The sequence below is a fragment of the Parapedobacter sp. 2B3 genome, from assembly GCF_041925275.1.
Lineage (GTDB): Bacteria > Bacteroidota > Bacteroidia > Sphingobacteriales > Sphingobacteriaceae > Parapedobacter > Parapedobacter pyrenivorans_A.
Window position 1 is genome coordinate 115,344 of the sequence record NZ_JBHEUZ010000004.1, and the last position, 56,993, is coordinate 172,336.

At 50.3% G+C, this 56,993-nt stretch carries 55 protein-coding genes and 1 tRNA gene (2 of these 56 cut by a window edge); 27 read left to right on the forward strand and 29 right to left on the reverse strand.

Annotation, left to right across the window (positions count from 1 at the left end):
• Positions 1-450: the 5' portion of a DUF1080 domain-containing protein gene (locus tag ACEVG1_RS06360; protein WP_374742746.1), read on the reverse strand. Its footprint begins 387 nt before the window's first position; the window shows 450 of its 837 coding nt (coding positions 1-450); it begins with the start codon at positions 448-450; the stop codon falls past the left edge of the window.
• Between the two features lie 213 nt (positions 451-663).
• On the opposite strand from ACEVG1_RS06360, the gene ACEVG1_RS06365 reads away from it, so the two are divergent.
• The 4 genes from ACEVG1_RS06365 to ACEVG1_RS06380 are packed head-to-tail and all read left to right on the forward strand — an operon-like array spanning position 664 to position 6,440.
• Positions 664-1,407, forward strand: coding sequence for an ImuA family protein (locus tag ACEVG1_RS06365; protein WP_374742747.1), 744 nt, complete (start codon positions 664-666; stop codon positions 1,405-1,407).
• Position 1,408: 1 nt separating this feature from the next.
• The gene (locus tag ACEVG1_RS06370) at positions 1,409-2,911 is read left to right on the forward strand and encodes a DNA polymerase Y family protein (protein WP_374742748.1); all 1,503 of its coding nucleotides are present in this window, start codon (positions 1,409-1,411) and stop codon (positions 2,909-2,911) included.
• Between the two features lie 12 nt (positions 2,912-2,923).
• The gene (locus tag ACEVG1_RS06375; RefSeq protein ID WP_374742749.1) at positions 2,924-6,067 is read left to right on the forward strand and encodes an error-prone DNA polymerase; all 3,144 of its coding nucleotides are present in this window, start codon (positions 2,924-2,926) and stop codon (positions 6,065-6,067) included.
• A gap of 46 nt (positions 6,068-6,113) precedes the next feature.
• Positions 6,114-6,440: a hypothetical protein gene (locus ACEVG1_RS06380; RefSeq protein ID WP_374742750.1), complete on the forward strand. Its 327-nt coding sequence runs from the start codon at positions 6,114-6,116 to the stop codon at positions 6,438-6,440.
• 179 nt (positions 6,441-6,619) lie between these two features.
• On the opposite strand, the gene rodA is transcribed toward ACEVG1_RS06380, so the two are convergent.
• The 5 genes from rodA to ACEVG1_RS06405 all read right to left on the reverse strand — a co-directional run bounded on the left by rodA (position 6,620) and on the right by ACEVG1_RS06405 (position 12,322).
• A complete protein-coding gene (rodA, locus tag ACEVG1_RS06385; RefSeq protein ID WP_374742751.1) occupies positions 6,620-7,891 on the reverse strand; it encodes a rod shape-determining protein RodA in 1,272 nt (423 codons plus the stop codon).
• The gene (gene mrdA / locus ACEVG1_RS06390) at positions 7,884-9,839 is read right to left on the reverse strand and encodes a penicillin-binding protein 2 (RefSeq protein ID WP_374742752.1); all 1,956 of its coding nucleotides are present in this window, start codon (positions 9,837-9,839) and stop codon (positions 7,884-7,886) included. The genes rodA and mrdA overlap by 8 nt, the downstream gene beginning before the upstream one ends.
• Positions 9,840-9,869: 30 nt before the next feature.
• Complete coding sequence (locus tag ACEVG1_RS06395; protein ID WP_374742753.1) at positions 9,870-10,385, reverse strand: rod shape-determining protein MreD; 516 nt, start codon at positions 10,383-10,385, stop codon at positions 9,870-9,872.
• On the reverse strand, positions 10,378-11,211 hold the full coding sequence (mreC, locus tag ACEVG1_RS06400; protein WP_374742754.1) for a rod shape-determining protein MreC: 834 nt from the start codon (positions 11,209-11,211) through the stop codon (positions 10,378-10,380). Before mreC ends, ACEVG1_RS06395 begins: the two co-directional genes overlap by 8 nt.
• 88 nt (positions 11,212-11,299) lie before the next feature.
• Entirely contained in the window at positions 11,300-12,322 is a 1,023-nt protein-coding gene (locus ACEVG1_RS06405; protein WP_374742755.1) for a rod shape-determining protein, read from the reverse strand.
• A gap of 120 nt (positions 12,323-12,442) precedes the next feature.
• On the opposite strand from ACEVG1_RS06405, the gene ACEVG1_RS06410 reads away from it, so the two are divergent.
• Together ACEVG1_RS06410 and ACEVG1_RS06415 are read left to right on the forward strand one after the other, a co-directional pair.
• Complete coding sequence (locus tag ACEVG1_RS06410) at positions 12,443-14,431, forward strand: transglutaminase domain-containing protein (protein ID WP_374742757.1); 1,989 nt, start codon at positions 12,443-12,445, stop codon at positions 14,429-14,431.
• Complete coding sequence (locus tag ACEVG1_RS06415) at positions 14,428-16,332, forward strand: DUF3857 domain-containing protein (protein WP_374742758.1); 1,905 nt, start codon at positions 14,428-14,430, stop codon at positions 16,330-16,332. Before ACEVG1_RS06410 ends, ACEVG1_RS06415 begins: the two co-directional genes overlap by 4 nt.
• Before the next feature lie 2 nt (positions 16,333-16,334).
• On the opposite strand, the gene ACEVG1_RS06420 is transcribed toward ACEVG1_RS06415, so the two are convergent.
• The 8 genes from ACEVG1_RS06420 to ACEVG1_RS06455 form a co-directional block, all read right to left on the reverse strand.
• Positions 16,335-17,993 (reverse strand): M1 family metallopeptidase, encoded by a 1,659-nt coding sequence (locus ACEVG1_RS06420; RefSeq protein WP_374742759.1) that lies wholly within the window; start codon positions 17,991-17,993, stop codon positions 16,335-16,337.
• Between the two features lie 31 nt (positions 17,994-18,024).
• Entirely contained in the window at positions 18,025-20,220 is a 2,196-nt protein-coding gene (locus tag ACEVG1_RS06425; protein WP_374742760.1) for a DPP IV N-terminal domain-containing protein, read from the reverse strand.
• Positions 20,221-20,295: 75 nt separating this feature from the next.
• Positions 20,296-21,693 carry an aminopeptidase P family protein gene (locus ACEVG1_RS06430; protein ID WP_374742761.1) on the reverse strand — a complete coding sequence of 466 codons (1,398 nt, stop codon included), beginning with the start codon at positions 21,691-21,693 and terminating at the stop codon, positions 20,296-20,298.
• Positions 21,694-21,881: 188 nt separating this feature from the next.
• A complete protein-coding gene (locus ACEVG1_RS06435; protein WP_374742762.1) occupies positions 21,882-22,394 on the reverse strand; it encodes a hypothetical protein in 513 nt (170 codons plus the stop codon).
• Positions 22,391-23,023: a fibronectin type III domain-containing protein gene (locus ACEVG1_RS06440; protein ID WP_374742951.1), complete on the reverse strand. Its 633-nt coding sequence runs from the start codon at positions 23,021-23,023 to the stop codon at positions 22,391-22,393. The genes ACEVG1_RS06435 and ACEVG1_RS06440 overlap by 4 nt, the downstream gene beginning before the upstream one ends.
• A 21-nt stretch (positions 23,024-23,044) precedes the next feature.
• Positions 23,045-23,617 (reverse strand): CHAP domain-containing protein, encoded by a 573-nt coding sequence (locus ACEVG1_RS06445; RefSeq protein ID WP_374742763.1) that lies wholly within the window; start codon positions 23,615-23,617, stop codon positions 23,045-23,047.
• Positions 23,536-23,910, reverse strand: a complete 375-nt coding sequence (locus ACEVG1_RS06450) for a hypothetical protein (RefSeq protein ID WP_374742764.1) — start codon at positions 23,908-23,910, stop codon at positions 23,536-23,538. The genes ACEVG1_RS06445 and ACEVG1_RS06450 overlap by 82 nt, the downstream gene beginning before the upstream one ends.
• 102 nt (positions 23,911-24,012) lie before the next feature.
• Positions 24,013-24,420, reverse strand: coding sequence for a hypothetical protein (locus ACEVG1_RS06455; protein ID WP_374742765.1), 408 nt, complete (start codon positions 24,418-24,420; stop codon positions 24,013-24,015).
• Between the two features lie 395 nt (positions 24,421-24,815).
• On the opposite strand from ACEVG1_RS06455, the gene ACEVG1_RS06460 reads away from it, so the two are divergent.
• Positions 24,816-25,301, forward strand: coding sequence for a DUF6169 family protein (locus tag ACEVG1_RS06460; RefSeq protein ID WP_374742766.1), 486 nt, complete (start codon positions 24,816-24,818; stop codon positions 25,299-25,301).
• Between the two features lie 91 nt (positions 25,302-25,392).
• On the opposite strand, the gene ACEVG1_RS06465 is transcribed toward ACEVG1_RS06460, so the two are convergent.
• Positions 25,393-26,310 (reverse strand): LytTR family transcriptional regulator DNA-binding domain-containing protein, encoded by a 918-nt coding sequence (locus ACEVG1_RS06465; protein ID WP_374742767.1) that lies wholly within the window; start codon positions 26,308-26,310, stop codon positions 25,393-25,395.
• Between the two features lie 80 nt (positions 26,311-26,390).
• Positions 26,391-26,576: a hypothetical protein gene (locus ACEVG1_RS06470; RefSeq protein ID WP_374742768.1), complete on the reverse strand. Its 186-nt coding sequence runs from the start codon at positions 26,574-26,576 to the stop codon at positions 26,391-26,393.
• A gap of 163 nt (positions 26,577-26,739) precedes the next feature.
• Between ACEVG1_RS06470 and ACEVG1_RS06475 the strand changes: the two genes are divergently transcribed.
• The 4 genes from ACEVG1_RS06475 (at position 26,740) to ACEVG1_RS06490 (ending at position 34,323) form a co-directional block, all read left to right on the forward strand.
• Positions 26,740-27,861 carry a FecR family protein gene (locus ACEVG1_RS06475; protein ID WP_374742769.1) on the forward strand — a complete coding sequence of 374 codons (1,122 nt, stop codon included), beginning with the start codon at positions 26,740-26,742 and terminating at the stop codon, positions 27,859-27,861.
• Positions 27,862-28,048: 187 nt separating this feature from the next.
• The gene (locus ACEVG1_RS06480) at positions 28,049-31,612 is read left to right on the forward strand and encodes a SusC/RagA family TonB-linked outer membrane protein (protein WP_374742770.1); all 3,564 of its coding nucleotides are present in this window, start codon (positions 28,049-28,051) and stop codon (positions 31,610-31,612) included.
• A gap of 19 nt (positions 31,613-31,631) precedes the next feature.
• Positions 31,632-32,987, forward strand: a complete 1,356-nt coding sequence (locus ACEVG1_RS06485) for a RagB/SusD family nutrient uptake outer membrane protein (RefSeq protein WP_374742771.1) — start codon at positions 31,632-31,634, stop codon at positions 32,985-32,987.
• A 37-nt stretch (positions 32,988-33,024) separates the two neighbouring features.
• Positions 33,025-34,323 carry a redoxin domain-containing protein gene (locus ACEVG1_RS06490; RefSeq protein WP_374742772.1) on the forward strand — a complete coding sequence of 433 codons (1,299 nt, stop codon included), beginning with the start codon at positions 33,025-33,027 and terminating at the stop codon, positions 34,321-34,323.
• 59 nt (positions 34,324-34,382) lie between these two features.
• Here ACEVG1_RS06490 and ACEVG1_RS06495 read toward each other — a convergent pair whose 3' ends face one another.
• Positions 34,383-34,580, reverse strand: coding sequence for a hypothetical protein (locus ACEVG1_RS06495; protein ID WP_374742773.1), 198 nt, complete (start codon positions 34,578-34,580; stop codon positions 34,383-34,385).
• A 559-nt stretch (positions 34,581-35,139) separates the two neighbouring features.
• Here ACEVG1_RS06495 and ACEVG1_RS06500 point away from each other — a divergent pair.
• Positions 35,140-35,370: a hypothetical protein gene (locus ACEVG1_RS06500; protein WP_374742774.1), complete on the forward strand. Its 231-nt coding sequence runs from the start codon at positions 35,140-35,142 to the stop codon at positions 35,368-35,370.
• A 68-nt stretch (positions 35,371-35,438) separates the two neighbouring features.
• Entirely contained in the window at positions 35,439-35,621 is a 183-nt protein-coding gene (locus tag ACEVG1_RS06505; RefSeq protein ID WP_374742775.1) for a type II toxin-antitoxin system PemK/MazF family toxin, read from the forward strand.
• Positions 35,622-35,860: 239 nt separating this feature from the next.
• Here the strand turns inward: ACEVG1_RS06505 and ACEVG1_RS06510 are convergent, their stop codons facing one another.
• The 4 genes from ACEVG1_RS06510 to ACEVG1_RS06525 all read right to left on the reverse strand — a co-directional run bounded on the left by ACEVG1_RS06510 (position 35,861) and on the right by ACEVG1_RS06525 (position 37,825).
• On the reverse strand, positions 35,861-36,283 hold the full coding sequence (locus ACEVG1_RS06510; RefSeq protein WP_374742777.1) for a type II toxin-antitoxin system VapC family toxin: 423 nt from the start codon (positions 36,281-36,283) through the stop codon (positions 35,861-35,863).
• The gene (locus ACEVG1_RS06515) at positions 36,283-36,531 is read right to left on the reverse strand and encodes a DUF6364 family protein (protein WP_374742778.1); all 249 of its coding nucleotides are present in this window, start codon (positions 36,529-36,531) and stop codon (positions 36,283-36,285) included. Before ACEVG1_RS06515 ends, ACEVG1_RS06510 begins: the two co-directional genes overlap by 1 nt.
• A gap of 228 nt (positions 36,532-36,759) precedes the next feature.
• Positions 36,760-37,407: an alpha/beta fold hydrolase gene (locus ACEVG1_RS06520; protein WP_374742779.1), complete on the reverse strand. Its 648-nt coding sequence runs from the start codon at positions 37,405-37,407 to the stop codon at positions 36,760-36,762.
• 28 nt (positions 37,408-37,435) lie between these two features.
• Positions 37,436-37,825, reverse strand: a complete 390-nt coding sequence (locus tag ACEVG1_RS06525; RefSeq protein ID WP_374742780.1) for a DUF2784 domain-containing protein — start codon at positions 37,823-37,825, stop codon at positions 37,436-37,438.
• Positions 37,826-37,948: 123 nt separating this feature from the next.
• Between ACEVG1_RS06525 and ACEVG1_RS06530 the strand changes: the two genes are divergently transcribed.
• Entirely contained in the window at positions 37,949-39,040 is a 1,092-nt protein-coding gene (locus ACEVG1_RS06530) for a hypothetical protein (RefSeq protein WP_374742781.1), read from the forward strand.
• 3 nt (positions 39,041-39,043) lie between these two features.
• Positions 39,044-39,226 (forward strand): hypothetical protein, encoded by a 183-nt coding sequence (locus ACEVG1_RS06535; RefSeq protein ID WP_374742782.1) that lies wholly within the window; start codon positions 39,044-39,046, stop codon positions 39,224-39,226.
• Positions 39,227-39,343: 117 nt separating this feature from the next.
• Here the strand turns inward: ACEVG1_RS06535 and ACEVG1_RS06540 are convergent, their stop codons facing one another.
• Entirely contained in the window at positions 39,344-41,023 is a 1,680-nt protein-coding gene (locus tag ACEVG1_RS06540; RefSeq protein ID WP_374742784.1) for a C25 family cysteine peptidase, read from the reverse strand.
• A gap of 310 nt (positions 41,024-41,333) precedes the next feature.
• Between ACEVG1_RS06540 and ACEVG1_RS06545 the strand changes: the two genes are divergently transcribed.
• Positions 41,334-41,789 (forward strand): SRPBCC domain-containing protein, encoded by a 456-nt coding sequence (locus tag ACEVG1_RS06545; protein WP_374742785.1) that lies wholly within the window; start codon positions 41,334-41,336, stop codon positions 41,787-41,789.
• An 8-nt stretch (positions 41,790-41,797) separates the two neighbouring features.
• Here the strand turns inward: ACEVG1_RS06545 and ACEVG1_RS06550 are convergent, their stop codons facing one another.
• Positions 41,798-43,084 carry an acetyl-CoA hydrolase/transferase family protein gene (locus ACEVG1_RS06550; RefSeq protein ID WP_374742786.1) on the reverse strand — a complete coding sequence of 429 codons (1,287 nt, stop codon included), beginning with the start codon at positions 43,082-43,084 and terminating at the stop codon, positions 41,798-41,800.
• A gap of 220 nt (positions 43,085-43,304) precedes the next feature.
• Here ACEVG1_RS06550 and ACEVG1_RS06555 point away from each other — a divergent pair, with 220 nt between their 5' ends.
• The 4 genes from ACEVG1_RS06555 to ACEVG1_RS06570 are packed head-to-tail and all read left to right on the forward strand — an operon-like array spanning position 43,305 to position 44,785.
• The gene (locus ACEVG1_RS06555; RefSeq protein ID WP_374742945.1) at positions 43,305-43,625 is read left to right on the forward strand and encodes a metalloregulator ArsR/SmtB family transcription factor; all 321 of its coding nucleotides are present in this window, start codon (positions 43,305-43,307) and stop codon (positions 43,623-43,625) included.
• 2 nt (positions 43,626-43,627) lie between these two features.
• A complete protein-coding gene (locus tag ACEVG1_RS06560) occupies positions 43,628-44,092 on the forward strand; it encodes an SRPBCC domain-containing protein (protein ID WP_374742787.1) in 465 nt (154 codons plus the stop codon).
• Positions 44,093-44,098: 6 nt separating this feature from the next.
• A complete protein-coding gene (locus ACEVG1_RS06565; RefSeq protein ID WP_374742788.1) occupies positions 44,099-44,488 on the forward strand; it encodes a DoxX family protein in 390 nt (129 codons plus the stop codon).
• 18 nt (positions 44,489-44,506) lie between these two features.
• Positions 44,507-44,785 (forward strand): YdeI/OmpD-associated family protein, encoded by a 279-nt coding sequence (locus tag ACEVG1_RS06570; protein WP_374742789.1) that lies wholly within the window; start codon positions 44,507-44,509, stop codon positions 44,783-44,785.
• 89 nt (positions 44,786-44,874) lie between these two features.
• Here ACEVG1_RS06570 and ACEVG1_RS06575 read toward each other — a convergent pair whose 3' ends face one another.
• The 5 genes from ACEVG1_RS06575 to ACEVG1_RS06595 form a co-directional block, all read right to left on the reverse strand.
• Positions 44,875-45,285, reverse strand: coding sequence for a helix-turn-helix domain-containing protein (locus ACEVG1_RS06575; RefSeq protein ID WP_374742790.1), 411 nt, complete (start codon positions 45,283-45,285; stop codon positions 44,875-44,877).
• A gap of 46 nt (positions 45,286-45,331) precedes the next feature.
• Entirely contained in the window at positions 45,332-45,928 is a 597-nt protein-coding gene (locus tag ACEVG1_RS06580) for an RNA polymerase sigma factor (RefSeq protein ID WP_374742791.1), read from the reverse strand.
• 67 nt (positions 45,929-45,995) lie between these two features.
• Positions 45,996-48,251, reverse strand: coding sequence for a glucosylglycerol-phosphate synthase (gene ggpS / locus ACEVG1_RS06585; RefSeq protein ID WP_374742793.1), 2,256 nt, complete (start codon positions 48,249-48,251; stop codon positions 45,996-45,998).
• 250 nt (positions 48,252-48,501) lie between these two features.
• Positions 48,502-49,014: a YqgE/AlgH family protein gene (locus tag ACEVG1_RS06590; RefSeq protein WP_374742794.1), complete on the reverse strand. Its 513-nt coding sequence runs from the start codon at positions 49,012-49,014 to the stop codon at positions 48,502-48,504.
• 114 nt (positions 49,015-49,128) lie between these two features.
• On the reverse strand, positions 49,129-49,764 hold the full coding sequence (locus ACEVG1_RS06595; RefSeq protein ID WP_374742795.1) for an HAD family hydrolase: 636 nt from the start codon (positions 49,762-49,764) through the stop codon (positions 49,129-49,131).
• Positions 49,765-49,831: 67 nt separating this feature from the next.
• On the opposite strand from ACEVG1_RS06595, the gene ACEVG1_RS06600 reads away from it, so the two are divergent.
• From ACEVG1_RS06600 to ACEVG1_RS06620, 5 genes are all read left to right on the forward strand, one after another.
• A tRNA-Ile gene (locus ACEVG1_RS06600) sits at positions 49,832-49,905 on the forward strand.
• 189 nt (positions 49,906-50,094) lie between these two features.
• Positions 50,095-51,396, forward strand: coding sequence for a phage integrase SAM-like domain-containing protein (locus ACEVG1_RS06605; protein WP_374742796.1), 1,302 nt, complete (start codon positions 50,095-50,097; stop codon positions 51,394-51,396).
• 284 nt (positions 51,397-51,680) lie between these two features.
• Positions 51,681-52,775, forward strand: a complete 1,095-nt coding sequence (locus ACEVG1_RS06610; RefSeq protein ID WP_374742797.1) for an isochorismatase family protein — start codon at positions 51,681-51,683, stop codon at positions 52,773-52,775.
• Positions 52,776-52,801: 26 nt separating this feature from the next.
• Positions 52,802-53,863 (forward strand): branched-chain amino acid aminotransferase, encoded by a 1,062-nt coding sequence (locus ACEVG1_RS06615; protein WP_374742798.1) that lies wholly within the window; start codon positions 52,802-52,804, stop codon positions 53,861-53,863.
• A gap of 12 nt (positions 53,864-53,875) precedes the next feature.
• The gene (locus tag ACEVG1_RS06620; protein WP_374742799.1) at positions 53,876-54,400 is read left to right on the forward strand and encodes a YfiT family bacillithiol transferase; all 525 of its coding nucleotides are present in this window, start codon (positions 53,876-53,878) and stop codon (positions 54,398-54,400) included.
• 3 nt (positions 54,401-54,403) lie between these two features.
• Here ACEVG1_RS06620 and ACEVG1_RS06625 read toward each other — a convergent pair whose 3' ends face one another.
• Positions 54,404-55,840, reverse strand: coding sequence for a PLP-dependent aminotransferase family protein (locus tag ACEVG1_RS06625; RefSeq protein WP_374742800.1), 1,437 nt, complete (start codon positions 55,838-55,840; stop codon positions 54,404-54,406).
• A 98-nt stretch (positions 55,841-55,938) separates the two neighbouring features.
• Here ACEVG1_RS06625 and ACEVG1_RS06630 point away from each other — a divergent pair, with 98 nt between their 5' ends.
• Positions 55,939-56,382: a GNAT family N-acetyltransferase gene (locus ACEVG1_RS06630; RefSeq protein ID WP_262247132.1), complete on the forward strand. Its 444-nt coding sequence runs from the start codon at positions 55,939-55,941 to the stop codon at positions 56,380-56,382.
• 2 nt (positions 56,383-56,384) lie between these two features.
• Positions 56,385-56,993, forward strand: the 5' portion of a protein-coding gene (locus ACEVG1_RS06635) for a ketopantoate reductase family protein (protein ID WP_374742801.1). 351 nt of this gene lie beyond the right edge of the window; the window shows 609 of its 960 coding nt (coding positions 1-609); its start codon is at positions 56,385-56,387; the stop codon falls past the right edge of the window.

The window sequence follows — 56,993 nt, forward strand, 5'->3', positions numbered from 1 at the left end:
GTTGCTCGTGGTCCGTTCGTTGGTGCCGTCGCCACCGAGGAGCTGCCCTTCGATCGAGATGGGGAAATCTTGGTCTTTCAGCATGGTCTGGGGGTCTTGCCCGTGGAGCATGGCCCCGCTGTTGCGCCAGGCCCAACCTTCACCACCCGGCGCCTGTTCACCCGTAAAACGGTACTCCACGCGGAGCAGGTAGGCAGAATAGGGGGTATTGTAGTGGATGTGGCCGTATTGGAAATCGAAATCGGTATAGCCATCGTAGCGCACTTTCATCAGGCCGTCTTCCACCCGGAACGTATTGGCATAGTTCTCGCCAACTTCATGCTTGGCTATTTTCACGGTCCAGTCGTTGAGGTCCTTCCCGTTGAAAAGCTGTACCCATTCTGGTTCTTCTTCTTTACAGGCACTTGCCGCCGTTGCCAAGGCGATAGCGATTATCAGTGTTTTTTTCATAATCTTCGATAAAAATGTAAAATAAACAATTTGTTAGACGCGATGAAGATACTAATAAATCAGAAAAACCATCATCAAATCCCATCGCTCACTTTTTTGAAGGGTTGTCATTTATAAGATAGACAACTTTTACCGACGTAGTAGCAAAGGATTCTATAGAACTTGTTTGCTAAAAATATTAGTGTTAACTTTGGTGTCCCCATTGGGTAGGACATGGCAGCGGCAAGCGAAAACACACGTCAATTAATCGATCGGCTCAAGCAGGATATCCTGCGCTTGCAGGGGTGTATCCCATCCGATGCTGCGCCTACGCAGATCGGTCTTGGTCCGATCGAGAACGCTTTCCCCCACGCCGCTTTCCCGTCCTTCGGCGTCCACGAGTTCATTTCCAGCAGCCGGGAAGAAAGTGCGGCCACCAGTGGTTTCATGGGTGGGTTGCTGGCGGTGCTCATGGGCGGTGGCGGGGTTTGTCTCTGGATCAGCACCTCAAGGATGCTGTTCCCGCCTTCCTTGGGTGCCTTCGGCGTAGCGGCAGACCGTGTCGTTTTCGTGGAGGTGGCCCGTGAGCGGGATGTGCTGTGGGCCACCGAGGAAGCCCTCAAATGCAATGGCCTGGCCGCCGTGGTGGCCGAATTGCAGGAGATGGACTTTGCACAGTCGCGCCGATTGCAGCTGGCCGTAGAGAAAAGCCGGGTAACCGGGTTGATGCTGCGGAGCTGCCCCCGTATCGTCGGCGCTACGGCCTGCGCGGCCCGCTGGCGCATCGCGCCGCTGCCCAGCCTGCCGCCCGCTGGCCTACCAGGCATTGGTTTCCCGCGGTGGGAGGTGGAGTTGCTGAAAGTGCGCAACGGTAACCCCGGTTGCTGGCAGTTGGAGTGGGCCGAAGGAGGTTTCGTGCCCCTTACGAAACCTACGCACATAACCCCCGCATCCAACCGGATGAAGAAAATCAGCTGATATGGGAAAGCGCTTCGCATCGATCTGGTTCCGCTACCTCACCACAGACAGGTATGCCATCCGTAAGCCCGGCCTGCGCGCAGTACCCTTCGCGCTGGCGGCACCGGTACACGGCCGTATGGTCATCACCGAGGCAAATGCGGTAGCCGAAGCGCAGGGGGTCACCCCCGGCATGGTGGTAGCCGATGCCATGGCGTTTCTACCTGTACTGGAGGTGGCCGATGCACGGCCGGGGCTGGCAGCCGGGCTGCTAAAGGTACTTGGCCTGTGGTGCATCCGCTATACACCCGTCGTGGCCGTGGTGCCGCCGGACGGCCTCACCCTCGATATCAGCGGCTGTGCCCACCTATGGGGCGGTGAACGCAGGTACCTGAAAGACATCGTATCCCGGTTGCGGTCGCGGGGTTTCCACGTGCGGGTGGCCGTTGCCGGCACCATCGGCGCCGCCTGGGCAGTGGCCCGTTTTGGTAGGGAGATACCCCTTGTTAAAAGCGGTGGGGAGGCCGATGTGCTTCGATCCCTGCCTCCTGCCGCGCTCCGGCTGGAGCCGGAAGTGACGGCGAAACTGCATAAGCTGGGGTTGCGTACGATCGGCAGTTTCATGCACATGCCACCGTCCGTGCTGCGCAGGCGCTTCGGCGACGGCCTCCCCCTGCGCCTGCGGCAGGCATTGGGCGAGGAAGATGAGCCTATGGTGCCCCTCCGGCCCATACCGCCCTACGTGGAGCGGCTACCCTGCCTTGAACCCATCCGCACGGCAGCAGGGATCGAAATCGCGATACAGCGGTTGCTGGAACCGCTCTGCAAGCGGATGTCGGGCGAGGGCAGGGGCCTGCGGGCGGCGAGTCTTGCCAGCCACCGCCTGGACGGAAAGGTGGTGCAGGTGGGGATTACCACCAGCCGCGCCACGGCCAGCCTGCCGCACCTGGTAAAGCTGTTCGGGCTCAAAGTGCCCCAGATCGAACCCGCGCTGGGTATTGAGCTGTTTGTGCTGGAAGCATCCAGCGTGGAAGATGCCGACCCGGTGCAGGAAGCGCTGTGGAGCAGCACCACGGGACTGGAAGACACGGCACTGCCCGAGCTCATCGATCGGCTGAAAGGCCGGGCGGGGATACGGGCCGTCTACCGCTACCTGCCCGACGAGCATCACTGGCCCGAACGGACCTTCCGCGAGGCTTCCTCCATCACGGAGCTGCCGTCCACTGGCTGGAAAAGTGACAGGCCGCGGCCTACGCGGCTATTGCCCCAACCTGAATCCATCGAAGTAACGGCCCCGATACCGGATTATCCGCCCATGCTGTTCCGTTACAGGGGCGTGGCGCATCCCATCAAGCGGGCCGACGGGCCGGAGCGCATCGAGCGCGAATGGTGGCTGGACCCCGGCGAACACCGGGATTATTACTGTGTTGAAGATGATAAAGGCAGGCGCTACTGGATTTTCCGCGCCGGGCACTACGGCGATGACAGTTCCCGGCAATGGTTTCTGCATGGATTTTTCGCTTAGAAAGGGAAACGTATGGCCTATGTGGAATTGCAGGTAACAACGAATTTCAGCTTCCTCCGCGGGGCTTCGCACCCCGATGAACTGGTAGGGCGGGCTGCGGCATTGGGTTACCGCGCCGTGGCCGTTACCGATCGCAACAGCTTCGCGGGCATCGTGCGGGCACATGTGGCAGCCAAGAAGCACGGTATACACCTCATCCCGGGCTGCCGGCTCGACCTCATGGATGGCCCCAGCCTGCTGGCTTATCCGACCAACCGCGAAGCCTACGGGCGGCTCTCCCGGCTGCTTACCAAAGGCAACCGCCGGGCTGAGAAAGGGCAATGCCGCTTGTTCAAAGCCGATATTTTCGAATATAGCGAAGGCATGTACTTCATCGCTGTGCCGCCCGATAACCTCACGCCTGCATTTGAACTGGAACCGGATTATGTGCGGCATATTACGACATACCGCGAGGCACTGGGCGGCGCTTTCTGCCTCGGTGCCGTGCGCACCTATACGGGCGACGATGCCAAGAAGCTGTTCCGTATCCACCAATTGTGCACAGCGCTGGATATGCCCATGGTGGCCCTCAACGATGTGCATTACCACGTGCCGGAACGGCGGGAATTGCAGGATGTGCTGACCTGCATCCGGGAGAAATGCACCATCCAGACCGCAGGCTATCGCCTGCATCCCAATGCAGAGCGCTGCCTAAAGCCCCCCGACGAGATGGAGCGCCTGTTCCGGCAGTACCCCGAAGCCATCCGGAATGCGGCAGCCATTGCCGATGCCTGCCGTTTTTCGCTGAATGAGCTGGAATACGTATACCCCGAAGAACTGGTGCCAGAGGGGCGTACGCCACAGGAGGAGCTCACCCGGCTGACGTGGAAAGGTGCTGAAGCGCGTTATCCGGCAGGTATCCCGGATAACGTGCGGGAATCCATTGCCATGGAACTGGCCTTCATCGCCCGGAAAAACTATGCTTCCTACTTCCTCACGGTACACGACTATGTGCGGTTCGCGCGCTCGCGCGATATCCTCTGCCAGGGGCGGGGGTCTGCCGCCAACTCCACGGTATGCTATTGCCTGGAAATCACATCGGTCAATCCGGTCGAAACCCGGTTGCTGTTTGCCCGGTTTATGTCGGATGCCCGCGACGAACCGCCCGATATCGACGTGGATTTCGAGCACGAGCGGCGGGAGGAGGTCATCCAATACATCTACGAAAAGTATACCCGCGACCGGGCGGCCATCGTGGCTACGGTAACGCATGTGCATGCCCGGGGTGCCGCGCGTGATGTGGGCAAAGCGATGGGGCTGTCGTTGGATGCCGTGGGGCGGCTCGCCGGCACGGTCAGCAGCCATTGGGATAATTATATCGATGAGCAGTTGCTGGCGGAGCAGGGGTTCAATCCCCACGACCCGCACCTGCGGAAGGTGCTGCAACTCATTGATCAATACAGCGGTTTCCCGCGCCAACTGGGGCAGCATACTGGCGGGTTTGTCATCACGCAGGGCCGGCTGGACGAGCTGTGCCCCATCATCAATGCCCGGATGGAAGACCGCACAAACCTCGAATGGAACAAGGATGACCTCGAAGCCCTCGGGTTCCTGAAGGTCGATGTGCTGGGCCTCGGCATGCTCACCTGCATCCGCAAGGCATTCGACCTGGCCAAACAACATTACGGCCGTGACCTCACGCTGGCCAATGTCCCCCAGGAGGAATCGGAAGTGTACGACATGATCTGCCGTGCCGATACGCTGGGCGTGTTCCAGATCGAAAGCCGCGCCCAGATGTCCATGCTACCACGGCTGAAACCCCGCAAGTTTTACGACCTGGTCATCGAGGTGGCCATCGTGCGGCCGGGCCCGATACAGGGCGACATGGTGCATCCCTACCTGCGGCGGCGCAACAAAGAGGAACCGGTAGACTATCCTTCGGAAGAAATCAAGGGTATCCTGAAAAAAACGGAAGGCGTTCCTTTATTCCAGGAGCAGGCGATGGAAATCGCCATCGTCGCCGCGGAATTTACGGCTGCCGAAGCCGATGAACTCCGGCGTAGCATGGCCACCTTCAAGGCCAAGGGGCAGGTTTCTGCCTTCCATGAAAAGATGGTTACCGGTATGGTTAGGAAGGGATATACGGAGGAGTTCGCCAACCGCGTATTCAAGCAGTTGGAAGGTTTCGGTAGCTATGGCTTCCCCGAAAGCCACGCCGCTTCCTTTGCCCTGTTGGTCTACATATCCTCGTGGCTCAAATGCTTTTATCCGGATATCTTCGCGGCATCCCTGCTCAATAGCCAGCCCATGGGCTTTTACCAACCTGCACAGATCATCATCGACGCCCGCAAGCACGGCATCGAGGTGCGCCCCGTAGATGTAAACCACTCCTGGTGGAACCACACGCTGGAAGGCCAATCCGGTGTGGAACACCATGCCCTGCGCCTCGGTTTCCGGCAGGTGAAAGGACTATCGGAGGAAGACAGCGAGCGATTGGTCAATGGCCGTGGGAATGGGTATACCACACTCCCGGCATTGGTCGATGCCGGCGTTTCGCTGGTCGCCATGGAGCGGCTGGCCGACGCGGATGCGTTCCGTTCGATGGGGTTTGACCGCAGGCCGGCCCTGTGGATGGTTTCGGCGTTGAAGGATAGGCCCGTGGTCCTGTTTGCGGGGCAGCCCTCGGAATGCACCAAAGAGGGGCAGATTGCGTTGCCGCTGATGACGCCGGGTGAGCACGTGGTGCAGGATTACGCCAGCACGGGGCTGTCTGTCAAGGCACATCCCGTAAGTTTCCTGCGCGAAAAGCTCGATTTGCTACGCGTGACGCCCACAGGCAACTTGCCCACCATGAAAGATGGGATGTTTGTGAAGGTATGCGGGATGATCACCGTGCGGCAGCGGCCCGGTACGGCCAAGGGGGTGCTGTTCGTTACCGTTGAGGATGAAACCGGCTTTGCCAACCTCGTGGTGTGGGGCCTCATGTTCGAGAAGTACCGCCGCGAAATCCTGCAGGCCCGCCTGCTGCTGGTCACCGGCAAGCTGCAGATCGAGGGGGAGGTCATCCATGTGATCGTGAATCACTGCACCAACCTCAATGGCTGGCTGCGCGGCCTGGCCACACCCGAAGGGATGGATGCTGCCGGGGTATTCCACAAGGGGAGGAACTTCCAATAAACATTCTCGTCTTTCCCTTGTTATACCAGTAAAAATTATGATGGATATGCCCAAACCCATGACGCCGCTATCGAAGGTCATTGTGCGGCTGGAAGAAAAAGGTTACGGCCGCGAACTCCTGATAACGGAGGGGGGAGCCCGCTTTGGAGAGGAGGGGCGGCTGTATGCCCCTACGCAACTTACCATTGTGAAGGTGTACCGGTTTGAAGGCGAATCGGACCCGGCCGATATGTCGGTGGCCTATGCCATCCGCTCAGACGATGGCCAACGCGGCTTTTTGGTGAGTGCTTACGGCACCTACTCCAATCAGGATAATCCTTATTATGACGACTTTATTCGTAGTGTACCCGTAAACGAACAGGAAGATTTGTAGTGTAGAGAAAATAAAAATAAAAAAATTACAAAAAAATTAGGAGTTTGTTAAAAATCTCCTAAATTTGTGGTCATTCATGTGTGCAGCCATTTGCGTAGTGCCCTGCATCCCTTGCGGGGCCACGCATTTGGTATTTTGCCTCCCCCTTTTAACTTTTCGTTTTTCCGTTTTCTTGTTTTTCAGACAATCCCTTTCTTGTTCGCATCAAATTTGAGCATGATGAAAAGCAGCACGGTGAAACTCCATAGGGAAGAACCACCGTAGCTGATGAAAGGCAACGGGATGCCGATGATGGGTACAATGCCGATGGTCATGCCGATGTTGATGGCAAAATGGAAAAAAAGGATGCTTGCCACACCGTAAGCATAGATGCGGGCAAAGGCGGTGCGTTGGCGCTCGGCAATATTCACGATGCGCAACAGGAGGGTGAGGTAGATGCCGATCACGACCATCGATCCGACGAACCCCCATTCCTCACCGACGGTGCAGAAGATGAAATCCGTACTTTGTTCGGGTACGAAATTGTATTTGGTCTGTGTGCCCTGCAGATACCCCTTCCCCCAGAATTGGCCGGAGCCAATGGCAATCATCGATTGGTTGAGGTTATACCCCTCTCCGCGGGGATCGTCTATTTTACCCAAAAGTACATCAATACGGTTGCGCTGGTGCGATTGCAGCACATTGTCATAGACAAACTCTACACAAAGCACGTATACGAATGCGATGGCAAAAAGGACGATTAAGCTGGTGATGATTTTCCGTTTTTTCCTGAAATAGTAAATGCCCAGCCCAATGACCACGGCCACCCCACCGATAACCGCCCATTGATTGAATGCCAGGGTGAGCACGAACAGCAGGATGGCAAGCGCACCGAATAGCATCCAAGGCCCTGAAATATACCCCTCCCTATAAAACACGAATACCAATGCAAAAAAGGCCAATGCCGACCCGGTATCCGGTTGCAGTAGCACCAGCAACACCGGTAACGCCACGAGGGTTGCCCCGGTAAACAGCGTTTTCAGGTTGGGTGTTTTCGTGCTGTGGGCGCTCAGGAAGCGGGCCAACAGCAGACACGTGGCCAGCTTGGCAAATTCGGAAGGCTGTAGGCGGAAGCTACCGATGGGAATCCACGCCTGGTTTCCACCCACATTGCGCCCCACGATCAGCACGGTGATCAGCAACAGGATGGTGATGGCATATAAGACAGGCGAGAAAGAACTGTAAAACTTGGCGTCTACGATGAGGATGGCAACAGCCAGCAGCATGGCCGAGAAAATATAGATGGACTGCTTGCCGTAGTTGGTTTCCATGCTGAACAGCCCCGGATGTTCGGGATCGAACACAGCCGCATGGATATTGAACCAGCCGATGGCGCAGAGCAGGAGCCATAGCACCACGGTGAACCAGTCAACTTCGCCGCCAAAAAACCTATTCCGATGTGGATTACTCATGCCGGCTCGCTATTAGGCTATGGTGAACGAATAGGGTCTCCCCATCGGGTTCTTTCCGGGGCTCGATGGGCCGCTGCCGCTTCGGTGCTACATTGACGGATTCAGCCGGCTTTTTGGGCTCTTGCTTGGGCAAGAGGTCTGCGTTATAAATCCGGTCTTGGATGTGCTTGGGTATGGTGACCGTATCTTTCAAGTATTGCTCCACCAGCATGCTGGCGATGGGTCCGGCCCAAACGCCGCCGTATCCTGCATTTTCGACCACCACCGCAATGGCGATTTTGGGGTTCTCACGTGGTGCAAAGGCGAAGAATACCGCGTGGTCGGCCCCATGCGGGTTTTGGGCGGTACCCGTTTTGCCACACATCTCGATGTCGGCGATCCGTACGGAATAACCTGTGCCGCCCTGCACATTGACCGCCCGGCTCAGCCCTTCTACCACAGGTTCATAGTACTTCGCATCCACGCCGGCCGATATCTGTTCGGTAAATTCGGGTTTGACGATTTTCTTTTCACCGATGGCTTTGACGAGGTGCGGCCGGTAGTAAAAGCCCCGGTTGGCTACGATGGCCATGATGTTGGCCATCTGCAGGGGGGTAATGCCCATTTCGCCCTGACCGATGGATAGGGAAATATTGTAGCCCGATCCCCAGCGTGCGTTTCCATAGCGCTTGGTGTAGTAGTCGGCCGTGGGCAGCAGGCCATCCTGTTCGCCGGGCAAGTCAATCCCCAGCGGCTGCCCGATGCCGAACTTCATGGTGGCCTCGCGCCACAGGGTATACGCCTCGGTAGAAGGCAAGTTGCGGTGGTCGATCATGCGGGCGTAGGTGTACCCGAAGTAGGTGTTGCACGAACGCTGGATGGCGGTAACCAAGGGGATGGAGCCATCCACGTGTGTACAACGCATAATAGCCCGGCCACCGCCGTAACGGTACCCGCCCGGGCAGTTGAAGATGGTGCTCGCTTCGATCAGGCCCGCTTGTTGGGCGGTGAGTGCCGCAACCACCTTGAATACCGATCCCGGCGGGTATTGGGCCTGGATGGGGCGGATGAACATCGGCTTGTAGGGGTCGTGCAGTAATTGCATGTAGTTGTTGCCCCGCTCGCGGCCTACCATCATGTTGGGGTCGTAGCCCGGGCTGCTCACAAATGTCAGGATTTCGCCGGTAGCGGGCTCAATGGCCACCACACTGCCTATTTTGTTGCGCATGAGTTTCTCGGCGAGGATCTGCAAGTCCCTGTCGAGCGAAGATACCAAGCCATCGCCCGCTACGGCCAGTGTGTCGTATTTGCCGTCGGCAAACGACCCTTGGGGGCGGTTGAAAGCATCGACCATGACGTTCTTTATGCCGCGTTGCCCCCGAAGGAGTTCTTCGTACGCCCGTTCCACACCGCTGGCCCCGATGTAGTCACCCGGTCGGTAAAATCCGTTGGAACGTTCGATATCGCGGTCGTTCACTTCCTGGATATAGCCCAGGAACTGGGCCGCAATGCTATCGGGATAGCTGCGCACCGTCCGGTTCTGTACATAGAATCCGCGGAATTTGTACAGGTGTTCCTGCAGTTTGGCATAAGCGGTTGCCGGTATCTGTTTTTCAAATTGGGATGCTTTGTAAGGGGAGTAGTCACGGGCGGTTTTCATCCGCTTGTCAAACCCCTCCCGGTCGATGCCAACGAGCTCGCATAGCAGCGCGGTATCGAGATCCTTCACCTCGCGGGGCGTTACCAAGAGGTCATACACCGGCTCGTTCTGCACGAGTACCTGCCCGTTGCGGTCGAGGATGACGCCGCGTGCGGGGTAAATGACCATTTTTCGGAGCACATTGTTGTTTGCCGACAACAGGTAGCTTTTGTCGATCAACTGCAAGTAAAACAGCCGGGACGCGATGACGATGGCGATGGCGATGAATATACCCTGTATAATGTATTTTCGCTCAAAAAATGCGTTCATTTATGTGGATATGCCTTTGGGGCGATTTGCTTAACGCTGTTTTTTCCGGTAAAAAAGCAGACTGAACAACAAAATGATAACAACGGTAAATATACAACTTAATAAGATACGGGTGAGGGTGTAATGGAATTGATGGAATGTAAATGTTTCCAGCATGAACAATACAGCGTGGTGGAATAGGGTGAGTACGAATACATACAGGAAATACCACCGGAAGGGTACGTTTCCTACCAGCGGTGTGACGTAATTTTCGTGCTGGTCGCTTTGCAGGGTAATGCGTATAAAGAGGATGCGCCCCCACGCCAGGGCTACGCTCGCGGCGGCATTGACCCCCAGCGTATCGTAAAACGCGTCGATGGTGATGCCGGTAAGGAAGGCCAGGCAGTACAGGATGAAGTTGGGTATGCCTACGGGCAGCAGCAAAATGAACAGCACATAGGGAAACGGGGTAGCCAGGTTATAATACCCCATGTTTTTGAACAGGAATGCCTGTAGCACGATGAGCACAAAAAAGCGGCTGATATTGTAGGAGAAAATCTTAGCCATCGTTTTCGCTTTGAGATTCCAGCGCTTCCTTTTCGTCTGCGAGCATATCTACCACTACGTATACCTGCCGCAGGTTGTGGAACTGCGTGCTGAATTTAACCCGGATGTCGAGGAAGCTGTCGCCACCCGAAATACCCGTTTGCGTCACTTCGCCCACCCGTATTCCCGGGGGGAATAGCGAAAACCCCGATGTGAAAACCTGTTCACCTTCACGTACCTTCACGTGGTTGGGGATGTCTTTAAGTACGCCCAGCTGCGCATCATAATTGTCGCCCCATATCAACGAGCCGAAGGCCCCACTGTCTTCCAGGGCGGCGCTTACGCGCGTTTCGCTGTGTAGGAGGGACTGCACGGTAGCGAAATGAGCTGAAACGTTCAATACAATGCCCACGATGCCGTTTGACGTGATGACGCCCATGCCCTTTTTGATGCCGTGCTTGCTGCCCTTGTCTAGCGTGATGTAATTGTTCTTTTGGTGGATGCTGTTGTTCGTTACCCTTGCCACCACGTAGCGGTATTGTATGTCGCCGGTACTATCGGTAACCGCACCGGCCACCACGCTATCGGGTGCGGTGAGGAGTTGCAGCCGTTCCCGCAAGCCGGCATTCTCTTCGGCCAGTTGCACGTTGGCTTCCCGGAGGTGGAGGTAGCTTTGCCAGGCATTGATACGGGCATAGGCCGAACCGATAAACTCATTTGACGAATTGATGGCCGATGCTCGCTGGAACGAGTTGTTTTGGACAACGAGGTATACGGCAAACCCAAAAAACAGCACAAAAAAGAAGAAGGCATTATACTTAGTGAGAATGAGCCAAAGGTTCTTCATTCTTTTGCTATTTGCTTTTTGTTTTTTGCTATTTTACATTTTGTGCGTTGCCTTGGCAAACAGCGAATTGCAAATAGCGAACGGCCGCTTATTGCATCAAAAACTTAAACGAGCCGATGTTTTTCAATGCGATGCCGGTTCCCCGCACCACGGCCCGCAGGGGGTCTTCCGCCACATGGACCGGTAGCTTGGTTTTTGCTTGGATACGCTTATCCAGTCCACGCAACAAAGCGCCACCCCCGGTGAGATAAATGCCCGTTTGGTAAATGTCGGCAGAAAGCTCGGGCGGGGTGATTTCCAACGCCTTGAGGATAGCCTCTTCGATTTTTGATATAGACTTGTCTAGGCAATGGGCTATTTCGGTGTAAGATACGGTAATTTGTTTGGGCACACCGGTCATCAGGTCGCGGCCCTGTACGGCAAAGTCCGCTGGCGGCTCCTGCAACTCGGGGAGGGCAGAACCCACCTCGATTTTTATTTTCTCTGCTGTCCGGTCACCGATCATGATGTTGTGCTGCCTGCGGATGTATTGCACAATGTCGGAGTCGAAATTATCGCCTGCCACCCGGATCGACTGGTCGCACACGATGCCGGATAATGCGATGACCGCGATTTCCGTGGTACCGCCGCCGATGTCGATTACCATGTTGCCCATGGGTTCCTCCACGTCGATACCGATGCCCACGGCGGCGGCCATGGGCTCATGTACCAGGTAAACCTCTTTCGCTCCCGCTATCTCTGCTGAGTCGCGTACGGCCCGCTTTTCTACCTCGGTAATGCCCGAAGGGATACAGATAACCATGCGCAGCGACGGGAAAAACCAGCCCTTGCCGTTGTTCACCATCTTTATCATGCCCCGGATCATGTGCTCGGCCGCATTGAAGTCGGCAATCACACCGTCTTTCAATGGCCTTACGGTCCGGATATTGTCGTGTGTTTTCCCTTCCATCTGCATGGCTTGGCGCCCTATCGCAATGACCTTGTTGGTGGTGCGGTCAAATGCCACAATAGAGGGTTCATCCACCACCACTTTGTCATTATGGATAATGAGGGTGTTTGCCGTACCCAAATCAATCGCAACTTCTTGTGTAAACCAGTTAAATAAGCCCATCCGGCAAATATGATAAGAATTTTAAATAATGTGCAAACCTACCAAAAAAACTGATAACTTTAGCCACAATATCCGATTTATATCCGATTTGTGTTGATCCCTTAATGTATTGCCCAAACGATGATAAAGACCTATTTGACCTTCGCCTTTTTGGTGGTTTTCGCCGGCTGTTTGCATAGCCAGGATTTCACATTCGGTTCACTTTCATCAGAAGACCTTAGGCTAGCCAAGAACGACCTGGATAGCTTCTCCAATGCGGCCGTGCTCAACGAGTACGGCAAGGCCTATATGGTCTTTGATGATACGAAAGGATATACCGAACTGATCGTAGATTACCATGTGCGCATCAAGATTTTCAATAGCGACGGCTACCAGCACGCAACGGTGGTGATACCGGCGCATAAAGACGAGAGCGGGGAACGGGCGGATGTCATCTCGGACGTGAAGGCTGTAACGATCAATGTGGAAGACAGCCGGATCGTGACGCTGCCGCTGGATAAAAGCCAACTGTTTAAGGAAGAGGTGAGCAGGTACCTCACCCATACCAAATTTACCTTTCCGAACCTGCAAGACGGCAGCATCATCGAGTACAGCTACCGGTTGCGGTCGCCGCATATCTTCAATTTCCACACGTGGCACCTGCAAGACGAGATCCCGAAAATCAACAGTGTGTTTGAAGCCATTATCCCGGCCATGTATACCTACAACGTGATTTTGCGGGGCCCCTATAAACTCCATACGCAGGATGCCAAGCTAAATCGCGGAGCCTTCCGCATCGTGGGCCGCGATGTCGATTGTTCGCATTTGACCTACGGAATGCGGGATATACCCGCATTTGTAACGGAAGATTATATGACGGCTGCAAGCAATTTTAAATCAGCTATTTATTTTGAGCTTTCGGATATATATAGGCTCAACGGGACCAATGTTAAGATTACGAAAGAGTGGAAGAACGTAGACCGCGAATTGGTGACCCACGCGGACTTCGGCAGCCAGATGAAACGCGACAACCTATTCAAGTCCATCCTGCCTACCATCCTCGCAGACACGATGGACGACCTCGGCAAAGCCAAGGCTGTTTACCGCTACGTCCAGCAGCGCATCAGGTGGAACAAGTACCTAGGTAAGTATAGCGAATCGTCGGTGAAAGACGCATTGGAACGGCGATCGGGCAATATCGGTGATATCAACCTGGCCCTGATAGCGGGGTTGCGTGCGGCGGGGTTGGATGGCGAAGCGGTTATCCTTTCCACGCGCGACAATGGCGTGGTCAACGACGTGCACCCCGTGCTCAGCGACTTCAATTACGTTGTTGCCAAGGTCAATATCGGCGACAGCCATTACTTACTGGATGCCTCGGACCCGCTGCTGCCGTTTGGGTTGCTGCCGCTGCATTGCATCAATGGCAAGGCGCGCGTGGTGAACCTGAAGGAGCCTTCGTATTGGATGGTCGTTGAATCGTCCCAGAAATCAACCACCCAATATACGTTGAACGCCAAATTGGGGGCCGACGGATTTTTACGGGGACAGCTCACCACCCACAGCTATGGTTATGCCGCCTGGAACAAACGCAAGGAACTGGCCAATTACAACACCGCGGACGAATACATCGAACACCTTGACGAACGGCTCACCGGTTTCGAGATCGAGCAGGGCGAAATCATGGGTGCTGCAGATTTGGAACAACCCTTCGTTGAACGCTATGACATTGCGGTGAAGCTTTACGATAGCTTGGGCTCAGGTGAACTGTTCTTCAACCCGTTCTTTATCCGCCGGATAAACAAGAACCCTTTTAACCTGGATGATCGCACCTATCCGGTGGATATGGGCACGGCCAGCGAACAACGGGTACTGATGACCATCGAACTGCCCGCAGGGTACGCGTTGGCTTCCAAGCCCGATGATTACAACATGGCCCTGGAAAACCGGGGTGGGCGCTACCTTACGCAAACCAACCTATCGGATAATGTATTGACTTTTTCGCAGCTGCTGGCACTGAACCAGTCTACCTACCCCCCGGAAAGTTATTTCGCGCTGAAGGAATTTTTCAGCCGGATTATCCAACAGGAAAAAATCGATGTGGTACTGCAGATGAAAGGAGCCCAATGAAAGCTGGATGGCTGATTATGTTCATGGGCCTGCTTGGTGGCGGGCGGGCTGCTGCCCAATCGGACTATGCCGTGGCGCATATTCCCGTGGCATTGAAAAGCCGTGCCGATGCCGTGGTTCGCCGCGAGGAGGTGGTGGTCGATATGCTTTCGCCAACCAAGGTGTACCACCGTGTACACCGGGCCATTACGGTTTTTAACCGCGGTGGCGAAGAGCGGGCGCGGCTCGTGATCCATTACGATAAGGCAACCGTGATTAAGCGGATCGAAGGAGCGGTGTACGACGGCGACGGTGTGCTATTGCGTAAGTTCACCAAGCGCGACTGTAGGGATGAGAGTGCGGTGAGCAACTTTTCGTTATACGAAGACAGCCGGGTAAAACATTACCTGCCGGCCATGGCGGGGTATCCCTATACCATCGTGTACAGCTACGAGGTGGAGCGGAAGCAGAACCTCATCATCCCCGCCTGGCGCCCCGAGGCCTATTGGGACGTGGCGGTACAACATAGCCAGTACACGTTTACCTGTGCCGAAAGTGACGCCGTGCGCGTGCGCGCCGCGAACTACCGGGGCAACGCGGAACACAGCGTGGCGGGTGGCCGGAGCACCACGACGTGGGCGGTGGATAACCTCCCCGCCAGGCGGTATGAACCCTACAGCCCCGATCCTGAAACGTATAAGACCACCGTAAGGATTGCACCGGTAAATTTCGGTTACTATAAACATAAAGGGCAGTATTCCAACTGGGAAGAGCTCGGTAAGTGGATGTTTGGTGCACTCCTTTCCGAAGGGATGAACCTTCCGCCGCATACCGTTGCGGAGGTAAAGGGCTTGGTAGACGGGCTGGCGTCCGACCGGGAAAAGGCGGCCGCACTCTACCGCTACCTGCAACGTAAAACCCGGTATGTGAGTGTGCAGATCGGCATCGGTGGCTTTAAGCCAACGGCCGCTGCGTTGGTTGACCAGCTTGGCTACGGCGATTGCAAAGGGCTGGCCAACTACATGCGGGCGCTGCTGGCCGTGGTTGATATCCCCTCTTATTACTGCGTAGTAGAGGCTGGCAATGCCAAGCGTAGTATCAGCGCTGATTTTGCAAGTATGGACCAAGGTAACCACGTGATCTTGTGCGTGCCTTTCGAACAAGATACCGTTTGGCTGGAGTGCACGAGCCAACGGCTGCCGTTCGGCTTTTTGGGGTCGTTTACGGACGACCGTACCGTGTGGGCCTGCACACCGGAAGGAGGGAAGTTGCTGCAAACGCCGGCTTATGCGGCTACCGAGAGCACCCAGGAGCGCCGTGCCGAGCTGCAATTGGCAGACGATGGCACCGTAGCTGGCCACATGCGCACTGTCTTTTCCGGCGGGCAGTACGATAACCATTCCGAAATCGCCGAAAGCAGCGGCGGTGAGCAAATGAAGCTGTTGAAAACCGCGTATGACATTGACCATGTCGGTTTTGGGCAGATCGACTACCAGAAGCCTGACAATGAAGTGCCCACGCTCGTTGAGTCGTTGGAGGTAACGTTGCCGCGTTATGCCCCCACCAGCAACGGGCAGACCTTCCTGGTACCCAACCTTTTTAACCGGCAATCCAGCGTGCCCACGGTAAAAGACCGGCAGCTGCCGGTGTATATCAACCGGGGCTATGCCGATGAAGACCACTTTACGTACACGCTACCGGCCGGCTATACCGTGGTAGGTGGCCCGTGGCAAACCACGCTGGATAGCCCTTTCGGCCGTTATGAGGCAACCGTGGAGCAGGTGGGCAACCAGCTTTCCTACCGGCGGCGGCTGGTGCTGCACGGTGGCACGTATCCGGCCAATCGTTATGCCGAATTTTGTATGTTCATCAACGGCATAAGCTCGTCCGACCGACATAAGCTGGTGCTTGCGAACGAATAGCGTTACTCTTCCACCAATACGCCGATGTAGAAATTGAAGGTATCCACCTCGAGGTTGCCGCGCGTGAGCCCCGGGATATTGACCGGGGTAAACTGCCGCTTGGGCTGGATAAACTGGTAGGGCCCTCCCTTTTTACGGATTCGCACGGGCATATCGAAGTCCTTTACATCGGCAATCCAGCGGCAGGATGCCTTGCCATCTTCCGAAAAAGAAAATTCGAGGGTGGGGATGTTGGCGTAGCGTACGTACTGTGCGTACAACTGCGAGAGGTCCTTTCCCGATTGTTCGCTGATGTAGTTCACAATGTCCTCGTAGTTTACTGTGCTGTGGTAGAACGTTCTGTTGAGGCCCCTCAGTATCTGCCGCCATTTTTCGTCGTCGTCAATGATGGTGCGCGCCATGTTGTGCAGCACGCCACCCTTGTTGTACATGTCGCCCGAGCCTTCGTTGTTCACATGGTACTTGCCGATGATGGGTGCAAGGTTCAGGATGCCCCGGCGGTTGCCATGCACGTATTCCTGGCCTGCACGTTTCCCGAAATGGTAGTCGATATACAGCGATTCGGAGTAGTTGGTAAAGCTTTCGTGTATCCACATGTCGGCCAGGTCGTTGGAGGTGATGTTATTGCCGAACCACTCGTGGCCCGCTTCGTGCACGATGATGAAATCCCACTTGGTGCCCCAGCCGGTGCCCGAGCCGTCGCGGCCCAGGTAGCCATTTTGGTATTTATTGCCATAGGCGATGGCACTTTGGTGTTCCATGCCGAGGTGGGCCGTTTCGACCAGTTTGAACCCGTCGGCATAGAACGGGTAGGGACCAAACCAATATTCGAATGCCCGGAGCATCGGTTTTACGTTGGCATCGAAATGCGGTTTGGCCTTGGCCTCGTTTTCGCGCAATACCCAATAGTCAAGGTCGAGCACCCCTTTTTCGCCCCGGAACGTATCGGCAAAATGCACATAGTCGCCAATGTTGGCGGCCACGTTGTAATTGTTTATCGGGTTGCTTACAAACCAATTGAAACGGGTATAGCCATCGCCAAGGTCTTCGCTACCGCGGAACCGGCCGTTAGATACATTGGTGAGCCCGTTGGGTACGCTGATGCTGATGAGCATGCTATCCACTTCGTCCGATTGGTGATCTTTGTTCGGCCACCATACGCTGGCGCCGAGGCCCTGGCAGGCCGTGGCTATCCAGTGTTTTCCGTTGCTGTCTTTCTTGAAATCAAATCCGCCGTCCCACGGGGCCCTTTTGGCCTGCACGGGGTTGCCAGAATAAAACACGCGGAACGAATCCCGCTGTCCGGTGGTAATGGATTGCGGAAAATCAATGAAGACCGCATTGTACTCCCGCTTGAAAGGCAGTTGCTGCCCGTCGTATAGTACGCTGTCGAGGTGCAGGTTATCAAATAAGTCGAATTGTAAGCGGTCGAAATCAGTCGTGGCGGTAAACAAAAACAGGTTGGAGCCCGAGATGTATCGGTTGTCGGGGTCTACGCGAACATCAAGGTGGTAGTAATTGATGTCGTAGCACGTACGTAACGGCGTAAGCTGGCCACGGAGCGAATCTGCCCGGCTGAAGAGCTCGCGGGCTTTCAGCAATTGCGCCTGGCCCTCGGCGAACGTGGCCATTGCCAGGAAAACGATATACAGGTATTTCATTTTTGCTCTTTATTTTTTGTTATCGGCTTAATCAGCGGCCACCCGGCGGGCAGCGCTGTTTGAGGAAATCGGTATATAGCGTAGAGAGGTGGGCTTGCGTGCCTTCACCTTCACTGATGCTGTGGCTACGGTTGGGGTAGGCCATGAGCGAGAACTGCTTATTGTGTTTTATCAGTTCGTTTATCAGCAGCTCGGCGTTCTGGTAATGCACATTATCGTCGGCGGTACCGTGGATGTACAGCAGGTTGCCGCGGAGGTGCCGGGCGTGCGTTACCGGCGATCCCTCGATGAATGGGGTGCGGTCTTCTTGCGGTATGCCCATGTAGCGTTCCTGGTAGATGTTATCATACATGAGCTGGTCGCCCACGGCCGCGATAGCGATGCCGGTTTGGTAGATCTCGGGGTATTGGAAAAGTAGGTTGAGTGTAGACGATCCGCCGCCGCTCCATCCCCACACGGCCACACGGTCCGCGTCGACAAACGGCCATTTCAGGATTTCTTGGGCACCCATGGCTTGGTCGCGGATGTTGCTGATGCCGATGTTTTTGTAGATGGCTTTCCGCCACGCGCGCCCTTTGGGTGCCGGCGTGCCGCGGTTATCCAGGGAAATATAGACGTAGCCATCGTCGGCCATGCTTCCGTTGTACAACCTGTTACTACCTGCGCCGTATTGGTCCGTTACGGTCTGGCCGGCAGGTTCGCCGTATACGTAGAACACCACGGGGTATTTTTTGGTCGGATCAAAGTTGGTAGGTTTTACCATCCAGCCGTCCATTTCCACGCCGTCTGCCGTCGTGATGCTGAAAAACTCGGTTTTCGGCGCATCGGCCGGCAGTTCGGTAAGCGTACCCTCCACGAGTGTCTGGTGGTCGGGGAGGCCCACCACATGGCCGGTCCGGTTTGCTGTGTGGCTGCTGTACCGATGCATCGCCACCTTGCCGTTGGGCGAGATGGTGTAGTTATGGGTGCCGGCAAGGTGCTTTGGGGTTAGCCGCTCTGCTTTGCCGCCGCTTATCTTTATACGGTACAGGTATTTTTGGGTCGCATTGTCGGGCGAGGCAGAGAAATAGACGTAACCGCCCGTTTCATCGATGCGGTCGATGCCCATCACATCGTAATCGCCGCGGGTTATCGGTTTTTCATTGCCTTGGCGATCGATCCGGTAGAGGTGCCGCCAACCATCTTTTTCGCTCACCCAGATAAATTCCTTCCCGCCGTTTATCCACTCCCAGCCCGTGGGGTCGTCGTGGTTCCACCGGGCCTTGCTGTCTATCCAGGCGCTATCTGTTTCTGTGTATATCAAAGAGCACGTGCCGTCCGTGGCATTGGCCACGTAGAGGTTGCTTTGCTGTTGTTTGCGGTCAAGCTGTTGGAAAATCAATTCTTTGCTGTTGGCAGCCCACTCCATGCGGGGTAGGTAGTGCTGGGTCGGATCGCCGGGGATGTCCATTTTCACGGTACGGCCATTGCCTACCGCTACCACCGATAGGAAGGCGGCGCTGGGTGCTTCGCCCACTTTTGGGTATTCAACGGGAATGGTATAGGAGTAGGTGGAGTCCGTGTTGTTGATCATCAAGAAGTTGCGGATGGTACGTGCATCGATGGTCCAGTAAGCGATTTGCGTCCCATCGGGCGACCAGCGGAACCCGTCCCTGCAACCGAACTCCTCCTCGTAGGCCCAATCGAAGGTGCCGTGGATGATGCGGTCGTTCCCATCGGTGGTAAGCGGCGTCACGGTTCCTGAACCAAGTTCCTCCACATAGAGGTTGTGACCACTCACATACGCAGCCTTTGTGCCATCGGGCGATAGTTTTGCGTACATGAGAGACGATGCGGGCAGGTCTTTGCCCAGCTGGGTGAGCGACTTATCCCCTTGGTCGAATACCCAGTAGTCGCCCCGGGTATCGTAGCGCCATACCCGTTTGGTATGAGTATTGATAAGGATTTTATCGCCTTTTGCGGCCAATGAGAAGCGCCGCACGGGCAACGGTTCGTTGCTGCCGGCGGGCGTTAGGTCCGCATGGGTAGCCAGCACGGTACGTTGTGCCGCATCGGTTACCGCCTCACTCACAATCTCACCGGCTACGACCTTGATCATGGCATTGCCATCGTCAGACCATTGCACCTGTTGCCCGAACTGGGCATAGGTTTCATTTAAAGTGGCACCTAATAAACCAACCAATATATAGCAGGTATATAGCTGGTTGCGGAATATAAATCTATTCATATGTTGCGTTGTTTTGCAGTTTGCTTTTTGCTCTTCGCCTTTTGCGATAAGCCAATCTAAAATATCGTCACGCCATTAAACCCCTGCCCGTATTTCCTCAATGTCGGCCACCGTTTTGGCCAACGGTTTGCCCAACACCCGGTGGCCGTTTGCCGTGATGAGTATGTCGTCTTCCACGCGGACACCACCGAAATTACGGAAAGCATCCACCTTTTGGTAATCGATGAACTGGGCGAGTCTTTTTTCGGCTTTCCAGCGGTCCATCAGCTCGGGGATGAAGTATAGGCCCGGCTCAACGGTGAGCACGTACCCCGCTTGCAGTTCCTTGCCCAACCGGAGCGATTTAAGTCCGAAGGTGCTGGTATCTTTGCGGAGCGTATCGGTGTAGCCCACGTGCTGTTCGCCCAGGTCTTCCATGTCGTGCACGTCGAGCCCCATCATGTGGCCCGTGCCGCATTGGAAGAACAGCGTATGTGCACCCGCGGCCACCGCTTCTTCGGCATCGCCCCGCATCAGGCCCAGTGCTTTCAACCCGTCGGTAAGCATGCGGCACGCATGGAGGTGGATGTCGAGGTAGCGTACACCGGGTTTGAGTGCCGCCGTGGCGCTTTCGAGGGCCGTCAGTACCACTTCATACGCTTCCTTTTGCAGCGCGGTAAACGTCTTTCCGGCCGGGAAGGTACGTGTGAGGTCGCCCGCGTAACCCATGGCGGTTTCCGCGCCCGAATCGTTAAGCACCCAATCCCCTTCTTTCAGTACGTTGCCGTGGTAGTGGTTGTGCAGCACCTCGCCGCGTACCGAGAGGATGGTGGGGTAGGCAAGGGTGCCCCCGGCCTGTTGCGCCACGTGTTGTACCGCTGCGGCCAGCTGTTGCTCCGTCATGCCCGGTTTGGCCATTCGCATGGCTGTGAGGTGCATATCCACGCTGGTGTTTACCGCCCGTTCAATTTCGGCCACCTCTTCGGCCGATTTGATAGACCGCTGTGCCACCACCGCTTTGATGAGTTCCACGGAGGCCGATTCGGCGAGCTGTTCGATGGCGATCCCCGTGAGGTGCGCCAGCCGGATGCAATTGGTAGGGTGGTAGGGCGGTAGGAAGTGGACGGGGCGACCCTCTTGCAGGGCTTCCAAGAGGATTGCTGCCAGTGCATTCGCCGGACGTGTATCGGATACGCCCGCTTTCTCGGCTTTTTCCCTGAGCGTTTCGAGGCGGCCCATCCAGATGATATCGTCGAGGGTCATTTCATCACCGAAAATGGTAGTGCGGTCTTCATCGATATCGATGAGCGCAGCCAAGCCAGGGGCAGCGATGCCGAAATAGTAGAGGAAGGTGCTGTCTTGCCGGAACGGGTAGGTGTTGTCTTTGAAATTGATGGGCGCTTCGCTGTTGCCCATCAGTAAAATGAGCCCCGAAGGAACGTTGCTTTGCAGCGTATCCCGGCGGGATCGGTAAGTCTGTGTGCTAAACATCATGGGATAAAGGTACTAAAAAGCTGGTTGCTCCCTAACCATTTTTTGGCTAAGCGTTTGCAGAAATTGACCGGAAGTTGGACTGCGGGATGGTTGACCGCACCGTTCAACGGGCTTACCTTCCGGTTGAAAAGGTACACCGGACAGACCGACCGGTGTACCTGTTGGTACGGCACGTTTACCGGTCGGTGCTAACGGAATACCCTTCGCACCAACCGGAACACCACCACGCCCAGCGCGATGAGCAGTACGGCCCAGCCGGCGTACCCGATGGCCGGGAAGGTCCCCCGCTCGGTTGAACCGATTCTCCGTTCCGAAGAAACGGAAAACCGTTTGGTGCTATCGGTAAACCTTCCGGTAGATAAGTTGTTACTGTCGCTGCGCAAGGTAAACCGCTTCAACCGGATGTAGTTACGCTCGGTCGGCGCGGTGTGCTGTATGGGCGAACCGGAAGACCGTCCGGACGAGCCGGTGTTCGCGGTGAGCGAATCGGTACACCCGTCGGGCCAACCGGTGTAGCGGTTCCACGTTTCCAGTTCTACCACCTCGAGCGTCCATGCTTCCTGCTGCCGCACGGACCACATGCTGTCGCGGTAGCTGTGTGCCACCGTTTCGTCCAGCCGTGTAACCGATTGCCTGTGCTCCCGTTTGGAAACACAGGCAATGGCGGTGGCGATAATCAGAATGCCTATGGCGGTTTTCATCGGGCCATCCTCGAAAACGGTTCGCACCAATCGCTATCGCCCTTACCGTTGTGGGCGCGCACGCGCACATAGTATACCACGCCGGGTGTAAGGCCGGCCAGTAAGTTGCCGTATGATTGGGTAGCCTTTCGGCTTGCTTCCCAACTGATGGGAGCCTCTGCGCTGGCCCGTGTACCTAGGCAATATTCGTATTCCCAGACATCCGGCACAGCATCCACGGCCCATTTGAGCGTGCCGCTGTTGTCGCCGTCGATGAGGCGCCCACGTTGTGGGATGCCGGGTATGCCCACGTTGCGGTCGAGGTTGGCTATGATGAAACCGGAGCTCTCCAATACGGAGCCGACGCCTTTGGCGGTGAGGTTCACGTGCGTGGCCAAATCGCGCATCAGATCGAGCAGTACGATGCGCGCTTCCTTTTTCTGGCGGAAGTCTAGCCGGCTGCCCCCTTTATTGGCTTTTTCCAGCTTCGTTTTGTAGTCGGTATATGCTGCCTCGAAGTCGGCGAGGTCGGGTGCCGGGGTAGGATAATTTGCATTGCCCGTCATGAATTGGAGGGCTTTGCCCGCCTGCGTTACGAGCTCGTGCTCGCGCAGGTCGGCGTAGTAGGTTCTTACTTTTAATGATTTCATTTTTTTGCTTTTTGCTGATTGCTAATTTGTCCACCGGGCCACTGCGTGGATGGTCCTCACCGCACGGCGCTTGCGCACTACGGCGTTATCCACATTCCCCTCCACGGTGAGGAGCCACGATCCATCCCAGGCATCCACGAAGCCGCAGTGGCCGATACGCTTTTTGCTGGCGATGTAGATGCCGAACACGTCGCCTTTCCTTTGCCCCTTCCACCCTTGCCCTTTCGTCCAGATGGTCTTACCCGCCGGAAACAGCGCCGCTGCCCAGGCATTCCGTGGCTGGGCATAACCTGCTTGTCCGTAACACCAGCTCACAAATGCCGCACACCATTCATAGCCTTTGTTGAGGCCGCAATAGGCAAGGTACTCTGCCACGCGCGGCCCGTCGTTCCGGCCGGTGGCTTCGCGTACGCCAATCTCGGCGGTGTATATTTCACGCAAAGCCCGCGAAGAAAAATCCTTAGCATCGTCTGCGTTGAAGCGGAGCGTCTTTGTGTGCTTTGCGTGAATCACTAAACCAAACATACTACCACCCACACTACCGCCCAGAAGTACGATAAGTACAGGCAGCCATACCCTAGCGTTCGTTGCCATAATGTCAATTGATGAATAGATTCAACCATCGGTTTATAGATGCCTGCGGCCGCTAACCGCGCTAGGGTCACGGCCAACCATGCGAGGGGTAGCATGCTGAGTATGCCGATATCGAGCACGCCTGCGGTGGGGTCCCATGTGCGCAGCAGCGGACCGCTGCAGACAAACAGGGCCAACGCCAGCACGCCCCAGAGATCTTGCAGCCATTTCTGCGGGCGCAACCCCTTGTTGGCGCAGAGACGGTGCACCGGTACGGCATCCTCCGTCCAATTTTCTTTACGTTTGCCAATCATCGTTTTTCTCCTTCCTTTTTGGTAAAACTTGTTGTCCAATCCAGGGGGCGCCAAAAGCTTTTAATACCCAAAGGCCTTTTTAGGCACCCCCTTATTTACGCGTCAGTAACCGACGGTGAACCGCAGGTAGTAGCTGGGGTCAGCGAGCCATGTAGGCTGGGGCTGGGCAGGCGCACTACCCGAGCTACCTTCAGACTCGATAAACTTGGTGCCTTCCGGCTCATCTTCCGCCGCTCGCGCTTCCGGTTTGACGAGCGTAATGGGTATCTGCTCGCGTATGGCGTAGGCTATCTGTGTAGCCCAGAGCGCGCAGAGGGCGGGAGGGAGGTTGTCCAAAAAGGCTACCTGTGCCGCTTCCAGCGTAAACCGTGTAGGCACGAACGTGTACAGCCCTTGTTCCACCAGGGCGGCCTCGGTATTGCGGGCACTAGCGCCAGCAGCAGCTAGGTCGGTTTGCCACTGGCTTACGCCAGCAGAGGTAAACGGGTACGTTGCGAATTGTTTTTCCATCTTACTTTTATTTTGGGTTAAACGATACGGCCATCCGCCAACTGGCAGACTGGCCAACGGCACAAAAGTAGCTGCACAATAAGCTGTGGAATAATCACTTAACAGGTAATAAACCTACAGATGTATATGGTGTGGGAAAAGGTGTATTAGGTGTTAGGGCAGCTATGTCGATGGCGCGAGTACGGCGAGCTAGTGAAAAATACCCCATGGCAATCATTTGGATTTCAATAAATAAACCGTTATTTTTGCAAGGATGAGTACGTCAAAAAAGACAGATAAAGCGATTAATTCGAAAGGAGCGCCTATCTTCAAGAAAATGCTTGAAGATAAACGGGCTATTCACGTCCATCTGCAAAAGGGCGGAAAGTTATCAGACCTAAAAGATCAATACCGTTTTGCTACGCCCCTATCGATTAAAGGAAGTTGAAAAACTTAATTATCAGTTTGAAACCGATCAAGGGATAATTTATACCGCTTATTTTCTTGATTATAGTACTGTCTTCTTTGATTATGGACAGCTGGTTGATAATATTTACTCTTTTAATATCGACCTTATTCAAGGAAATACTAAAAATACGTTAGCAGACAGTCGAATAGCTGATACTGTTGTCGAGATTATGAAATTATTTTTTGAGACAAATGACAATGTAGCTATCTACATTTGCGATAGCCTGGATAATCGGCAACTAGCAAGGAAACGGAAATTTGATAGGTGGTTCTGGAAGTACAATGATGGGCGCATCATCAAAGAAGATCAGCTTGCGGTAGTTGATGGGGTGAGCATTTATAACACCTTGCTGATCCGGAAAGACCATCAGCAAGCAGCATTATTTATAGAAGCCTTTCGGGAACTAAATGCCCGCGACCACGACAATAAATAGTACTCAAATTTCCCAAACCCCCTCCCCGGTTTTCAAGAGATTGAGTTTTGAACTTGGGGCAACGGCGAAGCGTCGTTGTTCCTATCAAAAATTAGTCTGTTGTAAACCACTTCAAAAACTCTTCCCTTCGCCGCACACTTACCACAATCCGCTCGCCGGGCCGCCCCTTGCCAAGCACGATGACCACATCGCCGGCGTCATCTTCCACCTCGCTGATGGCCGCGCGGTTTACGATAATGGCATAGCGGGCTTTGAAAAAGTGGTACCCTTCATTCTTTTTATAAAACGCCTTCATGGTATACGGTTCTTTGTCCACGTTGCCGGAAAAATCGGTAGACCAGCAGGTTCCCTTTCCATCCTTGCAAGGCTCCACGAGGGCAATGCGGTCTTTGGCCCGTTCCAGATCGGGCACCACATCCACGCTTCCCAGGGCCCAGCGCGCCTCCATTTCGGCATCGGTTTTGCCGTATTCGCGCCGCCATGTGCGGAATCGCTGCATGATTTCGATAGTACGCAGGCGATAGTATGTCCATATCAGCACGTTAAACCCTAGGAGCATGAGCAATACGAAATAGAAATCCTCGCTTACGTATCGCCAGAAGCGTAGTGGCTGGTCGCGCACGGTAAAGTAAAACGCATAGAAGATGAGTACAAAAAAGCCTGGTACGGCTACGCCATGCCACAGCTGGAGGGCAACGCGGAGTAGGGGGCCATGCCACCAAGCGATGGCCCACGGGTATTGCGCATCCAACCGATAGGTACGTGCTACGATGTAGCGCATCATCAGCCATGCGGCCAGTACGCTCGGTATGGCCGCTTTGTAGAAGTCGACCATCAAGATCGCCTTGCCAAAGCTGCGGTGGTGGGCGTAGAGCACCATGTATATGCCCACAAAGAAGGCCAGTGGGGGCACGAGCCAACGTTCGTGGTAGTTTACTTCATGGGCGTGTTTGCGTTTACGGGATTTTTTAAAGTACTTGCGAATAACGGAGCGTAGTTTTCTATACATATACGGTGGTTTACCACTGTGTAGCTTTACAAGTGAGAAAGTGGTAGATGAACTTGAAGAAACTTCGGTATGCTATTTATTTAGCCACACGAGCACTCGTTTAGGTTTCGATTTTTTACGTGTTTGTTTTCAAAATATTCGCGCAATTCCCGTTCTCTGTCAAAGTCATGAGGTAATTTTACGGCACCCATGAGTTTTTTAAGCTCAGGAGAAAGATTCTCTTTAATCACGCTTTCCTCTACCGTTAATGTCAGTTTCGTTCCCATTGCACGTGAGTTTTTTCAAAAACACATGTCTTTATTTTGATTTGCAATCATAGAAAATTTTCGTTTGATTTCCAATCACTTACATTTTTTTCTTATCTTTAGCTACTACTTAAGTCTAACCAAAGCTACATAGGGGCAAAACAGCGGTCAATTGACCTTAGTTATGGAAAAGGAAACCTTCAAAGCATTACTGAAAAAATATGAAGATGGGCAGTGCACTTCCGAGGAAACCGCCTATGTGGAGAGTTGGTTCCTAAAAATATATAAAGAAACATTACCGCTTGACGCCACACCCGACTACGACGCCGTAGACGTCGAACTGCGTACGCGCCTCGGCTTACGCTCAAGCGAAGTAAGGCCTCCATCAAAAACGTATAGTGTGCGGATGGTATTGCGCTACGTGGCGGCTATTTTGGCGTTTTTAACCGTTGCCTTCAGCATTTATTGGTATTCCACGGTGTATACCCCACGACACAGCTTATCTAACCAATATGTGCAGGATATTCCTCCGGGTGGCAACCGTGCTACATTGAGTTTTTCAAACGGCAATAGTATAGCGTTAAATGAAAATAAGGATGGCATCATCGCAGGTACGGAGCAATATGTTTACTCCGACGGTGAGACCGTGTCAACAATACAAACGGATACTGAATATGCGACGCTGACCACCCCACGGGGTGGTCAGTACCACATCATGCTGCCTGACGGCAGTAGGGTTTGGCTCAACGCAGCCTCCTCCATCAAATATCCCGTACATTTTTCAGGCAATGGACGGCATGTTGAAATGAGCGGGGAAGCCTATTTCGAAATAGCTCATGATGCGGACCGCCCATTCACAGTAACCACTGCCGCCCAATCGGTCACCGTGCTGGGCACATCATTCAATATCAATGCTTACGAAGATGAGACATTTACCGCAACGACGCTTGTTACCGGCAGAGTGCATGTAAACAGTATTGCCAACGAAGAAACGAAGACCTTGCAACCGGGGGAACAGGCTATACTCGAAAACGGAGAACTGACCACCTATCAAGTGGATGCAAACGACTTTACCGTTTGGAAGAGTGGGGTCATCACGCTGCATTATGCAAAGCTACCGGCCATATTCCGGCAGATCGAACGGTGGTACGACGTATCGTTTGTCGTTAATGAGAAGCTACCCGAAGATGACCTCTACGGAGAGTTGCAACGCAACGCAAACCTGTCTGAAGTACTGGCCGCCCTTGAAATAAATACGGGCATGAAATTCAGAATTGAAGGAAGGAGGGTAATCGTGGGCAGATAAAGACTTCATGTGTTTGCCCTGGTAATATAAACCGCCATGAGAATCATGGCAGCTTCGTTGCCGCTGAAAATCAATCATGCTCAACGAAAAATGCTGGAAGTGCGCTAACACTTCCAGCGATTGCCAGGCATTCTCAAAATTCATCACGTTCTAAGCAATTCATTTTATCACCTAACATTACAAAAGTATGAATTATCCGGTTCATGCCAATACGCTTCAGCAGAAAACCATGTTGCTGCAAGGCATAGGCACCAACCCGCGACAAATCCTGCTGGCCATGAAACTTGCACTGCTGCTCTTACTGGCTTTCAGTCTCCACGCAACAGCCGATGCGCTTGCCCAGAAAATCGACATTCAAGTCAGCAATCAACCCCTTGATGTGGTCTTCAAAAAAATCAGGGAACAAAGCGATTATTCCTTTGTCTTCAAGGCATCGTTCTTACAATATGCCAAACCCGTTACTGTAGCGATAAAGGACAAGGAGATTACCGATGTGCTGCCCATCATATTCGCAGGCCAGCCTTTTGATTATGAAATCAAGGGTAAGGTCATCACACTGCTACCGAAACCACAGGTAATGCCTGCTCCCAACCAACAAATCACCATCAGAGGTCGAGTTACCGATTCGTTGAATAATCCTTTAGTGGGTGTCACTGTACAGGTCAAGGAAAGTGGATGGCAGACCATCACTGACCGAGAAGGCCGTTATGAAATTACAGGAGTATATCCCACAGAGACCCTACACTTCCGTTTACTTAGCTATCAACCTTACGAAACATCTGCCAACAGGCCGGAGATTAATGTCACACTTAGGCTGCTTTATAGTGAACTTCAAGAAGTAGACGTATCGCTCAATACAGGATACCAGAACATGCCAAAGGAAAGAGCGACCGGATCGTTTGTTCAAATCAATAATGAAATGTTGAACCGGCGCGTATCCACGGATATCGTCAGCCGGTTGGAAGGGATAACCAATGGCCTTGCATTCTATCGCAGCAGTGCCAGCGAGCAACCTACATTGAACATAAGGGGACGTAGCACCATATTCGCAAATAACACACCATTAATCGTACTGGACAATTTCCCGTTTGACGGTGACATCAACAACATCAACCCCAACGACATTGAGAGCATTACGGTATTGAAAGATGCGGCTGCCGCTTCGATATGGGGTGTGCGTGCAGGCAATGGTGTAATTGTGATCAATACGAAACGTGGCCGTACGAACCAGCCGCCAAGAATTGAACTCAACACCAATGTGACTATCGGTGAAAAACCGGATTCTTTTTACCTGCCGCGAATGTCATCAGCAGATTTTATCGAATTAGAGACTGAGTTTTTCAATCGCGGATATTATGCCAGCCAGGAAAATTCCAATCAGCGGCCAGCGCTCACACCAGTTCAGGAAATCCTGATCGCCAAACGGGACGAATTGGTTTCAGAAGCTGAAGCCAGTTCACAAATCGAATCATTGAAGCAATACGATGTACGTAATGATTTTCAAAAGTATTTCCTTCGAAACAGCGTAAACCAACAATACGCATTGAACGTAAGCGGTGGAGGGAACAAGTCAAGCTATTTTCTTTCACTTGGTCACGATAACAATGCGTCAAACGCTGTAGGTAATGGTTATCGTCGTTATTCCGTGAATGCTTCCAACAATTTCAGTCCCATGCATAATTTGGAACTTTCGGCATCGGTAATGCACATTGTTACAGAAACAGATAACAACAGCAATGGTATCGCTGATTTAGCAGCACCATACACTAAGAAGTACTACAGTTATGCACAGCTCGCTGATGAATCAGGCAATCCTCTTCCTATCAGTTACGGATTCCGAGACACTTACAAATCGGCTATGGAAGCAAATGGCTTCATGGATTGGCAATATCGCCCGTTGGAGGATTTACGTTTGTCAGACAATCGCACTCGCCAGTATTATAATCGGATAAATCTGGGGGTAACGTACACAGTTTTTGAGGGATTGAGTGCCGAGATCAAGTATCAGTTTGAGAAATCCAATACAAAAGGATATAATCATTTGCCCCAAAACATGTATTTCACGCGAGATTTGATTAACCGCTATTATACCCCTGATGGAGTCCGTCCATACCCGGTACCAATGGGTGATATCATGGATAGTTCTGTTAGTGACTTGACGGGCAACAGTGGACGAGCACAATTAAATTTTGAAAAAGATTGGATAAATAATAATGTAAACATCGTAGCCGGATTTGAAGCAAGGGAAGTAAAAGCTGAAAGCAACCAACAGCGATTATACGGCTTTGATCCGGAAACGTTAACGAGTCGGCCTGTGGATTATGAAACACTTTATATCACTAATCCGGCAAGTTCGAGAGCAGTTATTCCTTATCCGAGAAACATCTCAATTTTAACAGACAGGTTCATTTCATACTATGCCAATATTGGATACACTCTTTTAGACCGATATACTTTATCAGCAAGCGGACGGATAGATCAATCGAATCTATTCGGAGTGCAAACAAACCAAAACACGGTGCCTCTTTGGTCTTCAGGCATAAAATGGGATATTGATAAGGAGCCCTTTTTTCAAACTGATTGGTTGAATACGTTGAAATTGAGGACTACTTATGGTTACAACGGAAACTTAGACAAGAGTACCACAGCTTTACTTACAGGGAGATATGGGACTGCTCTCGCGACCTCAGCTCTTGACATCACCCTCAACGGTCTGCCTAATCCACAACTGAGATGGGAAAAATCATCAATGTTGAATATAGGAATAAACTTTGCGATTCTTAATCAAAAATTAACAGGCAATATAGAATATTACAGAAAAAATGGAATGGATCTGATAGGGTCATCTACTTCTATAGACCCAACAACAGGATTCACCTCCTTCAGAGGAAATATGGCTAACATGAAGGGAGATGGTTTAGACGTTGAAATATTTTCCAAGAATATTGACCGCTCTTTTCAATGGACAACTGGCTTGCTATTTAGTCATGCAACCGATAAAGTAACTAAATATCATGATATTAGTACTTCAGCTCTTCCATATATATTGAGTAGTTTTGGAAACTCTGCGTCCACTATCTCTCCTTTGCTTGGCTACCCGGTTCAAAGTATTTACAGCTTTCGTTTTATTGGGCTTGATTCAAATACTGGAGATCCCATCGGATATCGGAATGGAGAGGAAACTACAAACGCAAGAAATATCTTCCTTACTTCAACGACGGAGGAATTGATATTTAATGGTCCGGTAAATCCCGTATTCTTTGGAGGTGTGCGGAATGACTTCCGTTTCAAAGGCGTAACAATCTCATTTAATGTCACCTATAAATTGGGCCATTACTTCAGACGACCATCTGTTGATTACTCGAATTTTATGGCTTACTGGCATGGCAACAAAGATTATAGATTGAGGTGGCAAAAGCCAGGTGATGAATTAAAAACGAATGTTCCGTCAATTCCACTTACCTCACCAGATATGTATCGGGAATATTATTTCTATGGAAACTCAGAAACACTGGTAGAAAGAGGTGATCATATACGATTGCAGGATATAAATATAAGATACACGATAGAAAAAATAGGTGGTAGGACACTGCCAATTCGCAATCTACAAATTTATGTTTACGGCAATAACCTTGGCATTTTGTGGAAGGCGAATAAACACGGTATTGACCCAGACTCGGTTCCTTATTCCGGCGCAAATTTTCTGCCCACACCCAGATCATTTTCAATCGGACTTAAAGCAGGTATTTAAGTTTCTAAATCTCTTAACCATGAAATATACAATGTATTTATTAGCGATACTGGTGTCAATATCGTGTTCAAAAAGTTGGCTGGAAAAGAAAAATGACAGTGGCATGGTTGTGCCAAGTACGTTAAAAGATCTCCAAAGCATATTAGACAGAAATCTTGTAATGAACAATTATTATCCCGTAATTGGAGATTTGGCTTCAGACGACTATTATCTTTCTTATAATATCTGGCAAGCGCTAAGTTTGACTTTTCGGGAAATCTATACTTGGGAAAGTAACTTCCTGGATGTAGGAAGTACGTCTATTTGGCAAAGACCCTATCTCACTGTTTTTTATGCAAACGCAGCTTTAGAGGGTGTGGAGAAGATAGCACCAAATATGACTAACAAAATAGAGAGAAGTAATATCGTTGGCAGTGCTCATTTTTTCAGGGCATTTGCATTTTATACCACATCCCAAATTTTTGCCAAACATTACAGTTCTGCTACAGCAAACTCTGACTTAGGTATTGTGTTACGGACAACTACTGATGTAAATGTTAAATCAAAGAGATCAACTGTGCAGGAAAGCTATGATAAAATAATTTCCGATTTGAAAATAGCTGTATCAAATTTGCCAATTAATCCTGTTTATAAATTCAGACCCTCTAAACCTGCTGCGTATGCGTTATTAGCGAGAACTTATTTAGTGATGAGTGATTATGAAAATGCTTTATTGTACGCAGATTCTTGTCTTCAATTTTATAGCAAGTTAATGGACTATAACTCCCTTGACAGCACACAGCCCTTTCCTATCCCTTTTTTGAATGAAGAAGTCATTTTTCAAGCCGCCCAAGCAGGGGATATTTTAGCAAATAATAATAATTACTTGGTAGATACGACCCTATATGAATTATATGGACAAAACGACCTTAGAAAAGATTTTTTCTTCCGGACAGCTGAACTGGGAAATCATTTTAAGGGGACATACATGGGAGCGAGTCCTGGCATAAACGTTTTTGGCGGAATTGCAACTGACGAAGTATATCTTATAAGAGCAGAATGCTTCGCACGGCTGGGAAATAGCGCGGCAGCAATGGCTGACTTAAACGAATTACTTGAGAATCGTTGGGTATCCGGCACATTTGTTCCACTAACTGCAACGACTCCGGGTGATGCGTTAGAACGCATACTCATTGAAAGAAGAAAAGAACTGTTATTCAGAGGGCTGCGTTGGAGCGATTTAAGGAGACTAAACAAAGACCCAAAGTTTGAAAAAACGCTTGTTCGTTTATTAGATCAGGATACATTTACAATCCTACCCAATAGCTCTAAATATGTATTTCCAATACCCCAGGCCGTAATTGACGCAACGGGGATGGAGCAAAATCAAAGATGAATAACAGACATAAATAATCGACAAAGCAATATATATTATGAATAACTTCCGGTCCATATACCTTATCTGTTTACTACTTTTTTATTTCCTAACCGGAAAAACACAAGAAAATAGGAACCAAGAAAACATTAGTTATCAGGAAATAGCAATTGGGAAACCAAGTCCAGACTTCATGCTTGACAATGTTATAAATTTTCACAAAAGCCAGGTTAACCTTAGCGATTTCAAAGGCAAACGGGTATTATTGGATTTCTGGACGACGAGCTGCATACCGTGCATACAGGGAATCCCTAAAATGGAGGCATTGCAAAAAGAGTTTAACGATGAGTTGCAAATAATTTTGGTTGGAATCACAAGAAATGATGATATTGTTAAATTTTACAATAAGCGGATTGAACAAGACAAAAGAATTTCCCTACCAATAGCAATTGATTCAACAGTCCACAAACTCTTTAATGTAAAGACAGTACCGCATTATGTGTGGATTGACGATTTCGGGGTGATACAAGCAGTTACTTACAGCTCCGATGTCACGAAAGAAAATATCCGAAATTTTGTGAATGGAGTAAATTTAAATCTAACGAAAAAAAATGACATAAGAATTGATTACAACCCCTTGCAACCATTGTTAATAGATGGAAATGGCAATAATGATGCTACTATTATCCATAGCACAGTATTAACAGGCTATATTGAGGGCTTAAGGATTGGTCAAACTACATATATACCTGATGGTACTAAGCCTATGAAGAGGATAAAAGGTTTGAATACAAGCTCGGTTACACTATATAGAATGGCCTATGCAGATGAAAATGGGACGATTCCTATATCAAGGACGATCCTTGAATTGGAGAATCTTGATAAGTATAGCCATTCGCCTCATCTAAACATCTTAGATTGGGCTAAACAGAATGCATATTGTTATGAACTCAATGTATCCGACAATAGTACTGGTAATATTTTCAAAATCATGAGAAGGGATTTAGAAAATGCAATTGGCCTTGAAGCTTCATTTGACATACGAAATGTTGACTGTTACGTAATGAGTTGTCACGATTCAACAAAACTGAATGCCCAGGGAGATAGTACATTTGCGGATTGGAGTTCTGCTGGTATTTCTATAAAAAACAAGCCTTTTTCTTCTTTTTTTGACATGGTAAAATATTACCATCAAGACAAAATTCTCCTTGACGAAACTGGAATAAATAAAAATGTCGACATTCAATTGAATACAAACATGACTAATTTAGAAGAAATAAATAACGCTCTATTCCAATATGGTATTACAATAGAAAAATGCAATAGAAAAATAAAAATGCTTGTTTTAAAAGATTGATAAATAAATGCTTAAAGATCAGGTCGTCGAATCAAACATCAACGACCTGATTTTTATTATTAATCGTTGACAGGGAACCCTAAAATATCTCCGGAAGGAAGATCTTTACAACATTGAGCTACCGTTCCTGTACATTCTGTCTCAGGGTCATTACACGGGCGTGGGTCATCATTCAAATTTGACCCATTAGCTGTTACTGTAGCAATTACAGCGGCCGCAAATGCAAAAGCGGCAAATGAGATTTTAATTTTTCTCATAATTGAAATAATGCTTTTATAATCTCAAAAAACAATAAAAACTTTGATTAAGAAATGCCTACTATTTTATACAGGTGTTCAGCTTCTGCCTGTTTATCGCGCAATAAATAATCCCAACTGGCTCAAGTGTTGTGCGACTGCACGCTCAACACGATTGGGAGCCGCGTTTAGGGCCTGATCAACCCATCTATCGTGACTTTACGGTTTTTGAACCATCCCAGGTATGCATCCAGTTGTGAAAGCAGAAAATAGGGGAGGTTAAGCAATTGATAGGTTTTACCGTCTCTGCTTTGCCGGATTTGACTTCTATAGGGATTAACTGATATTCAAAGTGATATAGGTAGTCCGTATCTGCGGTTAGACAGTCGGCGGCGTGATGAGAAATGCACCCTATTGTTGTATAATCATCGTTTTTTAGACTAGGCCGGGGATCCAACATTTTACGGGAAAGGGAAAGTTCCCAAAGCATCTCTCGTGCCATTTTAGAGTAGGCGTAAGCGTCATCAAAAAAAACTTGTAGTATATACTTAAAATATATGCCTTTGTGAAAAACGAGCGGATGAAGACTTTATCGTTAAAATTGGACAACCGCGTGTTTGCGGATACGGAAGAAATGACAGCCAAGTTGAAGTTGGCCAGAAATCGCTATATCAATGAAGCGGTAGAAGCGTATAACCTCTTCAATAAAAGGCGGCTCCTGAAAAGTAAACTGGCTAAAGAATCCAAACTAACAAGCGCTGACTCCATGCAAGTTTTGCATGAATTTGAAAAATTGATGGATGGCGATTAGACAGTATGATATTTGGCTGGCTGACCTCAATCCCACAAAAAGTACGGAACCCGGTAAAACGCGACCCTTTGTGTATCGAACTACTCCGTGTGCACTTACAAGAAGGACAACTTGATCGGCTGAGCGATATACTGGTTGACCAGATTAGGGCAATAGACAATAATCGGCTAATCAAAAAGCTTGGACGGCTTACCGAAGACCAAATCCCCAAATTGAAAGCGAATACCCGGATTGTGCTGGATATATCGTGAGCGTTGCGCGCAGCAACTTTCTCGTGCCTTTCTATTCCGGATTTGGGCGTAGCGAGTACAGGACAGGGCTTTGCTTTCTTGGGTGATGCTTTCCGTAAGGTTATTTTAGCGGCATTTCCGGTCCATTTCATTTGCAGTCACGTCACGATGCTATTTTGTCGTGGCCAGACTTGTTATCGGTGCTTCGGAAGGCCACCAAGGATTAAGGTACAAGCTGCGGTGAATCTCGCGGATTGAGGTTACGGCTTTATGCTCGAAAGATATTCCTGGGCGTTCATCACAGGAATATCTGCCAGCTTGAAATCCGGTGCGTTACGCGTGATGATGACGCCGCAATTTGCTTTGATGGCACTGTAGTACTGCAAGGAGTCTTCGAAATCCGTGAAATCAGCGTTTAACCCCTTCTCGACAATGGCTTCATCGATGGGACATACCTCACAGATTACCTTGAACTTCCGTAGGCTCTCCTTAGCCCGTACGGCATTGCCGAACTTGCTCAATAAATAATGAGCCGTAGCAAATGTCAATGCCGAGCAGACTAGTATAACACGACCTTGATCGGCAAGTGTCGCCAGTTTTGCTGCCGGTTCGTAATATGGGTGGCGTTCGGCCAAGAGGTCAAGGACGATGTTCGTATCCCAGAATATGCGGGAAACAGCCATCAGTTATATTTGTCAGCGAGGTAATCGGAATACCCTCGACCGTGTTCGGCGTCTTCCGGCATCCCTAAGCCATTCGACATACTTTTGACAAATGGCGAAATAGGTAAATCGGCCGCTGTCCCTTGGTCAGTAAGCGATTTCAAATACGCTTCGATAATGCCTGATAAGCTTCGCTGCTGCGACGCTGCGTACGATTTCGCACGTTCGATAACCATCTTGTCGAGTTTCAATGTCAATTTCGTATCCATGGCAACAAACTGTACGTGCAAAAATAAGAAAAATATCCGTATAGGCAAAAGGTTAGCCGTGCATGACGACATAGTCGGTATCCAATACACCAAGCCGCTGCCTGTTTTGGAAGGACTGTTGGAGATTGGGGTGTTGGAGTGTTGAGCACAAGTGGCGCTTCGCTGAACACTTGCCCCTCTGGTGCGAGAGTTAACTTTTCTCGCTATGGTTAAACCGCGGCAGGTCTACTAGCGGGGCACCCATTTCACCGTCTCGCTCACCAACGTTGGAAGTACGGAATGCTTCCCCGCCTTAAACGAATGGTCCGCCCCCTCAAGCCGCACCAGCGAGGCCAAGGGCAGCGAATTGCATACCGAATGGATGAGCTCCCACGTGGCCAGCGCATCCCTGGAGCCCTGCAGGAAGAGCATAGGAATGCGTAGTTGCTGGAGGTGGTCGGCTCGAACGGTGGCTGGCTTACCGGCCGGATGGAGCGGAAAACCATAAAACACAATACCGGCTACCCCGCTATCCGGATGGGCGGCGAGGTATTGCGAAGTCATCCTTCCGCCAAATGATTTGCCAGCTGCAATGAGGGGTAGCATAGGATTCAGGGTACGGGCCTTCGCAATAGCCGCCGCGATGGTCTGATGGGCGACTGCGGGGGAATCCGGGCGGCGTTTCTGTTGCTCCGAAAACGGGAAGTTGAACCGCAGGACGGCAATGCCCGCATCGGCAAGCGAACCGGCAAGCGCTTCCATAAAGGGATGGTCCATGCCGGCACCCGCGCCATGGGCCAGCGTAAGGGTGCATATGGGATGGTTTGGTGCAGTGTATTTAGCCGTTACCGCATTGACCGTGGGGGAAATCCTCAACTTGAGTGTTTGCGCATCCATGCTTCATTGTAGTTTCGTGTGTTGCGGCTTAAACGCCTCTTTGGCGTGCACGCCTTGGCAATCTACGAAAATTCAGGTACAGCGCAATCAAGAAAGCCACAGCGAAACTCACCGCGGTGATTGCGTCGATCCACCCCGGGTCGCTGTCGGCTCCTGCCAGCTTGTCTACCTGATACTTGACAAATGAGTTCGGCAGGTTGCGTTCGCCGAGGCGGGTTTTGACCTCCCATTGCCAGTCGGTAATCGGGCAGTAGCCGATGCCATACCAGATACCCAGTACAAGCCACGACGCTGCCGTGAGCAGCACCCCGCACAGATGCCAACGGCGTGTGGCAGGCCAAATCCAGCCCAGCAGGTTAAACCCGATGATCAGCAGGTGTAACAGCGTATAAAAGCTATCGAGTATGGGTAGCCACACGAAAGATAACAATAGGGGACGGGAATTGTTGCGTGGAAGACCGACCCGATGTGGGAGCAATTACAAATGGCGGTGTAGCGAAATGCCATTGAATGTCGTCTACAACTCATAAATACCTGATTTATGCAAAGAGTGTTACTTTTGATGGTGGTACTATCGGCAGGTGCAGCGGTATCGTGCAAGAAGGACCCGACAACAGTAAACCTGGCAACGCTGGATGCGGTACAGGAATACCAATTGTATAGCGCCCAGTCCGATGGCAGCATATCATTGAAGTGGGGCGATTTTCGGATGTGTCTCGTTGGGCCCTGCCCACAGGCGACCACACCAGTGAAATACCAGGTCTTCATATCTGAAGGTGGGCCGGAGGATTTCCGGCTTCATACGCAGCTGCCGCCAAGCAAGACGGAACTGACGATCCGCGGGCTGGAAAACGACAAGCCGTATCTTTTTCAAGTGGTGGTGGTTGGAAAGCACGATAGCGTAGTGACGACCAATAGGATCATGACAGCCCCAATAGGCCATCGCATTAGCGACGTAATGCACTTTCCACAACCGACGGATGTCAGCCGGTCATACGACGGGCGGTTTGATGCCTTCACGACCTACCGGGCCAGTTCGGGTAGCACATTGACTATACGGGAGGGGCAATCGCCAGAGGTGGTGGTGCGGAGCCGCACACAGGCGCCGGCCTGGGCGCCCGCCGACTACCGGCTGGCCTATCAGACGAGCGATGGATTGACGGGACCGACCTACCCCGAGCATATTTACGTGTATGATTCGGAGGAGGGGACACATCGGCAGATCGTGGGCGGGCAGCGCCGCAACGTGGAGCCGGCATGGTCGCCGGATGGCCGTTCGCTTTTGTTCCTGTCAGACCGCGGTGGTGAAGCTGGCTACTTAGACCTGTGGAGTGTTGACGTGGCTGACACCACCAAAGTACAGCGTTTGACAACGGTGAGCGCCACCAACGAAGTGTTGAGTGGGCTGGCCCCAACATGGTCGCCTGATGGCGGCAAGATCGCGTTTACTACGGTGCCTTCGACGGATAGCAATGTGTTGCCCTATTCGCTGCGCATCGTCGAAATGGATGCCGATGGCACCGACCGACGGCTATTGGTCGAATCGGATTGGAACGATTACAACCCGGTATACTCGCCCCTGGGCGATCGGATCGCTTTTCTCAGTGATCGCAGCGGGGGCCGTGAAATATGAACGATGATACTCGCTACAGGTGCGCTGCGGCAACTGACCTATACCGATGACCTCGAACAGCCAAGCTACTACGTGCAGGATGGACTGCAGTGGTCGCCCGACGGGTCGGGATTATACTTCACGGGGGTAAAGAGCGGCATGAAATACGGGTATTTCTTCGTAGATAGCGCGCCGCTGGCCCACTAAGTGACGCGTTTCACAAAATTCACGGTCTCATCTACCAATATGATGCGTTGCGCACCATATTGGTAGCGTCTACTGCGGTACGCGTGTGCCGGCGCAGGAGTGTAGCCGAGCCTCGCATTAGATGGTAAAGCGGAAGTACTGCCACTCGCTCCAATTGCAATAGCGGTCGCCGATTTTGGCGCGTACCCGCCACCGTCCCGGCTGTGCACCTACAAAATTGTGGTTGAAGGATGTGCCCGTCAAATTGTGGTGCACAGAAAAGGTCTGGAAAGACTCGGCGGCCCATTGGCCAGCGCGCACGGCACCGTGGGCATCGATTTCGATGCTGTAGGTTGCGCCAGGTATGGATACAGGTTGCCAACTGAACGTCATGGTGCGTGGGTAATGGTTAAATACGCTACCCTCGGCAGGGGCGATTGGCCTGGGTACCGCGCCTTTCCACCAGCCCAATGTGGGGTCTCCCAGGATGCTCATCCCGTAGAACCATTGGCGTTCGCCAAGATCATGGTCTCCACCGCGTGCACGCCACCAATCGATCATAGCATCTCCGATGCAATTGCCCTCGCCGATGGGCTTGTAAAAGTCGGCAAAAAACAACATAGAGCCCGTTTTCGTACTGCCTACGGCCGTAAGCCCGGTATTGGTTTCGCCGCCGGCTTTGTCAAAAATGTACCAGCCACCAATATACTCACTGGTGGTAAACCGGGCCGAGCTGCAGCAAAACAGGTTGAAAAAATGCGCATTCGGTGCACGTTGATCGCGGAAGTAGGCTGTTTCGATGTATTCAGTAGTGCTTGACGATGGCACGCGGAACGAATGCACGTGGGGGGAAGAGTGCGAGCAGACCTGCACGAATGAGCGGCTGCGGTTTATTTCCGTTTTGTATAAGTCTGCGTCGGTAATGTCGGGGTTGGTGTATTTGGTGATGTAAGCAGCGGGGGTCATCTGGTCCATCTCACAGTCGTCAAAGCCAGTCCAATCGTCGTCTACATAAGCGAGGGCGGATCGGGAATGGCCCAGATCACCGGTACGGAAACGGTGGTTGCGATCGAAGTAGTTGTTGAGTAGTGTAGGGTCGTTTCCGTTTAAGGTTGGTGTCCAGAGGCGCCCCAACCAAATCTCTGGGGTGACATGCCCCGATACGGCATTGAATTTGCCGTCGGCGTCCGAATCGGTCCAGGTGGCATTCGTATCCATGTAGTACAGGTCGCAGGGAAACTCGGAAGCACTGCCATGGAAGTCATCACTCATCTCGAACCACGCTGGGGGGATGGCACCGACCATGACCACGCCTTTTGGATTTCTGGCCTTGATGTAGCTGCGGATGTAACTGGGGGTGCCGCCATTGTATACGTGGATGGTGGCCCAAAACTGGTCGCGCCCCAGATCGAGCACATACCGATCTATCCGGTCTTTGATCTGTTGGTAAACGTCTTTGTGCACGAGTACCAGTACATGCCCGCGGTAGTGCCGGAGTAGCGTTCGGGTATTGAGGTATGATTCGCCCGCGGGGTACGACGGCCGCTTCTTTTCGGAAATCAGCGGCACTAAATCAAGGAATTTCTTGAAGGTGAGCTGGTAGTCCTTAAACGTCTCGAGCTTGCGCCCGCGGTTGTCCGTTAACTGTAGGTTGCGTACACTGCGGTATGCCTGGTTGAGTTTGTAGTTGCGCCCGATCGCTTCGAGGTTAAATACCGTCCGGTCCTTCAATACCTGTGCGCGTACTAATTGCGCGTTGGTGATCGCTTTTTTCTCACCGGCAACGAGTGATGCCAGTTTAATCGTTTTCTTTGCCATGGCTCTTTAGAATCTAATTGGATATGACTACTTTCCTATTTGTATGGCAAATTTTATAAAGAGTTGAGCGTTGTGCAATACCTGAAATGGTGTAATTAATGAACCAGTAGTTTGCAATATGACTTTACCACAACTGCCTTTCTTGTGAAGAAAATGGATCGAACTGGTTACCCCCGGTAAGATTTGCTGTTATTTTTTGGTAGGGTAAACTTATTTATACATTGAGCTGTTGTATCACTACGGGGGTGTCATTGAATGTTTCTCCATGGCTTTATCTTAGCAAAACGCGGAACTCTTTAAACGATATACGATGAAAACGTTGCAATTCACAAAAGAAATCAATGCGACGGCCCAGAAAGTATGGGACGTACTTTGGAATCCGGAGACCTATTCAAAATGGACAAGGGCATTCAATCCCGACGACCCGCTTGGCGGATCCATGCGGAGCGATTGGGAGGTAGGTGGTAAAACGCTATTCATGGATAGCAATGGCAGCGGGATGGTATCTACCATAAAAACCATAGATGAACCTTATGAGCTGGTATTTGAGCACCTAGGCGAGCTGATTGACGGGCGGGAGGATACGACGAGCGAAAGGGTGAAAACCTGGGCGGGCTCGTTGGAAGAATACTACCTTACGGAACAGGACGGCATCACCACACTCCGCGCTTCTGTACAGATTCCAGAAGGAGACGAAGGGGAGGAGACAATGGACCGTGGGTTTACAGAGGGCTTAGAAGTAGTGAAACGGCTGGCGGAGCAGTAAATTCAGCTTTAAACCGGCATTACGCCATGGCGTTCAAAAAAGGCACGTTCCAACGCTTCCCGGTGTGATGGATGGGCAATGCTGATGAGTGCTTTTCCCCGTTGTTTGAGGTTTTTCCCAAACAGGTTGACCATGCCGTACTCGGTAACTACCCAGTGCACATGCCCGCGTGTGGTGACCACACCGGCTCCTTCCTTGAGGTATGGCACGATGCGGGACTGATTGCGTGAGGTGACGGAGGGTAACGCGATGATCGGCTTGCCGCCGTCTGACAAAGAGGCCCCTCGGATGAAATCCATTTGCCCGCCGATACCGGAAAACTGGTAGATGCCGATGGAGTCGGCACATACCTGGCCGGTGAGGTCGATTTCGATGGCACTGTTGATTGCCGTCATCTTGGCATTCTGCCGGATGATGCTGGTATCGTTTACATAGGATATATCCATGACCAGCACCTTGGGGTTGTCGTGTACGAAATCATACAGCTTGCGGGTGCCCGCCATAAACCCGGTGACGGTACGCCCCCTCTTTATCTTTTTGAGGCTGTTGTCGATGACGCCGCTTTTGAGTAAGGGGATGACACCATCGGAAAGCATCTCCGTATGAATACCCAGGTGCTTGTGGCCGGTGAGGTTTTGCAGCACCTGGTCGGGTATGCTGCCTATGCCCATCTGCAACGTTGCACCGTCTTCAACGAGCGAAGCGACATGGCGCCCGATGGTTCTGACGGCATCGGTTGATTTTTGGGAATAATCAACCTCGTGAAGCGCCACTTCTTGATATACTAAATGGTCGATATCGCTGACGGAGATGAATCCGTTGCCATGTGTACGGGGCATTTTTGGATTGACCAGTGCGACGACAATGCGGGCGTTTTCAACGGCGGCCTTGGCAATATCTACCGAAGTGCCCAATGAACAATACCCGTGCGCATCCGGCGCTGATACCTGTACCAAGGCGACATCGAGCGGAAGTATGTGCTGATTGAACAGCTGCGGTATCTGGCTTAGGAACACCGGTACATAATCGCCACCGTTCTCCCGTATAAGCGATCGGATATTTTCGCTCACGAAGAGGGAATTGAAATAGAAGCTTTTCTTGAATTGGGGCGTGTTGAAGTTGATGCCGCCCATATTGGTGATGCCCACCAATTCGACATTCCGAAGTGTTTCGTGCCTATCGATCAGTGCGTTGACCAGCGGTACGGGCGTGGCCGCGCTGCCGTGTATGAATACCCGGTTGCCTGATTGTACACAGGCTACTGCTTCTGCGGCGGTTATGTATGTGGGTGCCATCCTTTTTGTTTTTTGACTATTTATCTGGTGAAAAATGATTTTCCTTGTAACTACAGCGCCATGCGCAAGCGACAGTGAAAGTTAACAATTTTGCGCTAATTGGAGCTGAAGAATCTCAAAATCCGGATTCTTCAATGATCCCAACGGTGCTGCAAAAATTCAAAGAAAAATTTGCGTAGTCGGATAGCTACATTTATATTTGTAGCCAAATAACTTCATGATGAAATTAAGAAGAGATGTATTTCAGGCGATAGCTGACCCAACACGGAGGGCCATTCTCTTGTTGGTGACCACCCAGGCCATGACCGCAGGGGCGATAGCCTCGAATTTTGATACGGCCAGACCCACGGTTTCAAAGCATTTGCAAATACTGACTGCATGTGATTTGCTACAGCAGGAGCAAAAGGGTAGGGAAGTCTACTATCATTTGAATCTGGAAAAGATGAAAGAAATAGCCGACTTCGTAGAACCCTTCCGGAAAATGTGGGACGACCGGTTCAACAAGCTGGAAGCTGTGATGAAAAAATCTACAAACAACTAAAGATGGAACAGAGAACCAAAATCAATGCCGAGGAAGGCAAACAGGAATTGACAATAACGCGGGAATTTGACTTGCCTTTGGCGTTGCTCTTTAAGGCCTACGAGGAACCGGAATTTATTGAGCAATGGATGGGAACAAAGGTATTGAAACTGGAAAACAGAAAGCACGGCTCGTATGTGTTTGAAACTTCGCACCAGGGCAATGTGATGTTTCGGGCAAATGGAACCATACACGAGTTTATCCCTGAGCAAACGATTATACGGACCTTTGAAATGGAAAATGCGGCAATCGGTGTGCAGCTTGAGTTTTTGGAGTTTGAAAAATTGACGGAACAGACAAGCAGATTGACAATGCAGGTTATTTACCGATCTGTTGAACACCGGGCCGTACAATTGAAAATGCCGTTTGCATATGGCCTGAATATGGCGCACGATCAATTGCAGGAAGTAATGGCTAACTTAAACTAATTTGGTATGTCGAAAAAAAGTAAAATCATCTATTGGGTGGCAACCCTATTTTTATCGTTGGGCATGCTGGCAGGCGGAACCCAGCAAATGCTTCAAATCGGTGGCTATAATGAAATCGTAACCCGGCTGGGGTACCCGCTTTACATGCTATCCATTATAGGGGTTTGGAAGATATTGGGGGTGGTGGCTATACTACTGCCCCGCTTTCCCTTAGTAAAAGAATGGGCGTATGCTGGTTTTTTCTTCGTGATGACGGGCGCTGCCATTTCTCATGTTGCGGTGAAAGAGCCATTTGTGGAGGTGGTGCCGTCGTTGACACTGCTCACGGCCATTATTGTTTCGTGGTATTTCAGGCCTGCAAGCCGGAAAGTGGCCCCAACGAACGAACGTGAATAAATTAAAGCTATTGGCAAAATGACAAACATAGCAATTGAAGAGGGTGTGGTACATGAGGTGCCAGACGATTTGAAGCATGTATTGCGCTCCAACGCGGCACTATTGGAAAAATGGAATAAATTGACGCCGCTCGCCCGCAATGAATGGATTTGCTGGACGACGATTGTAAAGCAGGAAAAAACACGGACAGAACATATCAAACGATTGAGTGAAGATATCGTTGAAGGCAAGAAACGCCCTTGCTGCTGGCCCGGCTGCCCCCACCGGCGGCCCAATGCGCAGAAATGGTTTAAGTAACTTGAGTTGAATCCCATGATCAGCAGGTGCAATAGCGTATAAAAGCTATCGAGTATGGGTAACCACACGAAAAATCTCTATATATTTCCCTACTTGCTGTTTTTTAGCGCTGCAACCTGAGTGGCTAAATCGGCAACAGCTTTGGTTAAGGTGGTCAGCGCGGCGAGTATCTTTTCGGAAGTACTGTCTTGAGTAAATGTCGGTTCGTAATTCAGATAGCTTTGGTGCGATGACGAATCATGACTGGAATTTCGCTGGATATTATATACGGCCTTGTCCTCATCAAACGCAATTACCTTTTCTGCCGGGATTCCTAAAACGCCCGAAATCACCTTCATGTCTTCCGGATCGATCACTTCCTGCCGCTCTAATTTAGACATCTTTTGCTGGCTCCAGCCACACTGCTTTGCAAACGTTTCCTGCTGTTCGTAACCGAAAAGCATGCGTAGCTTGCGTGTGTTGCGGCCATCGCGCCGCTTGGGGATATGGGGGGTGGTCATAAGGGCAAATTTAATTGTTTAATTTGAAAATTGGAAAATTTGATAATCATTGCACCAGCCCGTACCACCACCAGATTACTTGCATAACGCCGAGAAAGAAGATACATCCTAACTTGGCACGGAGGAGGCGCAGCGCGTTGGATACTTGTTTTTTTACCGTACCTTCCGAAATATCCAGTCGGTCGGCAATCTCCTTATGCGAAAGGTACGCTTTGCGGCTGAGCTCGAATACTTCGCGCATGCGGGGCGGCAGGTTTTCGATCTCTTGCTCAACCAGTTTTTCCAGTTCGGCAACGCGGAGTGGTTCATCCGTCATAAATTCGCCCTCGCTCAGATCAAGCTGGCTTAGGTAACTGGCTTTTACTTTCTCCTTGCGGATGTACCGGATAACCTGATTGCGGGCCGCACCATATAGGTAGCTGCTCAACGAAAAGCGCAGCTCTAGCTGCGGGGCGTTTTCCCAGAAATGAACGAATACATCCTGCACCGTATCCGTAGCCTGCGCCTCATCGCGGAGCAGGCGGTGGCAAAAGCGGTGCAACGCACCCCAGTACCGCTGGTATAGCTCGGTGTATGCGTATGTGTCTTGCTCTTTGACCAGATCGGCCAGTACTTCATCCGTGAGTAATGCGTATGTTTTCATCCATGGTGGCTTGGCTAGCACTCAAAGATACCGTTTTCGATCCAAAAAAGAAAATCCGATATCCCAGTCATCCAGACGTATGCAGTGCCGTCGCTTTTTTCAACCCTTCCAGAAAGTCTTTGCCCCAGCGTTGCACGTCGTAGTGGTTTACCGTTTCAAACAATCGCTGCATGCGCAGCCTCTTTTCGGTGATGTCTAGCTCCAATGCGTTGTACAGCCCGTCTTTGAGGCTTTGGCCATCGTACGGGTTGGTGCGGATGGCATGGGGTAGTTCTACCGAGGCACCGGCAAATTCAGAGATGACGAGCACGCCGGCGGGGTCTTCCTGCAAACCCTGCACGGCCACGTATTCTTTGGCCACGAGGTTCAGCCCGTCGCGCAGTGGCGTAATCCAGGCCACATCGGCAATGGCGTAGTAGGCGATTACTTCTTCAAACGGTACCGACCGGAAGAAGAAGCGGATGGGGGTCCAGTCCATGCTCGCGTATTTGCCATTTATTTTCCCTACGGCCTGCTCAAGCTCTTCCTGTATGCGCTCGTATACTTTCATGCCCTGCGATGGCGGTGTGCAGATATTGATCAGTTCGAGTGTGCCGTGGTATTCCGGATGTTCATCAAGAAATTCGCCGAACGCCTCGATTTTCTCCAACGGTCCCTTTACGTAATCCAGCCGCTCCACGGACAGGACAATGCGCTTGCCAACGGTCTGCTGGCGCAGGGTGGCTATACGCTCGTTGGTTTCTTTGCTTTCGCAGATGCGGCGGATATTATCCATGTTGACACCTACGGGTTGGGCTCCCAACCGGATGGTGTTGTCGCCCACGGCGATTTGCTTGGTCATCTGGTCGATGCCGAGGGCACAGCTGTAGGTAAGGAACTGCTTGGCAGCGTTGACTCGGCTAAGCACTTTGGTAGGTGCATGGCTTTTCACCACATCCACAAAGTTTTCGACATACCGCGGGATATGGAAGCTGACAAAGTCGCACTGCAGGAGGCTGCCAATAATCTCATGCCGCCAAGGGATGATGTTGAAAATATCGGCCGGTGGGAAAGCAGTGTGATGGAAGAAGCCGATTTTGAGATCGGGACGCAGCTGACGTAGATACGCAGGTACCATCCACAGGTTGTATTCGTGTATCCACACGTATGCCCCGTGCTCGGCCTCGGTGGCCACGCGTTCGGCAAACAGTTTGTTGATATGGAGGTAATGCCGCCAATGGTCGTGATTAAACTGCGCTTTGCTGATGAATGAGAAGATCGTGGGCCAGAACGCTTCTTTGGAGAATACGCGGTAGAACAGGTCGATGTCTTTTTGGGGCAAGGGAATGATCGATGCCTTGAGGTTGGGATACTTCGCTTTATCAATGTACTGGCTAAGCTGGGGGTTGTCGCCCAGTAATCCTTCCGCCTCTTCACCAATCCACACGCCCGGCCTGCCTTTATCGAAAAAGCCCAGCAATGAAGGGATGATGCCATTGGGGCTGCGCGGCGGAACGCGTTTCGGCTTGCCGTTTTCGTTGACGATATCGAACGGCAGCCGATGGTAGACCATGAGCAGTTGTTTGTTATGGGTATCTTTCTTCTTGACTACCTTATCTTGCGTGGGGTGATAATCCCGAAAGGGTTCGAAATGCTGCATAGCCTCCAATATGCCGCCGGCTCCTTCTTTGGTGGCTTTGAATACGTGGGCCATATGGTCTACGGCAGCCAGGAGGACCGGTTCGGAACTGCCTACGGCTACTCCTTTGTAGCCCGTTTCGAAAAGCGAGTAGTCGTTGAAGGTGTCGCCGGCAACCAACACCTTATCTTCGGGGAAGCCGGTGAGTTGGACGAGCTTTTTGAGCGTTGATCCCTTATTGACGCCGCCAGGTAGGATATCGAGGTATTTGCCTGCCGACAATAACACATCGCATTGATGCTGGTTGGCGATTTCCCGAACCGCGTTAAGATCTACGCTGTCATCGTAGTAGAACGAACAACGCCGTTGTTGGGGCACCTCCTGTGGTTGGATGCCCGGAATGGCAGATAAGTGTTGCTTCAGCAGGTGCTCATCGGGCCACCGCTGTTCAATGTCGGATTGGATGGCTGCGATGGGCTCGCGGGTAAGACCATCCACCACGGTGGCACCTACATCGCTGATGATGTAGTGGGGTATCGGGATGGTGGGGTCGTGCAGCAAGGGGAGCACGGTTTCTATGCCCCGGCCGGTCACGAATACCAATTTGATGTCTGGTTGATTCCTGATTAAATGGTAGAGCTTTCTTTTTTTGGAAACAGAACCGCCGAGGAAAGTGCCGTCGAGGTCTGTGGCTAATAACATCATCGTTTTTTTCTTTTTTTAAGCGCGATGCACCCCCCATTGAAGGTGCCTATACGCTTAGTGAGACAAAAATACGGGAGATTGATATTTAAACAGGTGACCCAATACCTGCCCCTTTATGCTAGGGTATGAGACCATAAAAGGGATTTTCAGATCAAAAAGGGGCGGATATATGGCCCCAAGGCGGTGCAAAGGTATGGAAAATGGGGGAGGGTACCAAACGAGCCCAGTTGCTCGCTGGCGAACCGGCTGTTTAGTTCCACATCGGGTTTTGGGGGAAATTAGCCACGTGGGCGTACTTGGGCCCAAGGGATACGATGGCTTCTTTCCACAGGTTTTCGCCATCATTTCCGAAGGTGATGTCGGGGTTGTAGTGGTTGCTGATGACCCATGCATTTTCCTTCAGCTCGCCTTCCAATTGGCCGGGGCTCCAACCGGAATAGCCAAGGAAAAACTTGATTTCATCGGGGGTAATGTCGCCGTTTTTGATCAACACCTGGAGGCTTTCGAAGTTGCCTCCCCAATAGATGCCATTTCCCAAACCAATCCCGCTGTTTAGTTTATCGTAGCATTTATGGATGAAATGGATGCTGTCTAGCGCCACGGGGCCACCGAGGAACAAGGGGAAGTCGGCATCGGGCAATTCGCTCATGACATCACTGACCTGAATGGTGGCGGGTTGGTTGAGTACGTAGCCCACGGTTCCTTCTTCGCCGTTGTGCTCGCACAATAAGACGACCGAACGCTGGAAGTTTGGGTCAAGCATAAAAGGTTCTGAAAGCAACAAGCTGGCTATTTGGGGAGTGTTTTTGTTGAACATGGCTAGACCTCCATTCCTTTTAGTTTATGTAAACTTAGCAAAAGTTGCTTGTATATGCAATTATGGCCTGTATCCCAATCGGTCCAACAGCTCCGCAAGTGTGTCATGCGGAGCCAGCAAGTGTGCTTGGAGGCCCAATGCCTTGGCCGTTTCGATGTGCTGCGGACTGTCGTCGACGAAAAGGGTCTCGGCCGGATTCAGCTCATGTGTATCCAATACGAACTGGAAAATCTCCTCATCCGGTTTCCGCATGCGCATGAGGTGCGAATAATAATCCTTTTCGAAGAAGCTGGCATTGCCGGTGAGACCGAATGTACGGTTGAGGTAATCCATGATCCATTGGTAATGGATTTCATTGTTGTTGCTTAAGAGGAATGTGCGGTATTGTTTTTTTAGCTGGAGAAGTAATTCATGGTGTCCGGGCCGCACGCCGATAAGCAGGCTGTTCCACGCGGCGTCAATGGACTCGTCGCTCAGCTCACTGTTGTGTGTGGCGTTGCGGAGCTCGTTGCGGAACTGCGCCGCGGTGATAATGCCCTTGTCGAATGCGTCGAATAGCGCGTGCTGGGCCTTGTGGCCGTAAAAAACATCTACATCTGGAATACCCAAATCGATGAAAGATTGCCGCAATTTTGGGAAGTCTATATCGAATAAGACATTGCCGTAATCAAGGATGATGTTGCGTATATTTTTCATGAAAATTTTTCTACTTCTCCGCAAATATGTACATTTGCAGCCGCAAAACAATACAATAGTTTGCACTGCGCCTATAGCTCAGTTGGTTAGAGTAGAAGACTCATAATCTTTTGGTCCCTGGTTCGAGCCCAGGTGGGCGCACAAATCGAAAAGTCGTTTTTCCGCAAGGGAAAACGGCTTTTTTCGTTTCTTAGGGCACTTTAGGGACATCTGTCCTACGTCGCATCGGATACCCCGAATCGACGTGACTTGCATAGATTTTTGTTGAACTTCACGTAAAAGTGTTACAAATGTGTTACAACCCTTTTACGTGCCAATTTCGAAAGAACTATGGCAACCGTTAGTGCAAAGGTGTTCGAGCATCACAAAAAAGCCGATGGCACCTACAATGTGAAAATTTGTGTGCAACACAAAAGATTAAGAAAGTATCTTGACACAACTCATTTTGTCGTCAGGAAACAATTAACCAAAGACTTTAAGGTCAAAGACCCGTTTATCGCCGACAAGGTCGAGAAGCAGCTTAGGGATTATCGCAAGATGATTAGTGAGCTTGACGAACGATTGGATTATTTTACCGCGGAATCCCTGAGCGATTACCTGCGTGACAAAGATGAGGATATCGATTTCATCAAATTTTGCGACCAACACATCGAACGTCTAAGAAAAGAAAAGCGTACGGGAACCGCGAACAACCACCGGAAAATCCGTAACAGCTTGGTCGATTATTTCAATAGGACATCCGTCTCGATCAAGGAGATCAATTCCAATATGCTAATGGCATACGAGCGTTACATGCGATCAGAAAGAACTATGGCAAGGGTTAATCAATTGGGAAATGAAGTTACTACGAAAGAAAAAGGGTTATCCGACAGCGGACTACATAATCAAATGCGTGACCTGCGGACGTTATTCAATGCTGCACGTGACCTATACAACAATGAAGACCTTGGAATATACCGCATCAAGCATTATCCATTCAAGAAATACAAGGTTGGTTCCCCACCCCTCACAAAGAAAAGGAACAATACACTTGAACAAGTATTAACTATTCGGGATTGTGTAACCACCCCCGGAAGTCGTGCGGAATTGGCAAAGGAACTTTATATGCTTTCGTTCTACCTTTGTGGCATAAATGCCGTAGACCTGTATCAAATAACGGAACGTGATGTTAGAAACGGACGTTTAGACTATAACCGTTCCAAGACACAGGGCAAGCGTAAGGACAATGCCTTTATCAGTATTAAGATTGTCGATGAAGCCAAGCCTTTATTGGAAAAATATTTAGGCAAATTACGTGAACGCTATTCAAGTGCCAATGCCCTTAATTGGGCATTATGTAAAGGCATGGAGCAATTACGCAAATTGACGGGGATACCCGATCTTACGCTGTATTGGGCAAGGCATACATTTGCCAACACCGCACGAAATGATTGTCGCATGAGTAAGGACGATGTAGCACTTGCGCTCAACCACGTTGACGAAGGTAATCGTACAACGGACATCTACATCGCCAAAGATTGGAAAATCGTTGATGATGTACAACGGAGAGTGATTGCGCAACTTAAAAAAGTCGAAGCAAAAATCAGGAAGAAAATTGCGGATAAGGCTACATCGGAAGATGTGGCCGCTTAGAAATGATAATGCTGCATGGGATGTTATATTCCATGCAGAACTTTTAATACTTTAATTTGACAATTATGAAAGCTGTAATATGGTTTTTTATAACGTGTATAATAGCAACAGTTGGTTTCTTTGCTGCTTTGAGCATGAAAACCCCATGGGTTGGATTTGCTGTTGCTTTTGGTGTATGGTTGATTTTTATATGGAACACGACAAAGCCTAAGAGGTAAACTGCTCCTGTCAAAAAATCAAAATTTGCATCTGTTATCGTAAATTTAGTTTTATGATTTTTGTGTATGACGAATAACAACTTAGAGCAGGATAAATCTGCGCTGCTTATTATAGATATGCAGTACGATTTCACAAATCCTCAAGGCCAAGCCTATGTCGATGGCACGGAAGAAATAATTCCCCACCTCGCTTCTCTAACAAATATATTCAGGAAATACGGGAAACCTGTGTTCCATATCATACGCCTGTATCAACCAGACGGAAGTAATGCCGAATTATGCCGTAGAGAGCTTATTTCGTCTGGTAAACAGATCGTTGCTCCTAATAGTCCGGGTGCAGAAATTATTGATGAATTATTGCCTGAAATTGACAACCCGCATTCTCATGACGAGCTTCTTAACGGGAATATCATCCGGTGTGGGGATAATGACCACGTCTTGTATAAACCGAGGTGGGGCGCATTTTATAACACGACATTACATGATATGTTGCAATCAAAGGAAATAAATTCGCTATTTGTTGCTGGCTGTAATTTTCCGAATTGCCCACGCACAACCATGTACGAAGCCAGTGAACGGGATTACAGGATTGCAATGATTCCGTCGACAATATCGGATGTCTACGATAGAGGCTTACAAGAAATGCAGAATATCGGTGTGCATATCTTTGAAGATCCTGCCCTCGTAGATTTCTTTTTCAAAAGTGGAATAATAATCACCGATTATCACCCGGCCTATAAAGACGCTTTCAAAGCTTTGAATATGGCGTGGCTTAACCAGTATTTTAATATAGAACCGGTTGACCAGTACGTATTGTCCAATCCGGAAGAAGCTATACTCAAAAGTGGTGGCAAAATCCTTTTTGCCTTGAAAGACGGTCAACCTATAGGTACAGCTGCTTTGAAAAAAATGGATGACTATCGCTTGGAATTGACCAAGATGACCGTACATGAGAATTACCGAGGGTGTGGAATCGGAAAAATGCTCTGCAGTCAGGCGATATCCGTATCCAAACGTCTTGGCGTGAAAGAGCTTGTACTTTTCTCGCACACCCGCTTAACAGATGCCCTGAATATATATCGGAAATTAGGTTTCAACGAAACGGAAATAGATAAGACAAAATACAAAAGAGCCGATGTCATGATGACGTTCACCTTTTAAATCCATATCAATTTTAACTTAACAAGATGACCACTTTAACGACCCCACAAACAATATTGACCAGCGCAGAGAAGTTTGATTTTGAAAATTTTACTTTCGGCTCTACGCCTACCGATCATCTATTTTTCGCTAATTACGACAACGGAAGCTGGGGCAATCCGAGAGTCGAAGAATTTAGCCACCTATCCCTCAGCCCATTCTCACTATGTTTCCATTACGGACAGACGGTCTTCGAGGGAATGAAAGCTTACCGCATAAGCGAGGGAACAATCAATATATTCAGGCCCGACAGGCATTTGGCCAGGATGAATCGGTCTTTGGCGCGGATGTGCATGCCGGAAATTCCAAAAGATTTATTCTTAACGGGTTTGGAGGCAATTGTGAAAGCGGATCATTCATGGTTGCCCGATGGCAAGGATAAACTTGCTTTGTATATCCGCCCCTTTGTTATTGCTACGGAGCCACGTTTGGGCGTTAAAGTTTCGGATACGTTTCTGTTTTGCATCGCCTGCACTCCCATCACGCAGTATTATGATAAGCCATTACGCGTTAAGGTAGAGACCGAATTTTCCCGATCATCTGAAGGAGGATCCGGTTATGCAAAATGTGGAGGAAACTACGGCGGAGCTTTCTATCCAACTTACCTCGCCAACCAACAAGGTTTTGATCAGATTATATGGACAGACGCTTCTACACATCAATTTTTGGAAGAGGCTGGTACGATGAATATTATGCTCATTGCCGACGGGAAACTATTGACCCCACCATTGAGCTCTTCTATTCTGGATGGTATCACCAGAAACTCGCTCATACAATTATGCCGGGATTTGGGTATTTTGGTCGAAGAACGGCGAATAAGCGTAGCAGAATTGGCCGATACCTTGGCTCATAACGAAAATGTGGAGATTTTCGGTGCAGGTACAGCCGCTATTGTTTCTCCAATAGCCAGTATCCAAATTGACGAAGTTGATTATCACCCTTACACGGGAGATAAAGCGGTAATGTACCGTCTGAAAAATGAATTGGAAGAAATAAGACATGGGCACAAGACAGACCCACACGGATGGAATTATTTAGTAAATATTTAGAAACAGCGAACAATGGATGTAAGATACCCAATCGGACAGTTTGAGAAGCCCAACCTTATCAATAAACAGGAACTTTCGGGCTGGGTAAGGACTATAGCAGGATTCCCGAAAGAAATAGCCAGCGAGGTTTTATCATTAACGGATGAACAGCTCGATACCCCCTACAGAGATGGTGGTTGGACCGTAAGACAAGTTGTCCATCATTGTGCAGACAGCCATATGAATGCTTTTATACGTTTTAAGTTGGCGCTTACAGAAACTGATCCTATTATCAAGCCTTATTATGAAGCTTTATGGGCAGAATTGCCGGACAGCAAAACTCACTTGGAGCCCTCGTTAAACCTTTTAAAAGGACTACATGAGAGGTGGAATAAATTACTTGAAAGCCTTGACGACGAAGACCTAAAAAGGACGTACGTTCATCCTGAACACGGTCGACCAATTCCTTTGGATGAAGTTATTGGCATGTATGCATGGCATTGCAACCACCATTTGGCTCATATTACGGTGTTAAAGAGAAACCAAAAGTGGATATAGCTTTTACAAAGCTTTATGGGCAAGGTCTCCCAGCAATTTAAGATCGCGATCCAATCGCTCATTCCATAATAAACCGTAGTTTAATCGAAGGCAATTTTCGTATTGATTTTGCAACGTGAAAATTCTGCCCGGTGCAAAACTGATTTTATGCCGCAGGCATTGTTCATATAATGCGATGGTGTCAATGGTTTTAGGTAATTCCACCCAAATCACAAACCCGCCCTGCGGTCTGCTGGCCATTGTTCCGTCAGGAAAATAATCCGAAATGGCCCTTGAAAATTTGAGTAGATTACCATGGAGCGTATGCCTTAATTTGCGAAGATGGTTCTCATACCGGCCTGTTTCAAGAAACCCGGCAATAACTTCCTGCGTGATGGAAGTCGATGAGATATTGTGATAGAGCTTCATGCGCCGTACCTCATCTTTGAACTTTCCCGGAGCAACCCACCCTACCCGATAGCCGGGAGCGAGCGTTTTGGATACCGAACCGCACCACAATACCAGGCCGCTTTCGTCATAGGTCTTGCATGATTTCGGGCGTTGCTGACCAAAATATACGTCACCATTGAGATCATTCTCAATAAGGGGAACGTTATATTTTTCAAGGAGACGTACCGTCTGTTTCTTGTTTTCGTCGGGCATGCAACTGCCCAGCGGATTGCTGAAATTGCTGATAAAGAGACATACATTTATCTTGTTTTTTCTTAGTGCATCTTCCAATGCGTTCAGGTCAACACCATGCTGTGGATCCGATGGTAGTTCCAATACTTTGACGCCTAACACCTGAGCGAGTTGTAACATGCCGAACGAGATAGGACTTTCCATGGCTACCGTATCTCCTTTTTTTGTCAATGCCATCATACAATATGACAGCGCGTTCAGGCAACCACTTGTGGTGATGATTTCATCATGCTTCAAATTACACTCCATTGCGAAAGACCATCGGGCAATTTGACGGCGTAACCGCTCATTTCCCTCGGTTTTGTCATACATGACACCGCTATCTTTCAACTCCCTTGTTGCCATCATAAGACCCTTGTTGAGTTTTGCTATGGGCAATAGCTCATTTGCCGGAGTCCCCAATGCAAGCGGTAAATGACCATCTTCCCCCAAGCTATCATAAATCTTGCGTACCAACAATTCACTGTCGGCATAATTCGCTTCAGATTCCGGGTTGGTAAGCTGGGGCAGCGCAGGAATTTTCGTTTTTGAATACCGCACATAGTATCCGGACTGAGGCCGCGTCTCAATCAACATTTTACTCTCTAAATAATAGTATGCACTCAATGCCGTATTTTGACTTACACCATATTCACGGCAAATCGTCCGTAGCGATGGGAGCTTATCACCGGTACGCAACGTACCGTTCAGGATTTGTTGCTCGATAATTTTAGCGATACGCATATAAGCGAACTCCGACTTGTTTTGTGTTTTCTTCATTCGTACATTTTAACTGCTACCAGCAAAAATAATAAAACTGCATCTGCTATCATAAAAATATATTACCGAATTTTGTTTGACAAGATGAACTTAAAGCTATGGGACACTATAAGATTAAAACGGGATTTCATCGGATGGATTTAGGGAGCATCCATTATTTTATCTCCAAAGAAAGCTATTGGGCTCAGAATGTTCCTTTTGAAATCGTAGAAAAGTCTTTAAAAAATTCCTTTTGCATAGGCGTTTTTGATAGTGAAGACAAGCAGATTGGTTTCGCCCGGATAATCTCTGATCGGGCGACTTTCGGTTACCTGTCTGATGTTTTCGTTTTAAAGCAATACCGTGGAAAAGGCGTCAGCAAAGCAATGCTGCAGTATATCGTTAATATCAAATGGGTAAAGCAGTTACGACGGTTTGTGTTATTCACCGAAGATGCCCAAACGCTTTATAGCCGCTACGGCTTCAGGAGTTTATCCGATTCGGAAAAATATATGGAAATTGTTCAAGATAATATGTATCGCACACCTATAAAAAGCAAGTAATAATGGATTTCTATCACAAGCACATATTTATCGTAGGTTCAGGGGCTATTGGCAAAGCGCTCGCTATCTTCCTTTCTCAAGCGGGTAGAAAAGTTACCATGATAAGAGGAAGCGTAGATGACGGTAGTACAGTAACCCGCCGTTTCGCTGTCGAAATGGAAAACGGCTCTATACACGAGGCGGATGTTGAGGTTGCAACATTGAATTCCCTTTCCGAGATTGACGGTATTGTTGTTCTCGCAACCAAATCTTTTGGAAATAAAAAACTGGCTGGCGCATTAAAATCAAAAATAGGCGACTCACCTATCGTACTCCTACAAAACGGCTTGGGCATCGAGCAACCTTTTTTGGAGTGTGGATACCAGCAGGTGTACCGTTGCGTTCTCTTTGTAACGAGTCAGTTGATTGATGAAGTTGTTGTGCGGTTTAAGCCTGTGGCAACTTGCCCTGTGGGAATAGCGCATGGAGATGAAGAGCAACTAAACAATATCGTCGCCCATCTAAATACCCCTGATTTTAGATTTATGAGTGAAGTGCATATCCAGCATATCATATGGAAAAAAGCGATCATCAATTGCGTGTTCAATTCGGTTTGCCCGTTATTGGAAATT

Excerpts from the sequence above, each read along its gene's own strand:
- ACEVG1_RS06590 (WP_374742794.1), bottom strand. The coding sequence starts at position 49,014 with ATGCTTGACCCAAACTTCCAGCGTTCGGTCGTCTTATTGTGCGAGCAC.
- ACEVG1_RS06455 (WP_374742765.1), bottom strand. The coding sequence starts at position 24,420 with ATGGAAAAACAATTCGCAACGTACCCGTTTACCTCTGCTGGCGTAAGC.
- ACEVG1_RS06535 (WP_374742782.1), top strand. The coding sequence starts at position 39,044 with ATGATACTCGCTACAGGTGCGCTGCGGCAACTGACCTATACCGATGAC.
- mrdA (WP_374742752.1), bottom strand. The coding sequence starts at position 9,839 with ATGAACGCATTTTTTGAGCGAAAATACATTATACAGGGTATATTCATC.
- ACEVG1_RS06625 (WP_374742800.1), bottom strand. The coding sequence starts at position 55,840 with ATGAAGAAAACACAAAACAAGTCGGAGTTCGCTTATATGCGTATCGCT.
- ACEVG1_RS06380 (WP_374742750.1), top strand. The coding sequence starts at position 6,114 with ATGCCCAAACCCATGACGCCGCTATCGAAGGTCATTGTGCGGCTGGAA.
- ACEVG1_RS06485 (WP_374742771.1), top strand. The coding sequence starts at position 31,632 with ATGAAATATACAATGTATTTATTAGCGATACTGGTGTCAATATCGTGT.
- ACEVG1_RS06605 (WP_374742796.1), top strand. The coding sequence starts at position 50,095 with ATGGCAACCGTTAGTGCAAAGGTGTTCGAGCATCACAAAAAAGCCGAT.
- ACEVG1_RS06575 (WP_374742790.1), bottom strand. The coding sequence starts at position 45,285 with ATGACCACCCCCCATATCCCCAAGCGGCGCGATGGCCGCAACACACGC.
- ACEVG1_RS06560 (WP_374742787.1), top strand. The coding sequence starts at position 43,628 with ATGGAACAGAGAACCAAAATCAATGCCGAGGAAGGCAAACAGGAATTG.
- ACEVG1_RS06375 (WP_374742749.1), top strand. The coding sequence starts at position 2,924 with ATGGCCTATGTGGAATTGCAGGTAACAACGAATTTCAGCTTCCTCCGC.
- ACEVG1_RS06620 (WP_374742799.1), top strand. The coding sequence starts at position 53,876 with ATGGATGTAAGATACCCAATCGGACAGTTTGAGAAGCCCAACCTTATC.
- ACEVG1_RS06570 (WP_374742789.1), top strand. The coding sequence starts at position 44,507 with ATGACAAACATAGCAATTGAAGAGGGTGTGGTACATGAGGTGCCAGAC.
- ACEVG1_RS06480 (WP_374742770.1), top strand. The coding sequence starts at position 28,049 with ATGAATTATCCGGTTCATGCCAATACGCTTCAGCAGAAAACCATGTTG.
- ACEVG1_RS06430 (WP_374742761.1), bottom strand. The coding sequence starts at position 21,693 with ATGATGTTTAGCACACAGACTTACCGATCCCGCCGGGATACGCTGCAA.
- ACEVG1_RS06555 (WP_374742945.1), top strand. The coding sequence starts at position 43,305 with ATGAAATTAAGAAGAGATGTATTTCAGGCGATAGCTGACCCAACACGG.
- ACEVG1_RS06545 (WP_374742785.1), top strand. The coding sequence starts at position 41,334 with ATGAAAACGTTGCAATTCACAAAAGAAATCAATGCGACGGCCCAGAAA.
- ACEVG1_RS06395 (WP_374742753.1), bottom strand. The coding sequence starts at position 10,385 with ATGGCTAAGATTTTCTCCTACAATATCAGCCGCTTTTTTGTGCTCATC.
- ACEVG1_RS06550 (WP_374742786.1), bottom strand. The coding sequence starts at position 43,084 with ATGGCACCCACATACATAACCGCCGCAGAAGCAGTAGCCTGTGTACAA.
- ACEVG1_RS06445 (WP_374742763.1), bottom strand. The coding sequence starts at position 23,617 with ATGGCAACGAACGCTAGGGTATGGCTGCCTGTACTTATCGTACTTCTG.
- ACEVG1_RS06435 (WP_374742762.1), bottom strand. The coding sequence starts at position 22,394 with ATGAAAACCGCCATAGGCATTCTGATTATCGCCACCGCCATTGCCTGT.
- ACEVG1_RS06615 (WP_374742798.1), top strand. The coding sequence starts at position 52,802 with ATGACCACTTTAACGACCCCACAAACAATATTGACCAGCGCAGAGAAG.
- ACEVG1_RS06495 (WP_374742773.1), bottom strand. The coding sequence starts at position 34,580 with ATGAGAAAAATTAAAATCTCATTTGCCGCTTTTGCATTTGCGGCCGCT.
- ACEVG1_RS06420 (WP_374742759.1), bottom strand. The coding sequence starts at position 17,993 with ATGAAATACCTGTATATCGTTTTCCTGGCAATGGCCACGTTCGCCGAG.
- rodA (WP_374742751.1), bottom strand. The coding sequence starts at position 7,891 with ATGAGTAATCCACATCGGAATAGGTTTTTTGGCGGCGAAGTTGACTGG.
- ACEVG1_RS06630 (WP_262247132.1), top strand. The coding sequence starts at position 55,939 with ATGGGACACTATAAGATTAAAACGGGATTTCATCGGATGGATTTAGGG.
- ACEVG1_RS06370 (WP_374742748.1), top strand. The coding sequence starts at position 1,409 with ATGGGAAAGCGCTTCGCATCGATCTGGTTCCGCTACCTCACCACAGAC.
- ACEVG1_RS06540 (WP_374742784.1), bottom strand. The coding sequence starts at position 41,023 with ATGGCAAAGAAAACGATTAAACTGGCATCACTCGTTGCCGGTGAGAAA.
- ACEVG1_RS06515 (WP_374742778.1), bottom strand. The coding sequence starts at position 36,531 with ATGGATACGAAATTGACATTGAAACTCGACAAGATGGTTATCGAACGT.
- ggpS (WP_374742793.1), bottom strand. The coding sequence starts at position 48,251 with ATGATGTTATTAGCCACAGACCTCGACGGCACTTTCCTCGGCGGTTCT.
- ACEVG1_RS06415 (WP_374742758.1), top strand. The coding sequence starts at position 14,428 with ATGAAAGCTGGATGGCTGATTATGTTCATGGGCCTGCTTGGTGGCGGG.
- ACEVG1_RS06365 (WP_374742747.1), top strand. The coding sequence starts at position 664 with ATGGCAGCGGCAAGCGAAAACACACGTCAATTAATCGATCGGCTCAAG.
- ACEVG1_RS06490 (WP_374742772.1), top strand. The coding sequence starts at position 33,025 with ATGAATAACTTCCGGTCCATATACCTTATCTGTTTACTACTTTTTTAT.
- ACEVG1_RS06470 (WP_374742768.1), bottom strand. The coding sequence starts at position 26,576 with ATGGGAACGAAACTGACATTAACGGTAGAGGAAAGCGTGATTAAAGAG.
- ACEVG1_RS06565 (WP_374742788.1), top strand. The coding sequence starts at position 44,099 with ATGTCGAAAAAAAGTAAAATCATCTATTGGGTGGCAACCCTATTTTTA.
- ACEVG1_RS06580 (WP_374742791.1), bottom strand. The coding sequence starts at position 45,928 with ATGAAAACATACGCATTACTCACGGATGAAGTACTGGCCGATCTGGTC.
- ACEVG1_RS06520 (WP_374742779.1), bottom strand. The coding sequence starts at position 37,407 with ATGGATGCGCAAACACTCAAGTTGAGGATTTCCCCCACGGTCAATGCG.
- mreC (WP_374742754.1), bottom strand. The coding sequence starts at position 11,211 with ATGAAGAACCTTTGGCTCATTCTCACTAAGTATAATGCCTTCTTCTTT.
- ACEVG1_RS06450 (WP_374742764.1), bottom strand. The coding sequence starts at position 23,910 with ATGATTGGCAAACGTAAAGAAAATTGGACGGAGGATGCCGTACCGGTG.
- ACEVG1_RS06405 (WP_374742755.1), bottom strand. The coding sequence starts at position 12,322 with ATGGGCTTATTTAACTGGTTTACACAAGAAGTTGCGATTGATTTGGGT.
- ACEVG1_RS06530 (WP_374742781.1), top strand. The coding sequence starts at position 37,949 with ATGCAAAGAGTGTTACTTTTGATGGTGGTACTATCGGCAGGTGCAGCG.
- ACEVG1_RS06475 (WP_374742769.1), top strand. The coding sequence starts at position 26,740 with ATGGAAAAGGAAACCTTCAAAGCATTACTGAAAAAATATGAAGATGGG.
- ACEVG1_RS06440 (WP_374742951.1), bottom strand. The coding sequence starts at position 23,023 with ATGAAATCATTAAAAGTAAGAACCTACTACGCCGACCTGCGCGAGCAC.
- ACEVG1_RS06425 (WP_374742760.1), bottom strand. The coding sequence starts at position 20,220 with ATGAATAGATTTATATTCCGCAACCAGCTATATACCTGCTATATATTG.
- ACEVG1_RS06595 (WP_374742795.1), bottom strand. The coding sequence starts at position 49,764 with ATGAAAAATATACGCAACATCATCCTTGATTACGGCAATGTCTTATTC.
- ACEVG1_RS06410 (WP_374742757.1), top strand. The coding sequence starts at position 12,443 with ATGATAAAGACCTATTTGACCTTCGCCTTTTTGGTGGTTTTCGCCGGC.
- ACEVG1_RS06500 (WP_374742774.1), top strand. The coding sequence starts at position 35,140 with ATGAAGACTTTATCGTTAAAATTGGACAACCGCGTGTTTGCGGATACG.
- ACEVG1_RS06610 (WP_374742797.1), top strand. The coding sequence starts at position 51,681 with ATGACGAATAACAACTTAGAGCAGGATAAATCTGCGCTGCTTATTATA.
- ACEVG1_RS06465 (WP_374742767.1), bottom strand. The coding sequence starts at position 26,310 with ATGTATAGAAAACTACGCTCCGTTATTCGCAAGTACTTTAAAAAATCC.
- ACEVG1_RS06510 (WP_374742777.1), bottom strand. The coding sequence starts at position 36,283 with ATGGCTGTTTCCCGCATATTCTGGGATACGAACATCGTCCTTGACCTC.